Annotated in this window: 54 protein-coding genes, 3 tRNA genes and 3 pseudogenes; 49 read left to right on the forward strand and 11 right to left on the reverse strand. The window is 71.7% G+C overall.

The window, feature by feature from the left end; genetic code table 11:
* The 8 genes and pseudogenes from QNO07_RS16780 to QNO07_RS16815 all read left to right on the forward strand — a co-directional run.
* Nucleotides 1-121 (forward strand): annotated as a pseudogene (locus tag QNO07_RS16780) (roadblock/LC7 domain-containing protein); the annotation flags it as partial.
* Nucleotides 122-233: 112 nt separating this feature from the next.
* Nucleotides 234-782 (forward strand): DUF742 domain-containing protein, encoded by a 549-nt coding sequence (locus QNO07_RS16785; RefSeq protein ID WP_283992859.1) that lies wholly within the window; start codon nt 234-236, stop codon nt 780-782.
* Nucleotides 763-1,341 (forward strand): GTP-binding protein, encoded by a 579-nt coding sequence (locus QNO07_RS16790; RefSeq protein WP_219091389.1) that lies wholly within the window; start codon nt 763-765, stop codon nt 1,339-1,341. Before QNO07_RS16785 ends, QNO07_RS16790 begins: the two co-directional genes overlap by 20 nt.
* A 182-nt stretch (nt 1,342-1,523) precedes the next feature.
* Nucleotides 1,524-2,324 (forward strand): fumarylacetoacetate hydrolase family protein, encoded by an 801-nt coding sequence (locus QNO07_RS16795; protein ID WP_283992861.1) that lies wholly within the window; start codon nt 1,524-1,526, stop codon nt 2,322-2,324.
* Complete coding sequence (gene gltX, locus QNO07_RS16800; RefSeq protein WP_283992863.1) at nt 2,317-3,810, forward strand: glutamate--tRNA ligase; 1,494 nt, start codon at nt 2,317-2,319, stop codon at nt 3,808-3,810. The genes QNO07_RS16795 and gltX overlap by 8 nt, the downstream gene beginning before the upstream one ends.
* Before the next feature lie 232 nt (nt 3,811-4,042).
* Nucleotides 4,043-4,114, forward strand: a tRNA-Gln gene (locus tag QNO07_RS16805).
* A 47-nt stretch (nt 4,115-4,161) separates the two neighbouring features.
* A tRNA-Glu gene (locus QNO07_RS16810) sits at nt 4,162-4,234 on the forward strand.
* Between the two features lie 26 nt (nt 4,235-4,260).
* Nucleotides 4,261-4,333 (forward strand) — tRNA-Glu (locus tag QNO07_RS16815).
* A 75-nt stretch (nt 4,334-4,408) separates the two neighbouring features.
* On the opposite strand, the gene QNO07_RS16820 is transcribed toward QNO07_RS16815, so the two are convergent.
* Nucleotides 4,409-5,083: a MerR family transcriptional regulator gene (locus QNO07_RS16820; RefSeq protein WP_283992864.1), complete on the reverse strand. Its 675-nt coding sequence runs from the start codon at nt 5,081-5,083 to the stop codon at nt 4,409-4,411.
* Nucleotides 5,084-5,411: 328 nt separating this feature from the next.
* On the opposite strand from QNO07_RS16820, the gene QNO07_RS16825 reads away from it, so the two are divergent.
* The gene (locus QNO07_RS16825) at nt 5,412-5,885 is read left to right on the forward strand and encodes a DUF4188 domain-containing protein (protein ID WP_283992993.1); all 474 of its coding nucleotides are present in this window, start codon (nt 5,412-5,414) and stop codon (nt 5,883-5,885) included.
* A gap of 315 nt (nt 5,886-6,200) precedes the next feature.
* On the opposite strand, the gene QNO07_RS16830 is transcribed toward QNO07_RS16825, so the two are convergent.
* Both QNO07_RS16830 and QNO07_RS16835 read right to left on the reverse strand, forming a co-directional pair.
* Nucleotides 6,201-6,851: a DUF6461 domain-containing protein gene (locus QNO07_RS16830; protein WP_283992865.1), complete on the reverse strand. Its 651-nt coding sequence runs from the start codon at nt 6,849-6,851 to the stop codon at nt 6,201-6,203.
* Between the two features lie 219 nt (nt 6,852-7,070).
* The gene (locus QNO07_RS16835) at nt 7,071-7,796 is read right to left on the reverse strand and encodes an IclR family transcriptional regulator (protein WP_283992866.1); all 726 of its coding nucleotides are present in this window, start codon (nt 7,794-7,796) and stop codon (nt 7,071-7,073) included.
* Between the two features lie 153 nt (nt 7,797-7,949).
* Between QNO07_RS16835 and leuC the strand changes: the two genes are divergently transcribed.
* The 5 genes from leuC (at nt 7,950) to QNO07_RS16860 (ending at nt 11,584) form a co-directional block, all read left to right on the forward strand.
* Nucleotides 7,950-9,374, forward strand: a complete 1,425-nt coding sequence (gene leuC / locus QNO07_RS16840) for a 3-isopropylmalate dehydratase large subunit (RefSeq protein WP_283992867.1) — start codon at nt 7,950-7,952, stop codon at nt 9,372-9,374.
* A gap of 6 nt (nt 9,375-9,380) precedes the next feature.
* Nucleotides 9,381-9,974 (forward strand): 3-isopropylmalate dehydratase small subunit, encoded by a 594-nt coding sequence (gene leuD / locus QNO07_RS16845; protein WP_283992868.1) that lies wholly within the window; start codon nt 9,381-9,383, stop codon nt 9,972-9,974.
* Nucleotides 9,975-10,190: 216 nt separating this feature from the next.
* Nucleotides 10,191-10,433 carry an SCO5555 family protein gene (locus QNO07_RS16850; RefSeq protein WP_283992869.1) on the forward strand — a complete coding sequence of 81 codons (243 nt, stop codon included), beginning with the start codon at nt 10,191-10,193 and terminating at the stop codon, nt 10,431-10,433.
* A 123-nt stretch (nt 10,434-10,556) separates the two neighbouring features.
* Nucleotides 10,557-11,213, forward strand: a complete 657-nt coding sequence (locus QNO07_RS16855; protein ID WP_283992870.1) for an HU family DNA-binding protein — start codon at nt 10,557-10,559, stop codon at nt 11,211-11,213.
* Nucleotides 11,214-11,380: 167 nt separating this feature from the next.
* Nucleotides 11,381-11,584 (forward strand): hypothetical protein, encoded by a 204-nt coding sequence (locus QNO07_RS16860; RefSeq protein ID WP_283992871.1) that lies wholly within the window; start codon nt 11,381-11,383, stop codon nt 11,582-11,584.
* On the opposite strand, the gene cofC is transcribed toward QNO07_RS16860, so the two are convergent.
* Complete coding sequence (gene cofC / locus QNO07_RS16865; protein WP_283992872.1) at nt 11,565-12,182, reverse strand: 2-phospho-L-lactate guanylyltransferase; 618 nt, start codon at nt 12,180-12,182, stop codon at nt 11,565-11,567. The genes QNO07_RS16860 and cofC overlap by 20 nt on opposite strands.
* 161 nt (nt 12,183-12,343) lie before the next feature.
* Between cofC and QNO07_RS16870 the strand changes: the two genes are divergently transcribed.
* From QNO07_RS16870 to QNO07_RS16880, 3 genes are all read left to right on the forward strand, one after another.
* Nucleotides 12,344-13,255, forward strand: coding sequence for a lysophospholipid acyltransferase family protein (locus QNO07_RS16870; RefSeq protein WP_283992873.1), 912 nt, complete (start codon nt 12,344-12,346; stop codon nt 13,253-13,255).
* Nucleotides 13,252-14,253: an NAD(P)H-dependent glycerol-3-phosphate dehydrogenase gene (locus QNO07_RS16875; RefSeq protein WP_283992874.1), complete on the forward strand. Its 1,002-nt coding sequence runs from the start codon at nt 13,252-13,254 to the stop codon at nt 14,251-14,253. Before QNO07_RS16870 ends, QNO07_RS16875 begins: the two co-directional genes overlap by 4 nt.
* A gap of 172 nt (nt 14,254-14,425) precedes the next feature.
* Nucleotides 14,426-15,571: a D-alanine--D-alanine ligase family protein gene (locus QNO07_RS16880; protein WP_283992875.1), complete on the forward strand. Its 1,146-nt coding sequence runs from the start codon at nt 14,426-14,428 to the stop codon at nt 15,569-15,571.
* A gap of 46 nt (nt 15,572-15,617) precedes the next feature.
* Here QNO07_RS16880 and QNO07_RS16885 read toward each other — a convergent pair whose 3' ends face one another.
* Complete coding sequence (locus tag QNO07_RS16885) at nt 15,618-16,112, reverse strand: DUF3515 domain-containing protein (protein WP_283992876.1); 495 nt, start codon at nt 16,110-16,112, stop codon at nt 15,618-15,620.
* 19 nt (nt 16,113-16,131) lie between these two features.
* Nucleotides 16,132-16,365 (reverse strand): Lrp/AsnC family transcriptional regulator, encoded by a 234-nt coding sequence (locus tag QNO07_RS16890; RefSeq protein ID WP_283992877.1) that lies wholly within the window; start codon nt 16,363-16,365, stop codon nt 16,132-16,134.
* A 143-nt stretch (nt 16,366-16,508) separates the two neighbouring features.
* Here QNO07_RS16890 and QNO07_RS16895 point away from each other — a divergent pair, with 143 nt between their 5' ends.
* Both QNO07_RS16895 and thiD read left to right on the forward strand, forming a co-directional pair.
* Nucleotides 16,509-17,501, forward strand: a complete 993-nt coding sequence (locus QNO07_RS16895; protein WP_283992878.1) for a thiamine-phosphate kinase — start codon at nt 16,509-16,511, stop codon at nt 17,499-17,501.
* 127 nt (nt 17,502-17,628) lie between these two features.
* A complete protein-coding gene (gene thiD / locus QNO07_RS16900) occupies nt 17,629-18,444 on the forward strand; it encodes a bifunctional hydroxymethylpyrimidine kinase/phosphomethylpyrimidine kinase (RefSeq protein WP_283992879.1) in 816 nt (271 codons plus the stop codon).
* A gap of 139 nt (nt 18,445-18,583) precedes the next feature.
* Here thiD and rpmB read toward each other — a convergent pair whose 3' ends face one another.
* The gene (gene rpmB, locus QNO07_RS16905) at nt 18,584-18,769 is read right to left on the reverse strand and encodes a 50S ribosomal protein L28 (protein ID WP_028426177.1); all 186 of its coding nucleotides are present in this window, start codon (nt 18,767-18,769) and stop codon (nt 18,584-18,586) included.
* A gap of 238 nt (nt 18,770-19,007) precedes the next feature.
* Between rpmB and QNO07_RS16910 the strand changes: the two genes are divergently transcribed.
* The 10 genes from QNO07_RS16910 (at nt 19,008) to QNO07_RS16955 (ending at nt 30,280) form a co-directional block, all read left to right on the forward strand.
* The gene (locus tag QNO07_RS16910; RefSeq protein WP_283992881.1) at nt 19,008-20,594 is read left to right on the forward strand and encodes a DAK2 domain-containing protein; all 1,587 of its coding nucleotides are present in this window, start codon (nt 19,008-19,010) and stop codon (nt 20,592-20,594) included.
* Nucleotides 20,595-20,679: 85 nt separating this feature from the next.
* A complete protein-coding gene (locus tag QNO07_RS16915) occupies nt 20,680-23,994 on the forward strand; it encodes a helicase-related protein (RefSeq protein WP_283992882.1) in 3,315 nt (1,104 codons plus the stop codon).
* 358 nt (nt 23,995-24,352) lie between these two features.
* The gene (gene rsmD, locus QNO07_RS16920) at nt 24,353-24,940 is read left to right on the forward strand and encodes a 16S rRNA (guanine(966)-N(2))-methyltransferase RsmD (RefSeq protein WP_283992883.1); all 588 of its coding nucleotides are present in this window, start codon (nt 24,353-24,355) and stop codon (nt 24,938-24,940) included.
* Nucleotides 24,941-24,966: 26 nt separating this feature from the next.
* The gene (coaD, locus tag QNO07_RS16925; RefSeq protein ID WP_283992884.1) at nt 24,967-25,446 is read left to right on the forward strand and encodes a pantetheine-phosphate adenylyltransferase; all 480 of its coding nucleotides are present in this window, start codon (nt 24,967-24,969) and stop codon (nt 25,444-25,446) included.
* A 50-nt stretch (nt 25,447-25,496) separates the two neighbouring features.
* A complete protein-coding gene (locus tag QNO07_RS16930) occupies nt 25,497-26,846 on the forward strand; it encodes a cell division initiation protein (protein WP_283992885.1) in 1,350 nt (449 codons plus the stop codon).
* 180 nt (nt 26,847-27,026) lie between these two features.
* Entirely contained in the window at nt 27,027-27,662 is a 636-nt protein-coding gene (locus QNO07_RS16935) for a YceD family protein (RefSeq protein WP_283992995.1), read from the forward strand.
* A 2-nt stretch (nt 27,663-27,664) separates the two neighbouring features.
* The gene (gene rpmF, locus QNO07_RS16940; RefSeq protein WP_023527756.1) at nt 27,665-27,838 is read left to right on the forward strand and encodes a 50S ribosomal protein L32; all 174 of its coding nucleotides are present in this window, start codon (nt 27,665-27,667) and stop codon (nt 27,836-27,838) included.
* Between the two features lie 19 nt (nt 27,839-27,857).
* The gene (gene rnc, locus QNO07_RS16945) at nt 27,858-28,616 is read left to right on the forward strand and encodes a ribonuclease III (protein ID WP_283992886.1); all 759 of its coding nucleotides are present in this window, start codon (nt 27,858-27,860) and stop codon (nt 28,614-28,616) included.
* 87 nt (nt 28,617-28,703) lie between these two features.
* Nucleotides 28,704-29,618, forward strand: a complete 915-nt coding sequence (mutM, locus tag QNO07_RS16950) for a bifunctional DNA-formamidopyrimidine glycosylase/DNA-(apurinic or apyrimidinic site) lyase (protein ID WP_283992887.1) — start codon at nt 28,704-28,706, stop codon at nt 29,616-29,618.
* Nucleotides 29,619-30,007: 389 nt separating this feature from the next.
* Nucleotides 30,008-30,280: a hypothetical protein gene (locus QNO07_RS16955; protein WP_283992888.1), complete on the forward strand. Its 273-nt coding sequence runs from the start codon at nt 30,008-30,010 to the stop codon at nt 30,278-30,280.
* A 519-nt stretch (nt 30,281-30,799) separates the two neighbouring features.
* Here the strand turns inward: QNO07_RS16955 and QNO07_RS16960 are convergent.
* On the reverse strand, nt 30,800-31,705 hold the full coding sequence (locus tag QNO07_RS16960) for a CAP domain-containing protein (protein ID WP_283992889.1): 906 nt from the start codon (nt 31,703-31,705) through the stop codon (nt 30,800-30,802).
* A 238-nt stretch (nt 31,706-31,943) separates the two neighbouring features.
* Here QNO07_RS16960 and QNO07_RS16965 point away from each other — a divergent pair, with 238 nt between their 5' ends.
* From QNO07_RS16965 to QNO07_RS16980, 4 genes and pseudogenes are all read left to right on the forward strand, one after another.
* On the forward strand, nt 31,944-32,255 hold the full coding sequence (locus tag QNO07_RS16965; RefSeq protein WP_283992890.1) for an acylphosphatase: 312 nt from the start codon (nt 31,944-31,946) through the stop codon (nt 32,253-32,255).
* A gap of 304 nt (nt 32,256-32,559) precedes the next feature.
* Nucleotides 32,560-32,766, forward strand: coding sequence for a hypothetical protein (locus tag QNO07_RS16970; protein WP_283992891.1), 207 nt, complete (start codon nt 32,560-32,562; stop codon nt 32,764-32,766).
* Nucleotides 32,767-33,000: 234 nt separating this feature from the next.
* Nucleotides 33,001-36,603, forward strand: coding sequence for a chromosome segregation protein SMC (gene smc / locus QNO07_RS16975; RefSeq protein ID WP_283992892.1), 3,603 nt, complete (start codon nt 33,001-33,003; stop codon nt 36,601-36,603).
* Nucleotides 36,581-37,155: pseudogene (locus QNO07_RS16980) on the forward strand (MFS transporter); the annotation flags it as partial. The gene smc and the pseudogene QNO07_RS16980, both read left to right, overlap by 23 nt.
* A 96-nt stretch (nt 37,156-37,251) precedes the next feature.
* Here QNO07_RS16980 and tnpA read toward each other — a convergent pair.
* Nucleotides 37,252-37,680, reverse strand: a complete 429-nt coding sequence (gene tnpA / locus QNO07_RS16985) for an IS200/IS605 family transposase (protein WP_283992893.1) — start codon at nt 37,678-37,680, stop codon at nt 37,252-37,254.
* 23 nt (nt 37,681-37,703) lie between these two features.
* On the opposite strand from tnpA, the gene QNO07_RS16990 reads away from it, so the two are divergent.
* From QNO07_RS16990 to ftsY, 3 genes and pseudogenes are all read left to right on the forward strand, one after another.
* The gene (locus QNO07_RS16990) at nt 37,704-38,984 is read left to right on the forward strand and encodes an RNA-guided endonuclease TnpB family protein (RefSeq protein WP_283992894.1); all 1,281 of its coding nucleotides are present in this window, start codon (nt 37,704-37,706) and stop codon (nt 38,982-38,984) included.
* Nucleotides 38,985-39,016: 32 nt separating this feature from the next.
* Nucleotides 39,017-39,511 (forward strand): annotated as a pseudogene (locus QNO07_RS16995) (MFS transporter); the annotation flags it as partial.
* Between the two features lie 278 nt (nt 39,512-39,789).
* Complete coding sequence (ftsY, locus tag QNO07_RS17000) at nt 39,790-40,992, forward strand: signal recognition particle-docking protein FtsY (protein WP_283992895.1); 1,203 nt, start codon at nt 39,790-39,792, stop codon at nt 40,990-40,992.
* Between the two features lie 69 nt (nt 40,993-41,061).
* On the opposite strand, the gene QNO07_RS17005 is transcribed toward ftsY, so the two are convergent.
* The gene (locus QNO07_RS17005) at nt 41,062-41,742 is read right to left on the reverse strand and encodes a bifunctional DNA primase/polymerase (protein WP_283992896.1); all 681 of its coding nucleotides are present in this window, start codon (nt 41,740-41,742) and stop codon (nt 41,062-41,064) included.
* Nucleotides 41,743-42,105: 363 nt separating this feature from the next.
* Between QNO07_RS17005 and nsdA the strand changes: the two genes are divergently transcribed.
* The 5 genes from nsdA to ffh all read left to right on the forward strand — a co-directional run bounded on the left by nsdA (nt 42,106) and on the right by ffh (nt 49,735).
* A complete protein-coding gene (nsdA, locus tag QNO07_RS17010) occupies nt 42,106-43,614 on the forward strand; it encodes a transcriptional repressor NsdA (protein WP_283992897.1) in 1,509 nt (502 codons plus the stop codon).
* 222 nt (nt 43,615-43,836) lie between these two features.
* Nucleotides 43,837-45,093 (forward strand): ammonium transporter, encoded by a 1,257-nt coding sequence (locus tag QNO07_RS17015; protein WP_283992898.1) that lies wholly within the window; start codon nt 43,837-43,839, stop codon nt 45,091-45,093.
* The gene (locus tag QNO07_RS17020; protein WP_283992899.1) at nt 45,090-45,428 is read left to right on the forward strand and encodes a P-II family nitrogen regulator; all 339 of its coding nucleotides are present in this window, start codon (nt 45,090-45,092) and stop codon (nt 45,426-45,428) included. Before QNO07_RS17015 ends, QNO07_RS17020 begins: the two co-directional genes overlap by 4 nt.
* Before the next feature lie 22 nt (nt 45,429-45,450).
* Entirely contained in the window at nt 45,451-47,925 is a 2,475-nt protein-coding gene (locus QNO07_RS17025; protein WP_283992901.1) for a [protein-PII] uridylyltransferase, read from the forward strand.
* Between the two features lie 256 nt (nt 47,926-48,181).
* Nucleotides 48,182-49,735, forward strand: coding sequence for a signal recognition particle protein (ffh, locus tag QNO07_RS17030; protein WP_283992903.1), 1,554 nt, complete (start codon nt 48,182-48,184; stop codon nt 49,733-49,735).
* Between the two features lie 97 nt (nt 49,736-49,832).
* Here the strand turns inward: ffh and QNO07_RS17035 are convergent, their stop codons facing one another.
* Entirely contained in the window at nt 49,833-50,624 is a 792-nt protein-coding gene (locus tag QNO07_RS17035) for an SAM-dependent methyltransferase (RefSeq protein WP_283992904.1), read from the reverse strand.
* 579 nt (nt 50,625-51,203) lie between these two features.
* Between QNO07_RS17035 and QNO07_RS17040 the strand changes: the two genes are divergently transcribed.
* The 8 genes from QNO07_RS17040 (at nt 51,204) to lepB (QNO07_RS17075) (ending at nt 56,521) form a co-directional block, all read left to right on the forward strand.
* Nucleotides 51,204-51,794, forward strand: coding sequence for a hypothetical protein (locus tag QNO07_RS17040; protein ID WP_283992905.1), 591 nt, complete (start codon nt 51,204-51,206; stop codon nt 51,792-51,794).
* A 147-nt stretch (nt 51,795-51,941) separates the two neighbouring features.
* Nucleotides 51,942-52,394 (forward strand): 30S ribosomal protein S16, encoded by a 453-nt coding sequence (gene rpsP, locus QNO07_RS17045; protein WP_283992906.1) that lies wholly within the window; start codon nt 51,942-51,944, stop codon nt 52,392-52,394.
* A 2-nt stretch (nt 52,395-52,396) separates the two neighbouring features.
* Nucleotides 52,397-52,636 carry an RNA-binding protein gene (locus tag QNO07_RS17050; RefSeq protein WP_283992907.1) on the forward strand — a complete coding sequence of 80 codons (240 nt, stop codon included), beginning with the start codon at nt 52,397-52,399 and terminating at the stop codon, nt 52,634-52,636.
* A 162-nt stretch (nt 52,637-52,798) separates the two neighbouring features.
* The gene (gene rimM / locus QNO07_RS17055; RefSeq protein ID WP_283992908.1) at nt 52,799-53,320 is read left to right on the forward strand and encodes a ribosome maturation factor RimM; all 522 of its coding nucleotides are present in this window, start codon (nt 52,799-52,801) and stop codon (nt 53,318-53,320) included.
* Nucleotides 53,317-54,162: a tRNA (guanosine(37)-N1)-methyltransferase TrmD gene (trmD, locus tag QNO07_RS17060; protein ID WP_283992909.1), complete on the forward strand. Its 846-nt coding sequence runs from the start codon at nt 53,317-53,319 to the stop codon at nt 54,160-54,162. The genes rimM and trmD overlap by 4 nt, the downstream gene beginning before the upstream one ends.
* 132 nt (nt 54,163-54,294) lie before the next feature.
* Complete coding sequence (rplS, locus tag QNO07_RS17065; protein ID WP_283992910.1) at nt 54,295-54,645, forward strand: 50S ribosomal protein L19; 351 nt, start codon at nt 54,295-54,297, stop codon at nt 54,643-54,645.
* 51 nt (nt 54,646-54,696) lie between these two features.
* Nucleotides 54,697-55,392: a signal peptidase I gene (gene lepB / locus QNO07_RS17070; RefSeq protein ID WP_283992912.1), complete on the forward strand. Its 696-nt coding sequence runs from the start codon at nt 54,697-54,699 to the stop codon at nt 55,390-55,392.
* Entirely contained in the window at nt 55,385-56,521 is a 1,137-nt protein-coding gene (lepB, locus tag QNO07_RS17075) for a signal peptidase I (RefSeq protein WP_502961867.1), read from the forward strand. Before lepB (QNO07_RS17070) ends, lepB (QNO07_RS17075) begins: the two co-directional genes overlap by 8 nt.
* The last annotated feature ends 62 nt before the right edge of the window (nt 56,522-56,583 follow it).

The following is a 56,583-nucleotide window of genomic DNA, read 5'->3' on the forward strand; positions in this document are numbered from 1 at the left end:
GGCGCATCCGGAGGCCGATATCGGTCTGGTCGGTTACGAGATGGCACTCCTGGTCGACCGCGCGGGTACTGTTCTCACCCCCGATCTCCGGGCCGAACTGCAAGGAAGCCTTCTCAACTGACAAACAGGCAGTGCGCATTGCGTCTCCGCGCCATAAAGTGCGGAGACGCGGATGCCACGCACCGGAGCTTTCGCAGCGGTGGTCCCGCAACTCGGCAGTCGAAGGAGGAACCGTGGTCACGCCCCCAGGCGGTCCGTACGGCAATGGTCAGACGCCGCACAGCGACCCGTCCTACCAGCGCTACAACTTCCCTTCCACGCCGAGCCACCAGCAGCGTCAGCCCCCGCCGCAGCAGCAGCGGCCCTCCCAGCAGCCGCCCGCCCCGCGGGCCCGGCACCGCAGCTCCGGCTCGTCCGGGCAGGGCCGCGGCGGCCAGGAGCACCAGCCGCTGGTGCGCCCGTACGCCATGACCGGCGGCCGGACCCGGCCGCGCTACCAGCTCGCCATCGAGGCGCTGGTGCACACCACCGCCGGCGCCGCCCAGCTCCAGGGACAGCTTCCGGAGCACCAGCGGATCTGCCGGCTCTGCTACGAGATCAAGTCGGTCGCCGAGATCTCCGCACTTCTCAGCATTCCCCTCGGCGTCGCCCGTATCCTCGTCGCCGACCTGGCCGAGGCCGGACTCGTCGCGATCCACCAGCCGGGCGGCGACGAGACCGCCGGCGGACAACCAGATGTGACACTGCTCGAAAGGGTGCTCAGTGGACTTCGCAAGCTCTAGCGGTGCGGCCCGCTCCACCACCTCCGCGAAGATCGTGGTGGCGGGTGGCTTCGGCGTGGGCAAGACGACCTTCGTGGGAGCCGTCTCGGAGATCAACCCGCTGCGCACCGAAGCTGTGATGACGTCCGCGTCCGCGGGCATCGACGACCTCACCCACACCGGGGACAAGACGACCACCACGGTCGCCATGGACTTCGGCCGCATCACGCTCGACCAGGACCTGATCCTGTACCTGTTCGGCACGCCCGGTCAGGACCGGTTCTGGTTCATGTGGGACGACCTGGTGCGCGGCGCGATCGGCGCGGTCGTGCTGGTCGACACCCGCCGTCTCGCCGACTGCTTCCCCGCGGTCGACTACTTCGAGAACAGCGGCCTGCCCTTCGTCATCGCGCTCAACGGGTTCGACGGGCACCAGCCCTACAACCCCGAAGAGGTCCGCGAGGCACTCCAGATCGGTCCGGACACCCCGATCATCACCACCGACGCCCGGCACCGGGCGGACGCCAAGAGCGCGCTGATCACGCTGGTCGAGCACGCCCTGATGGCCCGCCTGCGGTAGCGGCGGCCGGCCCCGGCGCGCAGCCGCAGGGGCCCACCCGGCATCAGCGGCCCGGCACACCACCCGTGTGCCGGGCCGCCGCCTTCCGAGGGGCCCGGCCGCGGGGCCCGGCCGCGCGGGTCGCGCCGTGCCCTAGTCTGGAGTGTCATCTTCCCGCAGGTCACTGAAGGGCAACGCAACCCGTGCGCATCGCCAGATTCTCACTCGAGGGCACCGTCGCGTTCGGCGTCGTCGAAGGGGAGCCCGAGAACCCCGCGGACGCCCGGAGCTCCGACGGGCTGTTCCTCGACATCATCAAGGGCCACCCGTTCGCGGACTTCGAGCGCTCGGGCAAGAAGATCCCCCTGTCGCAGGTGCGGCTGCTGCCTCCCGTGCTCCCCAACAAGGTCCTCGGCGTCGGCCGCAACTACACCGAGCACGCCAGGGAGCTGGGCAACACCGTGCCCGACACCCCGGTGGTCTTCCTCAAGCCGTCCACCTCGGTGATCGGCCCCGGAGACCCGATCGGCTACCCGGCGTTCTCCCAGGAGGTGCACCACGAGGCCGAACTCGCCGTGGTCATCGGCCGGATGTGCCACCAGGTGCCCCGGGAGCGTGCCCTGGAGGTCGTGCTCGGCTACACCTGCGCCAACGACGTCACCGCCCGCGACGTGCAGCGCCGCGAGGAACAGTGGGCACGGGCCAAGGGCTTCGACGGCGCCTGCCCGCTCGGCCCGTGGGTGGAGACCGAGGTGGACCCCGCCGACCTGGCCCTGATGTGCACGGTCAACGGCGAGCAGCGGCAACTGGGCCGCACCAGCGAGATGGTCAGGTCCGTGGAGGACCTGATCGTGCACATCACCGAGGCCATGACGCTGCTCCCCGGAGACGTCATCCTCACCGGCACCCCCGCGGGTGTCGGACCGCTCAACGTCGGCGACGAGGTCGCCGTCACCATCGAAGGCATCGGCACTCTCACCAACAGGGTGATCACGCGTGGCTAGCGCTCCCTCTTCCTCCGCTGTGCGGGTACGTTTCTGTCCCTCACCGACCGGCAACCCCCACGTGGGCCTGGTCCGCACGGCCCTCTTCAACTGGGCGTTCGCCCGTCACCACGGCGGCACCCTGGTCTTCCGCATCGAGGACACCGACGCCGCCCGGGACTCCGAGGAGTCCTACCGGCAGCTGCTGGACTCGCTGCGCTGGCTCGGCCTGGACTGGGACGAGGGCCCCGAGGTCGGCGGCCCGCACGCCCCCTACCGGCAGTCCCAACGCATGGACCTGTACGCGGACGTCGCGGCCCGGCTGCTGGACGCCGGCCACGCCTACCGCTGCTGGTGCACCGCGGAGGAGCTGGAGGCCCGCCGGGACGCCGCCCGAGCCGCCGGGCGCCCCTCCGGCTACGACGGCCTGTGCCGGACGCTCACGCCCGAACAGACGGCCGCCCACGAGGCGGAGGGCCGCACCTCCATCGTGCGGTTCCGGATGCCGGACGAGCCGATCACCTTCACCGACCTGGTGCGCGGCGAGCTGACCTTCACCCCGGAGAACGTGCCCGACTTCGGCATCGTCCGGGCCAACGGGGCCCCGCTGTACACCCTCGTGAACCCCGTCGACGACGCGCTGATGGAGATCACGCACGTGCTGCGCGGCGAGGACCTGCTGTCCTCGACCCCGCGGCAGATCGCCCTCTACCGCGCCCTGGCCGAGATCGGTGTGGGCAACGGCTCGATCCCGCGGTTCGGGCACCTGCCGTACGTGATGGGCGAGGGCAACAAGAAGCTCTCCAAGCGCGACCCGCAGTCGTCCCTGAACCTCTACCGGGAGCGCGGCTTCCTGCCGCAGGGCCTGCTCAACTACCTCTCGCTGCTCGGCTGGTCGATCGCCGAGGACCGGGACATCTTCAGCCTCGACGAGATGGTGTCCGCCTTCGAGATCGACGCGGTCAACGCCAACCCGGCCCGCTTCGACCTGAAGAAGTGCGAGGCGATCAACGCCGTCCACCTGCGGGCGATGCCCGTGGCGGACTTCGTCGCCGCCTGCGAGCCGTGGCTCACCGCGCCGCACGCCCCCTGGCGCCCCGAGGCGTTCGACCGGGCGGCGTTCGAGGAGCTGGCCCCACTGGCCCAGACACGCCTCACCGTGCTCTCCGAGATCACCGACAACGTCGATTTCCTCTTCCTCGACGAGCCCGCCACCGACGAGGCCTCCTGGGCCAAGGCGATGAAGCCGGGCGCGGACGCCCTGCTGCGCACCGCCCGCGCGGGGCTGGCCGAGGCGGAGTGGAACGCTGAGGCGCTGAAGGCCGCGGTGCTCGCGGCGGGCGAGCAGCACGGGCTGAAGCTCGGCAAGGCGCAGGCGCCGGTCCGGGTCGCCGTCACCGGCCGCACGGTGGGCCTGCCGCTGTTCGAGTCGCTGGAGGTGCTCGGCCGGGAGCGCACGCTGGCGCGTGTCGACAGCGCGCTCAAGACGCTGGAGCAGCAGGCGTAGGCCGGCTGCGGCACCGCCGCGCGGCCGGGCGGGCCGGGGGAGCGCACTCGCGCTGCCCCGGCCCGCCCGCGTGCGGGGCGGCGGGGCCGCCCGGGGGCGGCGGGAATCCCGTTTTGGAGCACCGTCCACCATCGGGTAATGTTCTTCCTGTCGCCGAACGGGGCAGGCCGAAAGGCCGGGCCACCGGGAGGCGGTCACCCAAACAAAATCCCCGCAAGGGGTTGCGTTTTGGTGGGCTATGGTGTAATTGGCAGCACGACTGATTCTGGTTCAGTTAGTCTAGGTTCGAGTCCTGGTAGCCCAGCGCGATCTTGACACGCGGAGTCTCGCAAGAAGCTCCGCAAGATCGATGCCCCCGTTGTGTAGCGGCCTAGCACGCCGCCCTCTCAAGGCGGTAGCGCCGGTTCGAATCCGGTCGGGGGTACGGATCCTTCACGGGATCACGCTAGGGCCCCCGTTGTGTAGCGGCCTAGCACGCCGCCCTCTCAAGGCGGTAGCGCCGGTTCGAATCCGGTCGGGGGTACTCGATCGCAGAAGGCCCGCACTCGGTGAGTGCGGGCCTTCTGCGTTGCCGGCCACGGCCGGCGGGGCCGCCGCGCTACGCCCCGTCCGCCGTTGCGGGCGGGCCGCAGTCACTGCGGGCGTGGTACCGGCGCTGGGACTGCTCGGCGTGGGCCAGGCGCCGCAGGCTCAGCAGCACCGGTTCGTACAGCACCGTCAGTGCGACGGCCGCCTCCAGCCGGGTGACGGGTGTGTCGAAGCGTTCCATCAGGTCCAGGTCGTGCACGGCGAGCCGGTCCGCCAACTCGCCGTAGGGCAGCAACTCGTCCACGCCGCAGGGGTAGCCGAGCCGCGCCAGGGCGCTCACCGCGGCGACGAGCATGGTGTGGCCGGGGTAGTCCGGCCGTGTCGACCAGCCGAGCCGTTCGACCAGTCCGGCCACCGCCGACTCGGCCTGCCCGGTCGCCGCGTCGGGCACCGCGCCGGGCAGCGTGGGCACACCCGGCAGCGCGCCGACCGCCGTTCCCAGGCGGCTGTCGAGGTCCAGCGAGTCGTCCTCCACCGCCTCCAGGACCTGGCGGGCGGTCGCCACCGGCACCCGCCCCACCTGGATCAGCGCCCGGACCAGTCCCAGGCGGCGCAGGTGCTCCTCGGAGTAGTCGGCCTGGGTGGCGGTCACCCGCTCACCCGGCGGCAGCAGCCCCTCGCGGAGGTAGTACTTGATCGTCGTGGTCGACACCCCGCTGCGCTCGCTGAGTTCCGCCAGCCGCATCCGCGCACCTCTTCCGTCCGGTGTCCGTAGGTCCCGCCTGTTCGCGCCGTCACGCGCATTCTCACCCCCGCGCGCCCTTGCGCGCCACGTTGGTGAGTGTCACTATCCAAGTATGGATAGTGACACTCACCAAGAACGAGTGGAGGACGTCATGGGTGAGAAGGGCAATGGCGACCCTCGTGGGGTCGACGGGATCACCGGCCGGCAGGAGCTGCGGCAGCGGGAGCAGGGGGCGGGCGGCACCGGGGGAGCGGAGGCCGCTATTGCCGCGACCGACGCGGACGTGCCGGTTGCGGGCCACCCTCAGGGGAAGGTCGTGCCGGGGCGGATGACGGCCGCGGCGGCGGGTGAGATCACGGTCTTCCTGATCGGCATGCGCATCAACCGCTTCCGCGACGTGCGCAGTTGGTGGCCGGCGCTGAGCGCGATGCCGCGGATGCTGCGTGAACTGGCCGACGACCCGGACAGCGGCCTGCTGGCGGCACGCAACCTGCTGGGCGGGCCCCGGCTGTTCTACCTCGTGCAGTACTGGGAGTCCCACGAGAAGCTGCTGGCATACGCCTCCGCGCCGGAGCAGCGGCACCGGCCCGCCTGGTCGGCGTTCAACCGGGGCGCGCGCAGGAATCCGGGCGCCGTCGGCATCTGGCACGAGACCTACGTGGTGCCCGCCGGCAACTACGAGACGGTGTACGGCTGGATGCCGCCCATAGGACTCGGGCAGGCCACCGGGATCGTGCCCATCGGCCGCAGGGGCGAGCGGGCCGCCGACCGACTGGCACAGGTGCGCTCACGCGGGGCCTGAGGCCGCCTGTGGCCGCCTCGGAGCCCCCACGACGCCCGGGAGCCGCTCGTGCGCGCGACAGCGGGAGGCACGGGGCTCCTGGCCCCGCCGGTGTGTCGAGCGGGGCTGTGACTGCGGGTGTGTACGTGCGGGTGAGTGAGCGCTACAGGGGCGGACAAGTGCTCGACTTGGCGGGGCTGAGCGATGCAGTTGGCGGTCGAGGTGACTCACGCGCGGGTTCAGCGGGTTCATCCGCCGAAGCGGTGCGCAACGCCGCGGCGGTCACGCGTGTCCCGCAAACGGTGCAGGCGGATCCAGGGACAGAGCCCGACGTGGCTATCCCGAGGCAGAGTCAGTGAACGCGGCTGCCGGCAGTTCTGCCTCCGTCTGCTCCCAGGGGAGGAAGATGCCAAGCTCACCCTCCAGGAACCGCAGGAACGCCACATCACCCACCTCGTCACCGCGGTGAACGAAGCCGAGCGCTACCTCGGCCGGGGCGTCGTTCGCAAGGTGTGGCAGACCCGGCTCGAACGACGTCACTGCCTCGCCATGGAGGCCGTAGTCGACGCGGCTCATGCCCTTCGCGTTGCGATGCACGGCAAACGCCCGTCCTCGCCGGGACAGCGCCGCGATGTAGGGCCCAGTACGGCAGCTGAATTCCTCCAGTGCGTACGCCCAGCCCGCCACCGAGCCCGCTCGGACGATGCTGTCCGGCGGGGCGGGCAGGAAGCCCCCGTTGGTCAGTCGGGTCACTGCCGCTGCGTCCTCCCAGTCCAGGAAGTCCAGGTCGCTGATGTGGTCCTCTACGTCCCTGAGCAGTAGATCGCACGCCGCAGAGCGGGTCAGCGGGACGATGCGGTGCTCCTCGGCGCCAACGTTGCGCAGCAGTTCGTACGGCGAGAGCCCCTCGCTGAGCGTGAGCGTGAAGCTGGTGTTGTAGGCGTCCGCTATCCAGCGCAGCCCGTTCTCCCCAGGTCCCCGGTTCATCAAGCTGCCCCCTGCGTGGTGATCCGCCATCGACGGCCTCAGGAGCAGATCCCGACGTTCAGCCCGGTCGAGCCAGAACGCCCATCCGCATCCCGTAGCCCTCAGTCACAGTGCGTTCCTGGTACTCGTCTCCAGCCGGTCCCACGCCGGAGGCTGCGACGGCCCTTCGTGGTCCGGGTCCGCGAGGTGCGGGTGGAGAAGGCGAGCGCCTGAGCCCGGTCAGCCGCGGCGCAGGGACTCCGACAGCCGGTTGGCGGCCTCCACGATCGCCTGGGCGTGCATGCGACCCGGGTGGCGGGTGAGGCGCTCGATCGGCCCGGAGACCGAGACCGAGGCCACGACACGGTTCGACGGGCCGCGCACCGGTGCGGAGACGGACGCCACCCCGGGCTCCCGCTCGCCCACCGACTGCGCCCAGCCGCGCCGCCGCACCCCGGACAGTGCGGTGGCCGTGAACCGGGCCCCCTGAAGGCCCCGGTGCAGCCGTTCGGGCTCCTCCCAGGCCATGAGGATCTGGGCGGCGGAACCGGCCTTCATCGGCAGTGTGGAGCCGACGGGCACGGTGTCGCGCAGCCCGGAGAGCCGCTCGGCCGCGGCCACGCAGATGCGCATCTCGCCCTGCCGGCGGTAGAGCTGGGCGCTCTCCCCGGTCACGTCGCGCAGATGTGTGAGCACCGGGCCGGCTGAGGCCAGCAGCCGGTCCTCGCCCGCGGCGGCTGCCAGTTCCGAGAGCCGCGGCCCCAGGATGAACCTGCCCTGCATGTCGCGGGCCACAAAACGGTGGTGCTCAAGAGCCACGGCGAGCCGGTGCGCCGTCGGGCGCGCGAGGCCAGTCGCCCCGACCAGTCCGGCGAGCGTGGCCGGACCGGACTCCAGGGCGCTCAGCACGAGAGCTGCCTTGTCGAGAACGCCCACACCACTTGAGGCGCTGTTGGAGTTGTCCATGCGTCGATACTTGCGTCTCACATTACGAAACGCAAGTTCAATTTCCTGCGGAACCCGCCACGCTGTGGTGAAGGCTGCCACCCGGCGCGCGGAGAACGGGTGGGGCGAGGCCTCGACATGTGGCCGGCGATGCGGCCGGCCGGAGGGAAAGCGATGGGACGGACACTCGCGGAGAAGGTCTGGGACGACCATGTCGTCCGGCGCGCGGAGGGAGAGCCCGACCTGCTCTTCATCGATCTCCACCTGCTGCACGAGGTGACCAGCCCGCAGGCGTTCGACGGCCTGCGCAAGAGCGCCCGTCCGGTCCGGCGGACCGACCTCACCATCGCGACCGAGGACCACAACACCCCGACCCTCGACATCGACAAGCCGATCGCCGACCCGGTCTCGCGCACCCAGCTGGAGACCCTGCGCAAGAACTGCGCCGAGTTCAACGTACGGCTGCACCCGCTGGGCGACGTGGAGCAGGGCGTCGTACACGTGGTGGGACCCCAGCTGGGACTGACCCAGCCGGGTATGACCGTGGTGTGCGGTGACAGCCACACCTCCACGCACGGCGCGTTCGGCGCGCTGGCCTTCGGTATCGGCACCAGCCAGGTCGAGCACGTGCTCGCCACCCAGACCCTGCCGCTGGCCCCGTTCCGCACGATGGCGATCACCGTCAACGGCGAGCTGCCGGACGACGTCACCGCCAAGGACCTGATCCTGGCCGTGATCACGCGCATCGGCACCGGCGGCGGACAGGGCTACGTCCTGGAGTACCGCGGCGAGGCCATCGAGAAGCTCTCGATGGAAGCCCGCATGACCATCTGCAACATGTCCATCGAGGCAGGCGCCAGGGCCGGCATGATCGCCCCGGACGAGACCACGTTCGCCTACCTCAAGGACCGGGTCCACGCGCCGCAGGGCGCCGACTGGGACGACGCGGTCGCCTACTGGCGCACGCTGCGCACCGACGACGACGCCACGTTCGACCACGAGGTGGTCATCGAGGCCTCCGAGCTGGCGCCGTTCGTCACCTGGGGCACCAACCCCGGCCAGGGCGCACCGCTGTCGGCCTCGGTGCCGGACCCGGCGTCCTTCTCCGACCCCAGCGAGCAGCTCGCCGCCGAGAACGCCCTGAAGTACATGGGCCTCACGGCCGGGCAGCCGCTGCGGGACATCAACGTGGACACCGTCTTCGTCGGTTCCTGCACCAACGGCCGCATCGAGGACCTGCGGGCCGCCGCGGCGCTGCTGGAGGGCCGTTCGGTCGCCGAGGGCGTGCGCATGCTGGTGGTGCCCGGTTCGGTGCGGGTCTCGCTCCAGGCCGTCGCGGAGGGGCTGGACAAGGTGTTCACCGCCGCCGGCGCCGAATGGCGGCACGCGGGCTGCTCGATGTGTCTGGGCATGAACCCCGACCAGCTGGCGCCCGGTGAGCGCTCCGCCTCCACCTCCAACCGCAACTTCGAGGGCAGGCAGGGCAAGGGCGGGCGCACCCACCTGGTCTCACCGCAGGTGGCAGCCGCCACCGCGGTACTGGGCCACCTGGCCTCGCCCGCCGACCTGTCCGACGTGTCCCAGCCCGTGGGGGTCTGAACAGCCATGGAAGCCTTCACCACTCACACCGGTCGTGCCGTGCCGCTGCGCCGCAGCAACGTCGACACCGACCAGATCATCCCTGCCCACTGGCTGAAGAAGGTCACCCGCGACGGCTTCGAGGACGGCCTCTTCGAGGCGTGGCGCAAGGACCCCCAGTTCGTGCTCAACCAGCCCGAGCGCGTCGGGGCCACCGTCCTGGTCGCCGGCCCCGACTTCGGCACCGGCTCCTCCCGTGAGCACGCCGTCTGGGCCCTGCAGAACTACGGCTTCAAGGCGGTGATCTCCTCCCGCTTCGCCGACATCTTCCGCGGCAACTCCCTGAAGAACGGCCTGCTCACCGTGGTCCTGCCGCAGGAGACGGTGGACGCGCTGTGGAAGCTCACCGAGGCCGACCCGACGGCCGAGGTCACCGTCGACCTGGTCAGCCGCCGTGTTCTCGCCGAAGGCGTCGAAGCGGAGTTCGAGCTGGACGAGAACGCCAGGTGGCGGCTGCTGGAGGGGTTGGACGACATCAGCATCACCCTGCAGAACGAGGACGCCATCTCCGCCTACGAGGCGCGGCGCCCGGCGTTCAAGCCACGTACGCAGGCCGCCTGAGCACTCCGACGGCCCAACGCGGCGCCCCCACCGGGAACGGTGGGGGCGCCGTTTCGCGTGCTCGGTCCAGCGCCTCGGATGTCAGGCGAACAACCGTGTTTGACAAGCCAGTTGGCTGGAAACCCGGTTGACAGGCCGAGGCGTCGAACAGCCTTGCAGACGCGCCCGTTGACCCCTCCCGAGGCGACAACTCACCGCAGATGGCACAATCAGTGCATGGAACGCGACGACCAACTCGAGTTGTACGGTCTCGTCGCCGCCCGACTGAAGGAGGCGCACCGCAAAGTGCGCACGATGCACGTGTCGGAGAGCGAGCGGGCGGCGCTCTCCCGAAGGCTGCTTGCCGTCACCGCCGCGTCCAAGCACGATCTGGCCGCGGCGGCACGGCGACTCGACAGCCTGATGGAGGAGCTCGACGAGAGCGGAGAGAGCAGCGACGGCCGCTTCCCCTCTGCGTGACCGGCAGTTCGTTGCGGCACAAGGGTGATTAGCCCGTTTCGTGTTTGATTTGCGGTATATATCTGCCTACCGTGCGAAAAAGCTTGAACATTTCGTTCCGGCAATGTCTCCGAAGGGGAAGACGTGAACAAGGCGCAGCTCGTCGAAGCAATCCAGGACAAGCTCGGTGGCCGCCAGCAGGCTGCTGACGCGGTTGACGTGGTGCTGGACGCGATCGTCCGCGCGGTGTGCGCAGGCGACCGCGTGTCGGTCACCGGTTTCGGTTCGTTCGAGAAGGTCGAGCGCCCCGCCCGCTACGCCCGCAACCCCCAGACCGGGGAGCGGGTCAGGGTCAAGAAGACCTCGGTGCCCCGGTTCCGGGCAGGCCAGGGCTTCAAGGACCTGGTCAGCGGGGCCAAGAAGCTCCCCAAGAACGACGTGGCCGTCAAGAAGGCGCCGAAGGGCAGCCTCTCGGGTGGCACTTCCACCAAGAAGGCCGCCGCCAAGAAGGCGGTCGCCAAGAAGGCCGCCGCCAAGAAGACGGCCGCGAAGAAGACCACGGCCAGCAAGCGGACCACCGCCGCCTCGACCGCGAAGAAGACCACGGCCAAGTCGGCTGCCAAGAAGACCAGCACGGCGCAGGCCCCCGCCAAGTCGGCGGCGGCCAAGAAGAGCACGGCGAAGAAGACCGCTGCCAAGAGCGCCCCGGCGAAGAAGAGCACTGCCAAGAAGGCGCCTGCGGGCAAGACCGCCGCCCGCAAGACGACCACCGCGAAGAAGGCCACCGCCCGCAAGCGCTGACCCCCTCGTTCGCGTGATCTCCTCGGCGCCGGGCCGGGCTCCTTCGGGGGAGCCCGGCCCGCGGTCGTGCAGCCGCCCCGCCAGCCCGTCCGCCCCCGCCCCGCCAGCCCGTCCGGCCGCCCCACCGCCCGAACCCGTCCCGCGGGTACCGGCGTAGGCTCTGCGGCATGCAGGCCACCGCTTACACATACGACCCCGAGACCCGCACCGGCAGCGTGCTGCTCGACGACGGCACGCCGGTGCCCTTCGACGCGGCGGCGTTCGACGCCGGCGGCCTGCGCCTGCTGCGCCCCGGTCAGCGGGTGCGCATCGAGGCCGAGGGCCAGGGCCCCGACCGGCGTGTCACCTTCGTCACGCTGCAGACCTTCTGAGCGTGTAGCGCCCCACCCCCAGTGCCAGCGCCGCCCGCAGGTCGTCGCCGGTGTCGACGTCGCGCCGCACACTGTCCACGCCGGACAGGGTGATTTCCGCCGCCCCCGATCCCAGGTGGCGAATCCGTGAGGCGCCGCCGAAGGCCGGGGCGAGTTCCCGCCCCGGAAGAGCGGACAGGAACGTCGTTCCCACGCCTGCGGCATCTGCGAGAAAGGCCCGCGGGAATGTCCCCGCGGCGTGCAGTACGCGCAGCAATTCCTCCGGTCGCAGCGCGGGGAGATCCGCGTTGAGTGCCGCCACCGCGGAAAGCGGATCGGACTCCCGTACCCGGAGCGCACCGTACGCCAGCGCCGCGTTCAGGCCCCGGTCGGGTTCGTCACCGACCACGCGCGCGCCCAGTGCCGCCAGCTCGCGCCCCGCCACCGGATCGTCCGTGACAACCACCACACCGCGCACCGCGGGACAGGCCGCCGCGGCGGCCACCGTGTCCTGGGCGAAGGCCAGCGCCAGCCCCGGGCGCAGGGACTCCCCGGCGGCGGGCGAGAGTCTGCTCTTGGCCCGCGCCAGCGGCTTCAGGGGAACGACGAGCGTCCACACGGCGAGTTCTCCCTTCCGTCCGCTCCGGTCGGCGACGACCCATTCTCACCCGGCCCGAGGCGGCGGGGTTACGGTGTCCTCGACAGGGCTGCGGCTCGGGGCGACACTTGTGCGGTTGTCCCCAGCGCACAGCGCAGCACGCTAGAGGAGATGGTGTCCGGGTGTCCCGCCGCAGAATCGGCTTCTGGTACCGCCTGGCCGCGGCATTGGCGAAACCGCCGCTGATCCTCTTCTTCGCACGCGACTGGCGGGGAACGGAGCACATTCCGCCCGAGGGCGGATTCATCACCGTGGTGAATCACAACTCCTACCTCGACCCGCTTTCCTACGGCCACTTCCAGTACAACACCGGCCGGGTCCCGCGCTTCCTGGCGAAGGTGGGCCTCTTCGGCCGGGGCTTCGTGGGGACCGTCATGCGCGGCACCGGCCAGATCCCCGTCTACCGGGAGTCCGCCGACGCGATCGGCGCCTTCCGGGCCGCCGTGGCCGCCATCAACCGCGGCGAGTGCGTGGCGTTCTACCCCGAGGGCACGCTCACCAGGGACCCCGACATGTGGCCGATGGAGGGCAAGACCGGTGCCGCCCGCGTCGCCCTGCTCACCCGCGCCCCGGTGATCCCCGTCGCCCAGTGGGGCGCGAACGAGGCCGTGCCGCCCTACGCGAGGAAGGACCGGATACGCCTCTTCCCGCGCAAGACGCTGCGGGTGCAGGCCGGGCCGCCCGTCGACCTGTCGGCCTTCTACGACCTGGAACCGACCGCCGAGGTACTGCGGGCCGTCACCGACGTGCTGATGGACGCCGTCACCGAGCAGCTGGCCGAACTGCGCGGCGAGCCCGCGCCCGCCGAGCGCTTCCGGTACCGCAGCACGCCCGAAACCCCCGACATGGAAGGCACCGGCCCCGTCACCGGCCTCGCCGGCCATCGGCCGCACGGGCCGCTCGGACACGACGCGGGCCTCTCGGGAATCCCGGTCGTCCGGCCCAGGACGCCGGATCCCGGCCCCCACAGCGACATCAGCGGTATCAGCGGTATCAGCGAGCGCAGCAAGGCTGCCGAGGGAGAGAACGCGTGACAAGAGCAGCCGTGTTCGGAACCGGTTCGTGGGGCACCGCCTTCGGCATGGTGCTCGCCGACGCCGGTTGCGAGGTGACGCTCTGGGGCCGGCGCCCCGAACTGGTCGAAGCCGTCAACACCACCCGCAGCAACCCCGACTACCTGCCCGGCGTCACCCTGCCGTCCGCGATGCGCGCCACCACCGACCCCGCCGAGGCGGCCGAGGACGCCGAGTTCACCGTGCTCGCGGTGCCCTCGCAGACACTGCGGGACAACCTCGCCGGCTGGGCGCCGCTGCTGCGCCCGGACACGGTGCTCGTCTCCCTGATGAAGGGCGTGGAACTCGGCACCGCCAAGCGCATGAGCGAGGTGATCGAGGAGGTCGCCGAGGCCGAGCCGGAGCGTGTCGCGGTGCTGTCGGGACCCAACCTGGCCAAGGAGATCGCCGCCCGCCAGCCGGCCGCCTCGGTGGTGGCCTGCCGCTCCGAGGAGGTGGCCCGGCGCCTGCAGAAGGCCTGCCACACCCCCTACTTCCGCCCCTACACCAACACCGACGTGGTCGGCTGCGAACTGGGCGGCGCGGTGAAGAACGTCATCGGTCTGGCCGTCGGCATCGCGGACGGCATGGGCCTGGGCGACAACACCAAGGCGTCGCTGATCACTCGCGGCCTCGCCGAGACCACCCGCCTCGGCCTGGTGATGGGCGCCGACCCGGTCACCTTCGCCGGCCTCGCCGGCATGGGCGACCTCGTCGCCACCTGCTGCTCGCCGCTGTCCCGCAACCACACGTTCGGCACCAACCTCGGCCGCGGCATGACGCTGGAGCAGACCATCGCCGCCACCCGGCAGACCGCCGAGGGCGTCAAGTCCTGCGAGTCGGTGCTCGACCTGGCCCGCCGCCACGGCGTCGACATGCCCATCACCGAGACCGTCGTCGACATCGTCCACGACGGCAAGCCCCCGATGGTGGCGCTGAAGGAACTGATGTCCCGCAGCGCCAAGGCCGAAGGCCACTGACCGCTCCCGCCGGACCGCCGGCCGCCGCACCGCGGTCGGCCCGCCCGCGTCCCGTTGCGAGCGGCCGTCGGCGGGCACCGCTGCGTGACGCGCCGGGCACGGCACGTACCGGACGCGACGCGGCCGTGCCGCGGCTGCCGGACGCGGGTCGGCAGACGGTAACCTCTGCGCGATGAGCACGCCTTCCACTCCCAGCCAGCAGCCCAAGCCGCGCGTCGCGGTCGTCTTCGGCGGACGCAGTTCCGAGCACGCCATCTCGGTGGTCACCGCCGGGGCTGTGCTGCGGGCCATCGACCGCAGCGTCTACGACGTGCTGCCGATCGGCATCACCCCGGACGGCCGGTGGGTGGTCACCGCCGACGAACCGGACCGCATGGCGATCAGCGACCGCCGGCTGCCCGACGTCGACCAGCTCGCCGAGTCCGACACCGGCGGCGTCATGCTGCCCGTCGACCCCGCCAGCCGCGAGGTGCTGCACCTCGAACCGGGCAGCGTGCCCAAGGCCCTCGGCGACGTCGACGTCGTCTTCCCCGTCCTGCACGGCCCGTACGGCGAGGACGGCACGCTCCAGGGTCTGCTGGAGCTGTCCGGGGTGCCCTACGTGGGGTCGGGCGTGCTGGCGTCCGCGGTCGGCATGGACAAGGAGTACATGAAGCGGGTCTTCCTCTCCTTCGGCCTGCCCGTCGGCCCCTACGAGGTGATCCGGCCCCGCGACTGGGAGCGCGACCCCTCCGCGGCCCGCAAGAGGATCGTCGACTTCGCCGCCGAGAACGGCTGGCCGGTGTTCGTCAAGCCCGCCCGGGCCGGTTCCTCCATGGGCATCACCAAGGTCGACGACCTCACCGGCCTCGACGAGGCCATCGAGGAGGCCCGCCGCCACGACCCGAAGGTCCTCGTCGAGTCGCTGCTGCGCGGCCGGGAGATCGAGTGCGGCGTGCTGGAGTTCGGCGACGGCCCCAGGGCCAGCGTGCCCGCCGAGATCCCGCCGGTCACCAGCCACGACTTCTACGACTTCGAGGCCAAGTACATCGACTCCGCCGCCGGCCTGGTGCCCGCGCCGCTGAGCCCCGAGCAGACCGCCGAGGTACAGCGGCTCGCGGTGCTCGCCTTCGACGCCGCGTCCTGCGAGGGGCTGGTGCGAGCCGACTTCTTCCTGCTGGAGAACGGCGAGTTCGTCATCAACGAGATCAACACCATGCCGGGTTTCACACCGATCTCGATGTACCCGCGCATGTGGCAGGAGTCCGGCGTCGACTACCCCGAACTGGTCGACCGGCTGCTCCAGGCGGCCCTGCACCGCCCCACCGGCCTGCGCTGACGCGCCGGCGGGCATCCCGTCCGCGGTGGGACCGCCCCGGGCGGTCTCACCGCAGGGGCTGCTCGGGAACGGCGGCCCGCACCGCGTCGGCGAGGTCGGTGAGCGCACCCACCTCCGGCGCGTAGGCGCCGGGAACGGTCAGCTCCACGAAGGCGGTACGTCCGGTGGTGGTGAAGCGGTAGCCGTCCGTCTGCTGCTCCAGCAGCCACCCGACACCGTTCACCTCCACCGCGTCCGCGGTGGGGTTGTAGTGTTCACTGCCGGGCGAGAGCACCTCAGGGCGCGGCACCCCGCACCGCAGCTCGATCGACGGGTCGCCCCACACGGCGGTGTACTGCGACACCGGCTCACGCTCCACCCGCTCCCGGCCCTCCACCTCGGCGGGCAGCCGGGAGTGGAGCGCTCGGCAGTCGGCTGCCGCCCGCCCGGTGGGGCTGGGCACAGCCGGCCCTTCCGGGTCGGCCGAACAGCCAGCGACCGCCACCAGTACGGCGGCGGTCGCTGCACACACAGATACGGTCCGGCGGGGCACAGTGCTCACCGGTTGAGCATAAAGGGGTCTACAGATGCACGACCGGGCAGGTCAGGGTGCGGGTGATGCCATCCACCTGCTGCACTTTGGCGACCACCAGGCGGCCGAGGTCGTCCACGGTGTCGGCCTGGGCGCGCACGATCACGTCGTACGGTCCGGTCACGTCCTCGGCCTGGAGCACGCCGGGGAGGGCGCCGATCGTCTCGGCAACGGTCGACGCCTTGCCGACCTCGGTCTGGATCAGGATGTACGCCTGTACCACGGAACCTCCAGGGCGGCTTCGAGGATCATGTGGAGAGAAGGGACGCCACGGTACCGCGTAGCCACCACCTGCGGCGAGTCCCGCAACGCCGCTCGGCGCGGCAGATCATCCTCGCAGTTGCGCACATGTGAAGGGACACACGGATGCTGAGTTCCGCCGGGGGCCACCCCCGGACGCCGGGAACCGTCGGCGAACTCGGAGAGTTCGGACTGATCCGCGAGCTGACCTCGCGGATCACCGCCACGCCGGCTGTCCGGCTCGGCCCGGGCGACGACGCGGCGGTGGTCTCCGCGCCCGACCGCCGGGTGGTCGCGAGCACGGACATCCTGCTGGAGGGCCGGCACTTCCGCCGCGACTGGTCGACCGCCTACGACGTGGGCCGCAAGGCCGCCGCCCAGAACCTCGCCGACATCGCGGCGATGGGCGCCGTGCCGACGGCACTGCTGCTCGGCCTGGTCCTGCCCGCCGAACTGCCCGCGACCTGGCCGTCGGAGCTGATGGACGGCGTCCGGGACGAGTGCCAGGTGGCGGGCGCGGCCGTCGTGGGCGGCGACCTGGTGCGCGGCGACACCATCACCGTCTCCATCACCGCCCTCGGCGACCTGCACGGCCGCGAGCCGGTGACCCGCGCCGGCGCCCGTCCCGGCGACGTGGTGGCCGTGACAGGCTGGCTCGGCTGGTCGGCGGCCGGGCACGCCGTGCTGGCCAGGGGCTTCCGCTCGCCCCGGGCGTTCGTCGAGGCCCATCGACGGCCCGAGCCGCCCTACCACGCGGGTCCGGCGGCGGCCGGCCTCGGCGCCACCTCGCTGACCGACGTCAGCGACGGCCTCATCGCCGACCTCGGCCACATCGCGGAAGCCAGCAAGGTCCGCATCGACCTGTCCTCCGGCGCGTTCGACATCCCCGCCCAGATGCACGACATCGGGCAGGCCGTCGGTGTCGACCCGCTGCAGTGGGTGCTGACCGGGGGAGAGGACCACGCCCTCGTCGCCACCTTCCCCGCCGACCGCAAGCTGCCCGCCCGCTGGCGCGTGATCGGCGAGGTGCTGCACCCGTCGGCGCTGCCGCGCGTCACCGTCAACGGCGCCCCCTGGGAGAAGGCCGGCGGCTGGGACCACTTCGGCGGGGACGGCTGACCAGGCCGGGCCCCGGCAGAGGGCACCGGGCCGCGACAGCGGGCGCCGGCCCGGGCAGGGGGCGCCCGGCGGCCCGCCGCGCGAACGGCCCACCACCGTCGTGCGGGGCGTCCGTAGGCTTGCGGGCATGCGCACACCTCCTCGCGTCCTGACCGTCGCCGGCTCCGACTCCGGCGGCGGCGCGGGCATCCAGGCCGACCTGAAGACGATGCTGGCCCTCGGCACCCACGGCATGAGCGTGCTCACCGCGGTCACCGCCCAGAACTCCTTGGGTGTGCAGGGTGCCTGGCCGCTGCCCGCCGAGGCGGTGCGGGCCCAGTTCCGCAGCGTCGTCGACGACATCGGCGTCCAGGCCGTCAAGACCGGGATGCTGGCCTCCGCCGAACTCGTGGAAACCGTCGCCGACCTGCTGACCGGCCTGGACGTGCCCGTGGTCGTCGACCCCGTCGGGGTCTCCAAGCACGGCGACGCGCTGCTCGCCGAGAACGCGCTGGACGCCGTCCGCACCCGCCTGCTGCCCGCCGCGACCGTCGCGACGCCCAACCTGGACGAGGTGGCCCAGCTCACCGGGGTGCGGGTGGAGTCCGAGGACGACCTGCGGCGGGCCGCCGAGGCGGTCCTCGCCTTCGGTCCTGCCTGGGCGCTCGTCAAGGGCGGCCACCTGCCGGGGGACGCGGTGGACCTGCTCACCGACGGCCGGGAGGTGCACTGGCTGCGGGCCCCGCGGCACGACAACCGCCACACCCACGGCACCGGCTGCACGCTGGCCAGCGCGATCGCGGCCGGCCTCGCCGCGGGGCAGGCCGTGCCGGAGGCGGTCGCCGCCGCCAAGGACTACGTCACGGGTGCCATCGCGGCCGGCTTCCCGCTCGGCGGCGGCCTGGGCCCCGTCGACCACGGCTGGGCCCTGCGCGGCACCGGCCCGCAGACGCCCGCGCCCTGAATCCGGCACCCCGCCCCGCGACGTCCCGCACCCGCGCCGGACGTCGCGGGCGTGCGGCACCCGGACACGGCGAAGAGCCGGCCCACCCGAGGGTGGACCGGCTCTACGTCAGCCGGGAGGCCGCGCTGTGGCTAGTGCCTCAGCGCGAAACCTTGCCGGCCTTGATGCACGAGGTGCAGACGTTGAGGCGCTTCGGCGTCCGACCGACCACGGCACGCACGCGCTGGATGTTGGGGTTCCAACGACGCGGGGTGCGGCGGTGCGAGTGGGAAATGCTGTTGCCGAAGCCCGGCCCCTTGCCGCAGACATCGCAGTTGGCAGCCACGGTCACTCCAAAGACTTCAGATGCACTTACAGTGAGATCCCGGCTCGGCGTGATCAGATGACCGGCACCGCCAGGGACGACCGCCCGACGTTCGTCAGGCAACCGGAGCAGCATACAACGGCTGGTCACCAACGAGGAAATCGCCCCCTCCCGCGGACCCGGGTCCGTCCCCGAACCCCTGCGCGCGGCCTCCACGGGACTACCCTTCCAGCATTGCCGTTCACCGAGGAGGACGCCCGTGCCGGACACGCTCGACGCCGGGTCGGTGCGCACCTGGTGCAGTAGGGCGCTGGACGCCCTGGGCGAGGCCCGCGAGACGATCGACGCGATCAACGTCTACCCGGTCGCCGACGCGGACACCGGCACCAACCTCTACCTCACGCTGGAGTCCGCGTCGCACGCCGTCGAGGCAGCCTGCGCCGGTCGCCCCACACCCGCGCAGGCCCTGCACGCCATGGCCCACGGCGCGCTGCTCGGCGCCCGCGGCAACTCCGGCACCATCCTCGCCCAGCTGCTGCGCGGCATGGCCGAGGCGACCGCCGCGGGCGGCTCGCTCGCCAAGGCGCTCCGCCAGGCGGCGGAGTCGGCCAGGGCCGCCGTCGCCCACCCCGTCGAGGGCACCATCCTCACGGTGGCCTCCGCCGCCGCGGACGCCGCCGACGCCGCCGGACCGGACACCGTCGACGCGGCCCGCGCGGCCTGCGCCGCCGCCCGCGCCGCGCTCGCCGAGACACCCGACCGGCTGGCGGTGCTGGCCGAAGCCGGCGTCGTGGACGCGGGCGGCTACGGGCTGGTCGCCGTACTGGACGCGCTGCTGGAGGCGCTGACCGGCGAGCACGCGCCCGTTCCGCCCTCCGGACCCGCCGGCTGCGCCGGCCGTCCCGTCCGCCGTCCCGTCGTGCACCACCCGGCGGACCGCCCCACCGGCGGGCCCGCCTTCGAGGTCATCTACCTGCTGGACGCGCCCGACACGGCCATCCCCGCGCTCAAGGCCCGCCTGGACCCGCTCGGCGACTCCCTCGTGGTGGTCGGCGGCGACGGGCTGTGGAACGTGCACGTGCACGTCGACGAGGCCGGCGCCGCGGTCGAGGCAGGCATCGAGGCCGGACGCCCGCACCGCATCCGCATCACCCACTTCGAGAGCCTGCCCGTCGAAGCCGACCCCGTGCCCCGCGCGGTCGTCGCGGTGATGCCCGGCGACGGGCTGGCCGCGCTCACCGCCGAGGCGGGCGCCACCGTGGTGCCCGTGCGCCCGGGGGAGCTGCCCGGCAGCGGCGAGCTGGTGCACGCCGTGCGCCTCGCGCACGCCAGGGAGGTCGTCCTGCTGCCCGGCGCCGCCGAACTGCGGCACACCGCGGCAGCCGCCGCCGAGCAGGCCCGAGCCGAGGGCATCAGGACCGCGATCATCCCCACCCGCTCCCCGGTGCAGAGCCTCGCCGCGCTCGCCGTCCACGAACCCGAGCGGCGCTTCGACGAGGACGTGGTCGCGATGACGTCCGCCGCCGGTGCCACCCGCTTCGGTGAACTCGCCGTCGCCGAGACCGAGTCGTGGACGACCGCGGGCGTCTGCCAGGCCGGGGACGTGCTGGGCATGATCGACGGTGACGTCTGCGTCATCGGCGACGACCTCACCCGCATCGCCGCGGAGGTACTGGACCGCATGCTCTCCTCGGGCGGCGAACTGGTCACCCTGGTCCTGGGCGCAGGCGCCCCCGCCGGGCTGGGCGCCCACCTGGAGGAGCGGGTGCGCCGCGGGCACCTCGGCGTCGACACCCTGCGCTACGAGGGCCGCCAGCCCTCCCCGCTGCTCATCGGCGTCGAGTGACAGGGCCGGTGGCGCCCGCCTGCCGGACGGGCGCCACCGGCCGACACTCCCGCAAAGCCGCGCGCTGTCACACCCGTGCGCGAAGATGGCATCCGTGTCCGCACTGGCTGAACCCCTCCACCGTGTCGTCGGCGGCAGCACCGCGAAGGTGATGGCCGAGCACCTCGACCTGCACACCGTCGGCGACCTGCTCCACCACTACCCCCGCCGGTACGCCGAACGCGGCGAGCTGACCCGCCTGGCCGACCTGCCGCTCGACGAGCACGTCACCGTCGTCGCCCGGGTCGCCGACGCGCGGCTGCTGAAGTTCAACCGCGGCAGCGGTCAGCGACTGGAGGTCAACCTCACCGACGGCAGCGGCCGGCTCCAGCTGGTGTTCTTCGGCCGCGGCGCCTTCGCGCACGAGAAGCAGCTGCTGCCCGGCAGCCGCGGCATGTTCTCCGGCAAGGTCGGGGTCTTCAACCGCAAGCTGCAGCTCGCCCACCCCGACTACAAGCTGCTCGACGAGGACAGCGGACGGGCCGACGTCGAACGCTTCGCCGGCGAGCTGCTGCCGCTGTACCCCGCCTGCCGGCAGCTGTCGTCGTGGAAGATCGAGCAGGCCGTCGACACCGTGCTCAACTCCCTCGAAGCCACCGGCTGGGCCGGCCTCGCCGACCCGCTGCCCGCCTCGCTGCGCGAGGGCCGCCGCCTGCTCGCCCTGTCCGACGCGCTCCTGCGCGTCCACCGGCCGCGCACCAAGGCCGACATCGCCGCCGCCAGGGACCGCCTCAAGTGGGACGAGGCGTTCGTGCTCCAGGTCGCCCTGGCCCGGCGCCGCCTCGCCGACACCCAGCTGCCGGCCGTGCCCCGCGTCCCCACCCCGGGCGGCCTGCTCGACGCCTTCGACGCCACCCTGCCGTTCACGCTCACCGAGGGCCAGCAGCAGGTCAGCCGGGAGGTCTTCGCCGACCTGGCGACCGCGCACCCCATGCACCGGCTGCTCCAGGGCGAGGTCGGGTCGGGGAAGGCCCAGCCACTCGACGCGCTGGTACTGACCCCCACGGGTTTCCGGGCCATGGGCGAGATGGCGGTGGGCGACGAGATCGTTGTCCCGACAGGCGAGATCGCGACGATCGACGGTGTCTATCCGCAGGGTGTCCGAGACGTGTGGCGCCTAGTGCTCTCCGAAGGGAGCACCGTCGAGTCTGATGACGAGCACCTGTGGATCGTGGCGACGAGTTGCGCCTGGGACCGCGGAGAGAAGCCCAAGGTCCTCACGACCAGCGAGATCCGCAATGACCTGCTGAAGGCCAACGGATCGTCGAAGTGGTACCTGCCGACGGCTGAGCCTGTGGACCTGGAGGGAGGGGGCTCCCGGCCACTCGACCCGTACCTGCTGGGAGTGCTCATCGGAGACGGTTCGTTCCGCCACAATTTGAGGCTCTCCACAACCGACGACGAGATTCTCGCAGCGGTCGGCGCGGCCGTAGCGCCCGACTGCGAACTGACGCCGGTGCCGGGCTCCGTGTGTGATTTCACGATCGGAATGAACGGGCCGAAGGGCGGCACACGGCGGAATCCCGTGATCCAGGCACTGCGCACCCTGGGGCTGTGGGGGCTGACCTCGCACGACAAGTTCGTTCCGGAGGCCTACCGCAATGCCCCGATCAAGGAGCGTCTCGCCCTCCTGCAAGGGCTCATGGACACTGATGGCACGATCGGTGCGGCCGGGCTCGGAATCTCGTTCTGCTCGGCGTCGAAGCAGCTCGCGGAGGACATGGCGTGGCTCGCCAGGTCCCTGGGGGGGCGTGCCCGGGTTCGGACGAGGAAGAATGCGTACGAGGTAGCCCTGACTTTGCCCGAAGACTTCGGGCCCTTCCGGCTGTCGCGTAAAGCGGGCCGGATGAGGCCCCGGACGAAGTACAACCACTTCCGGCGCGGCATCCGGGATGTCGAGTACGTCGGCCGGAAGCCGGTCCAGTGCATCAGCGTCACGCACCCTAGCCGGGCCTACATCACCGACGACTTTACCGTGACCCACAACACGATGGTGGCCCTGCGCGCGATGCTCGCCGTCGTCGACGCGGGCGGCCAGGCCGCGATGCTCGCCCCCACCGAGGTGCTCGCCCAGCAGCACCACCGCTCCATCGTCGAGATGATGGGCGACCTGGCCCAGGGCGGCATGCTCGGCGGAGCCGAACAGGCCACCAAGGTCGTCCTGCTCACCGGCTCGATGGGCACCGCCGCCCGGCGCGGCGCACTGCTGGACCTGACGACCGGCGAGGCCGGCATCGTCATCGGCACCCACGCCCTCATCGAGGACAAGGTGCGGTTCCACGACCTGGGCCTGGTCGTCGTCGACGAGCAGCACCGCTTCGGCGTGGAGCAGCGCGACGCCCTGCGGGCCAAGGGCAAGCAGCCCCCGCACCTGCTCGTCATGACGGCCACCCCCATTCCGCGCACGGTCGCCATGACGGTCTTCGGCGACCTGGAGACGTCCGTGCTCGACCAGCTCCCGGCCGGCCGCTCACCCATCGCCAGCCACGTCGTCCCCGCTGCGGACAAGCCGCACTTCCTCGCCCGCACCTGGGAGCGCGTCCGGGAGGAGGTGGAGAACGGCCACCAGGCGTACGTGGTGTGCCCGCGCATCGGCGACGAGGACACCGAGCTGAAGCCCGGGCAGAAGAAGAGCCGGAAGAAGGCTGTGCCCGCCTCGTCCGCCTCGTCCGCCTTGTCCGAGGCGGCCGACACCTCCGACCCGGAGATCGCCGACGCCGGTGCCGACCCCGGCGCGGACGACCGGCGCCCGCCGCTGGCGGTGCTCGACGTCGCCCGGCAGCTCGGCGAGGGCCCGCTCGCCGGGCTGCGCGTGGAGGTCCTGCACGGCCGCCTCCACCCGGACGTCAAGGACGACGTCATGCGGCGCTTCGCCGCCGGCGAGGTGGACGTGCTCGTCGCCACCACCGTCATCGAGGTCGGCGTCAACGTGCCCAACGCGACCGTGATGGCGATCATGGACGCCGACCGGTTCGGTGTCTCCCAACTCCACCAGCTGCGAGGCCGGGTCGGTCGGGGAGCGGCGCCGGGGCTGTGCCTGCTGGTCACCGAGATGCCGGAGGCCGCCACCGCCCGCGCCCGGCTGGACGCCGTCGCCGGCACGCTGGACGGCTTCGAGCTGTCCCGCATCGATCTGGAGCAGCGGCGCGAGGGCGACGTGCTGGGCCAGGCGCAGTCGGGGGTGCGCTCCAGCCTGCGCATGCTCACCGTCATCGACGACGAGGAGATCATCGAACAGGCCCGCGCCGAGGCCACGGCCGTCGTGGCGGCGGACCCCTCGTTGGAGCGGCTGCCGGAGCTGCGCACCGCGCTCGACGCGCTGCTCGACAAGGACCGCGAAGAGTACCTCGACAAGGGGTGAGCGCCGCTCGACTGTCAGTGGTGGCTGGGAGAATGCAACCAGTCCCAAGGGCGCGCAACCCTCCGTCGGGGGAGGGGCGGCCCGGCTGACTGGAGGGTGCTGCCATAGCGTTCCGGCACATCAGCGAGCTGCCGCTCGACGGCAAGGTCACCCGCGTCGAGGTGGACGGCACCGCCCCCTCCGGAGCCCCCTCCGCCGACGGCTCCGCGTCGGCCCCAGGCCTGGGCGCGGAGGCCCCGGACGCGGACGCACTGCCGACGGGCGGCCACTCCGGCACGCCGCGCCGCCGGGATCGTCCTATCGTGGGGGAGCAGTGACCGTCCGGGGTCACGGCACCGGACGAAGGGCAGCACCCACCATGACCCGCGTGATCGCCGGAACCGCCGGGGGCCGGCGACTGTCCGTCCCACCGGGGCAGGGCACCCGGCCCACCTCGGACCGGGCCCGGGAGGGCCTGTTCTCCAGCTGGGAGGCCCGGCTCGGCAGCTGGCAGGGGCTGCGGCTGCTCGACCTCTACGGCGGTTCTGGCGCGGTCGGCCTGGAGGCGCTGTCCCGCGGCGCGGCGCACGTACTGCTGGTCGAGTCCGACCCGCGGGCCGCCCGGACCATCAAGGACAACGTGCGCGCCCTGGGCCTGCCCGGCGCGGAGGTACGCACGGCACGCGCCGCCCAGGTCGCCGCCGAGACCCCCGGCGGCCACCCCTACGACGTGGTCTTCCTCGATCCGCCGTACGCCGTCGGCGACGACGATCTTCGGGAGATCCTGCTCACACTCCGCGCCCAGGGCTGGCTCAGCGACGACGCGCTCGTCACCGTGGAGCGCAGCACCCGAGGCGGTGAGTTCCGCTGGCCCGAGGGGTTCGAGGGGCTGCGGTCCCGTCGCTACGGCGAAGGAACGCTTTGGTACGGTCACGCCGCCCCACCACACGCCAGCCCCGTGTCATGACCAGCTCGGAGAGCGAGGAAACGCCAGTGCGCCGTGCCGTTTGCCCCGGATCGTTCGACCCCATCACCAACGGGCACCTCGACATCATCGGCCGAGCCTCCAAGCTCTACGACGTCGTGCACGTCGCGGTGATGATCAACAAGAGCAAGCAGGGCCTGTTCACGGTCGAGGAGCGACTTGACCTCATCCGCGAGGTCACCGCCGAGTACGGCAACATCGAGATCGAGGCCTTCCACGGCCTGCTCGTGGACTTCTGCAAGCAGCGCGACATCCCCGCCATCGTCAAGGGTCTGCGCGCGGTCAGCGACTTCGACTACGAACTGCAGATGGCCCAGATGAACATAGGCCTCTCCGGTGTCGAGACGCTCTTCGTGCCGACCAACCCGACGTACAGCTTCCTCTCCTCCAGCCTGGTCAAGGAGGTTGCCACCTGGGGTGGCGACGTGGCCCACCTGGTGCCCCCGCAGGTGCTGAGCGCGCTGACCGATCGGCTTCCCAAGCCCTGACCCGCGCATCGGCTGTCCCTCCGGGAGCCGGTGGCCGTACAGTCGTCGCCGTGGACGTACAGCAGAGACTCGACGACATCGTCGCGGCGGTCGAGAACGCCCGCTCCATGCCCATGTCGGCCTCGTGCGTGGTGAATCGCGCCGAGCTGCTCGCACAGCTCGCCGAGGTGCGCGAGGCGCTCCCCGGGTCGCTCGCACAGGCCCGCGAGGTGCTCGGCGACCGAGAGCAGGTCGTCGCCGAGGCCCAGCAGGAGGCGCAGCGCATCATCGCCGCCGCGCAGAGCGAGCGCGGCTCGCTGATCTCCGGCACCGAGGTGGCCCGGCGCTCCCAGGAGGAGGCCGACCGGATCCTGGGCGACGCCCGCCGGGAGGCAGCGGAGATCCGGGCCGAGGCGGACGACTACGTCGACAGCAAGCTGGCCAACTTCGAGGTCGTGCTGAGCAAGACCATCGGCTCGGTGGACCGCGGTCGCGAGAAGCTGCTCGGCCGTGCGCCCGGCAGCGGGTACGACGGCGGGCCCGGCGGTGCCCAGGACGCCGAGGACGACGCGCCTGACCGCACCACCGACCCGGCCGAGCTGCGCGAGCGGGCCGACGCCTACGTCGAGAAGCAGTTCCGGGCTTTCGAGGCGGTGCTGTCCAAGACTCTGGAGGCCGTCGGCCGCGGTCGGCAGAAGCTCACCGGCCACCGGCCCACCGACGAGCTGGGCGCCCACATGGCGGCCCAGGACGAGGCCGCGAACGACGGCAGCCAGCCCCGTACCAGCGATGCCGAGTACCTCGCCGGACTTGCGGCGGCCCCGGAGCCGCCCCGGCCGCAGACCCCCTCGGCCGACCCCTACGCCGTCCCGTCGGGCCACCAGGGCGACGCCTATCCGCAGGACACCTACGCCGCACAGGGCGCACAGGGCGCACAGGGGCAGCCGTACGCCCAGGACGTGTACGGCCAGGACGCGTACGGCTACCAGCAGGCTTCCGCCCAGGACCCGGGGTCCTACCCCGCCCCCGACCCCTACGGCCACCCGCAGAACCAGCAGGGCGCCCAGGGGCCGCAGGACGCCTACGGCTACCCGCCGCAGCCCTACCCGGGCCAGGACGGCTACGGGTCGGACGGCTACGGGCAGGGGCAGGGGGCGCCGGACCCCCGGGGCTACGCACCCGACCCCTACGGCGCCCCGCAGGGCCAGCCCCAGGGCTACGGCGGCGCCCCCCAGCTCCCGCCGGCCCCGGGATACGCCCCCCAGGACGCCTATCCCGCCCAGGACGCGTATCCGCCGCAGGGCGGCTACCCGCCCGCGTCGGGCGGCGCCCCGCAGCCGGGCGCGCTGGACGAGACGAGCCTGTTCGACACCAGCATGATCGACCTCGACCAGCTCCGGCAGTACGAACAGGGCCGCTGAGGCGCCGTCGGGCGACGTCGGACGTGTTCCGCCCGCCTGGCGGTTCCGGCCCGAATTGGGTCGATCGGGACCCGTCCAGTATCCTGTCTCTTCGGCCGCGCGTACGTCCGCGCTGCCCGGCTGCCCGGACACTTCGGGGCCGATAGTTCCACCGCGTCGCACCGTAGAAAGCAGGAAGCCCTGAACGCCCCCCTGGACCACCGTGACCCGCTCGTGTTCGACACACATGAGCTGGGTCGGCGTCCAGGTGCGATGAGGAAGCTCTCCCGCACGGTCGAGGCGCCGGACCACCTGGGCATCGAGGTCATCGGAGTGCCCAAGGGCGCACCGGTGGAACTCGGCCTCCGACTGGAGGCGGTCATGGAAGGGGTGCTTGTCACAGGCACCGCCCGTGCACCGCTGACGGGGGAGTGCGTAAGGTGTCTGGAGCCGCTTCAGCAGCAGTGCGAAGCGGATTTCCAGGAGATGTTCTCCTACCCCGACGCCGACGTCCGGAACCGCTTCGCGGAAGCCGGCGACGACGCCGAGGAAGAGGAAGAGCATCTCTCACTCGAGGGCGACCTGTTCGACCTCGAACCTGTGCTGCGGGACGCGGTGGTGCTCTCACTGCCGATGAAGCCCGTGTGCCGGGAGGACTGCCCGGGGCTGTGTGCCGTGTGCGGTGCCCGGCTCGCGGACGACCCGGAACACCAGCACGACGATGCCGTCGACATCCGTTGGGCGGCACTGCAGGGACTCGCCGAAACCGTCCAGGACGGCGAGAAGGACAACGTGAACGGCGCCTCTCCGGGTGCCGACGAGAAGCAGGAGAAGTAGCCGTGGCTGTTCCGAAGCGGAAGATGTCGCGCAGCAACACGCGCCACCGCCGGTCGCAGTGGAAGGCTGCGGTCCCCACCCTGGTGAAATGCGAGCGCTGCCAGGAGCCGAAGCAGCAGCACATCGCGTGCCCGAGCTGCGGCACCTACAACAAGCGTCAGGTCCTCGAGGTCTGATCGGCGGGTGACAGGCTTCATGTCAGACGCCAGCACGCCCAAGAAGGCATCGGCGGACCTGGTGGATGCGGCCTCGTCCCACACGCTCCTGGAAGGGCGGCTCGGGTACCACCTCGAGTCCGCCCTTCTGGTGCGTGCACTGACACACCGTTCCTACGCCTACGAGAACGGTGGGCTGCCCACCAACGAGCGTCTGGAGTTCCTCGGGGACTCCGTGCTCGGCCTGGTCGTCACCGACACTCTCTACCGCACGCATCCCGACCTGCCCGAAGGGCAGTTGGCCAAGCTGCGTGCCGCGGTGGTCAACTCGCGGGCCCTCGCCGAGGTCGCCCGCGGCCTCGAACTGGGGTCGTTCGTCCGGCTCGGCCGGGGCGAGGAGGGCACGGGCGGCCGCAACAAGGCCTCGATCCTCGCTGACACTCTGGAAGCGGTGATCGGTGCCGTCTACCTCGACCAGGGGCTTCCGGCGGCGGACGAGCTGATCCACCGGCTCTTCGACCCGCTGATCGAGAAGTCCTCCAGCCTGGGCGCGGGCCTCGACTGGAAGACCAGCCTCCAGGAACTCACCGCGGCCGAAGGCCTGGGAGTCCCGGAGTACCTGGTCACCGAGACCGGCCCCGACCACGAGAAGACCTTCACGGCTGCTGCCCGCGTCGGTGGTGTCGCGTACGGCACCGGCACCGGCCGCAGCAAGAAGGAAGCAGAACAGCAGGCGGCCGAGACCGCCTGGCGCGGAATCCGCGCGGCGGCCGAGGCCTCGGCCGACTCCGCGCGCTGAACCAGCACCGTCACCGCCCCGGTGCCCGAAGGCTTCGAAGGCCGTCGGGCACCGGGGCGGTGACGGCTGACGCCCAGGAGGGGCGCGATGCCCGAGCTGCCGGAGGTCGAGGTGGTGCGCCGGGGCCTGGAACGCTGGGTCACCGGACGCACCGTCGCGTCCGTGACCGTGCTCCACCCGCGGTCGGTGCGCCGCCACCTCGCCGGCGGTGCCGACTTCGCCGCCCGACTGCCCGACCGCACCGTGGGAACCCCGCTGCGCCGCGGCAAGTACCTGTGGCTGCCGCTGTCCAGCGGCAGCGGGACCGAAACCTCCGGAAACGTCGAAGGACTCGCAGAACCCGCAGAACCTTCAGGGTTCGCCGTGCTCGCGCACCTGGGCATGAGCGGCCAACTGCTCGTCCAGCCGCCCGAGGCGCCCGACGAGAAACACCTGCGGGTACGCGTCACCTTCGCCGACGACACCCCCGGCGAACTGCGCTTCGTGGACCAGCGCACCTTCGGCGGCCTGTCGCTGCACCCGCTCACCGCGGACGGCCTGCCCGACGTCATCGCGCACATCGCCCGCGACCCGCTGGACCCGGCCTTCGACGAGGCGGCCTTCCACGCGGCCCTCCGCCGCAAGCGCACCACCCTCAAGCGGGCCCTGCTGGACCAGACGCTGATCAGCGGCGTCGGCAACATCTACGCCGACGAGGCCCTGTGGCGCGCCCGGCTGCACTACGAGCGCCCCACCGCCACCCTCACCGCGCCGCGCACCACCGAGCTGCTCGGCCACGTCCGCGACGTCATGAACGCGGCGCTCGCCGTCGGCGGCACCAGCTTCGACAGCCTGTACGTGAACGTCAACGGGCAGTCCGGCTACTTCGACCGCTCCCTGGACGCCTACGGCCGCGAGGACGAACCCTGCCGCCGCTGCGCCACCCCGATCCGCCGCCGCCCGTGGATGAACCGCTCCAGCTACTACTGCCCCCGCTGCCAGCGCCCACCCCGCTCGGCCTGACCGCTTCGTCGGCCCAGCGCACCGTCATCGGGCCGAGCTCCGCCCGGCGAATACGCCGAAGTAGCAGAGGCCACGGGCTGCGGTCACCCGTCGAGAAAGTGGGTATCGCCCACCTGTCCACTCTTACTATGCCGGGAATCAGGGTTGGTACCCGCGCCACGGCATCCCACCTGACGCCCCTGATACGGGACGTCCGATCTGCCGGTCAGCTGAACGGGCACCCCTCCCATCCGCCACATCCCAGGGCACTGGACGGAGAACCCCATGATCGGATCGGTGAAAAGCGAGGAGTTCGAGACAGTAGCCGAGATCGAAGTCGACCCCCGAGGTCGCCTCTCTCTTGGGAAAGCCGGAGCACACCGGGTCGGCGCTACCGCGTTGAGTCCAACGTGCACGGCCTGCTGGCCCTCACCCTCGTGGGTTCCATCCCGGAACGAGAGATGCAGCTCTGGACCGAGCCGGGACTGAGGCAGCGCATCAGTGAGGGGCTCGAACAGGCGGCACACGGGAAGACGCACGATCGCGGAGATTTCTCGCCATACCTCGAGGACACGGACGAGGACTGGCAAGTCGTGTATGAGTATCGCTTCACTGACGACGCAAACGCGACCCTCACCCGCTTGGAGGCTCGCGGGGCAGCCGAAGCAGCCAAGCTGAAGTAGGTGCGCAAAGCTCTTGCGTACCTGCAGATCAATCCCCGGCACCCGGGCCTGCACTCGCACCAATCCGAGAGCTTCCCTGGGCACGGTAAGCAGAGTCTGGGATTCCTACGTCGAGAACCACACGCCTGGTGCGTGGCGGATCTACTGGCGGTACGGGCCCAATGAGAAGAACGATCGAAACGAAGAGGTTCCGATCATCACGGTCCTGGTCATCGGCCCGCACCTCTAGTACGAGACGATGCCCGACGGGCTTGTCTCCGCCGGCACTGCGCTGCCTGCCACTCCCCCGACGTACCTGGTGCCGTCCGGTCCGGCGCGCGACTTAGCAGCTGAGAAGCACGAACTGAGCGTTCGTGGAGCGTTGTCGGGCGGCTTCGAACGGCTTGAAGCGGCACTGCCCAATGGGCTTCCTGGTCCACGCATCCCCGGCGGAGCACGGGAAAGCAGTGTGGGGCTGCCGGTGATCGCGGATCACCGGCAGCCCTCTACCACTGCACCGGGCGCTGCCCGGCTCACTGCTCAGAAGCCGAAGTTCTGCGTCCACCACGGGCCGCCGGGCTCGAAGTGGGCGCCGACGCCGAGCGTCTTGTAGTCGCAGTTGAGAATGTTCGCGCGGTGGCCCGGGCTCTGCATCCAGGCCGCCATGACCTCCTCGGCGGTCGCCTGGCCGCGTGCGATGTTCTCACCGCCGAGGTTGGAGATGCCGGCTGCCTCGGCGCGGTCCCAGGGGCTGTCGCCGTCGGGGCTGGTGTGCGAGAAGAAACCGCGTACCGCCATGTCGCGGCTGAAGTCGGAGGCCAGAGCCTCCAGCTTGGCGTTGGCCTTCACCGGCTTGCATCCGACCTTGGCCCGCTCCTGGTTGACCAGGGCGAGCACCTGCTCCTCGACGGACGCCTCCTTGCCCGGGGCGCTCGGCGTCTTCTTGGCCGGCGGGGTCGAGGGCTTGGCGGGTGCCTTGGCGGTGGGCGGCGTGGACGGCTTGGCCGGCGCCTTCGGTGCGGTCTGCGAAGGGCTCGGGGCCTCGACCGCGCTGCCCGCGGGCGGGGCGGTCTCCGGTGTCTGGGTCGCCTTGTCCTCGCGCTCCTGCTCCTCCGGGGAGGCGGCGTCCGGCGCCTTCGGGGCCCGGTCGGCGGGCGTCTGCGAGGGCAGCTGTCCGGCGGGCGGGCTGGACGGGAAGGAGGTGGGCGGGTTGACCCGCTCGGTGTCGCGGCTCACCGGGTTCTCGCCGCGCTCGCCGGGCCCCCCCGAGGCGCCCTGGGCGGAGAAGTCGGGGACCGTGCCGTTGGCCTCGATAGTGGTCGACTCGTCCCCGCCCCCGAAGGTGTAACCGTTGCCCGGGTTGGGCACCAATCCGGAGGCGACCGCTACCGCGCCGACCGCCATCGCTGCGGACGCGCCGAGCAGGCCCGTCCGGACAGGGGCCATGCTCCGTTTGCGGTGCGCGCTCCGATGGCGCCCCGAGTCGTAACCCCGCTCTGCGGGACCAGTGGATACCGGAACAGGGGTGGCGCGTCGATGGCGTCCCATCTGCGTCTTTTTCCTCACGTGCTCGGCGACGGTGGGGTGTCACTCTTTCGAGTGACGCTCGTTGCCCGGCGACATTACGCCATCACGGGCGGGGCCGGTGTGCCGTATGGGGAATTGCCCCGATAGCGTGCGTCACATGAGCACTGCCGAACCGGGAGCGGAACCGGGAGACGATCAGGTGCGGATGACCGCCTGGGTACGGGGCACCGTGCAGGGGGTCGGGTTCCGCTGGTTCACCCGGGCGAGCGCGCTGTCCATCGGCGGGCTGACCGGCTTCGCCCTCAATCTCGGGGACGGCCGGGTACAGGTGGTGGCCGAGGGGTCCAGAGGGAACTGTGAGGCGCTGCTCGGGTGGCTGCGCACCGGGGACACGCCCGGGAACGTCACCGGGGTCACCGAGATCTGGGACGAGCCTCGAGGCGGCTACGAGGGCTTCCTGATCAGGTGAGGAGGCAGGTGAGCGGAAACTGGTTGCCAACGGCCGCGCGACATGCAAGGCTGCCGCAACAAGTGATCTCCGCACACCAGCGGGCCGCTGCTCCGGCGCGAGACGCCGTACGAGCCCCCGCGGCGCGCCTTTACACGGTGTGATCGTGTTGACCGTCAAAAGTTTTGGTGAGACGCTGGAAGCCCCGCGCACCTTAGCTGTTTGACCCTGAGAACCTTGCAAGCAGAGCCAAACACCGCGGGTGCTCATCTCTCACGACCCACCGCGACCTCGGTCGGTCACACAGTGTGGAGGACCACTCATCATGGCAAAGGCGCTTCTCGGTTACGTCGGCGGCTCCGACCCCCGAGTCCACTCCGAGATGCGACGGCTCCAGCAGCGCGTACAGGACCTGGAATCCGAGCTGATCCGGATGCAGGCCGAGAACGACGCGCTGTCGGCTGTCGCACGTCACGGAGACTCGCTGCTGGACAGCATCGACGTCTCCCAGGGCGAGCCCGCACTCACCTGACCCGTACCCCGGGGGTGAGCAGCAGCGCCCACCGCTAGCAGAACTGCGAGGGACGCTTCGGCGTCCCTTCGTCATTTCCAGGTGGTCGATTCGTCGGTGATCGATGTCGGCGATCGGTGTCGGTGGGCGGTGCGGGGTGTCGGTGATCGGTGGAGTGGACCTCTTCTCGTTACCGCATGATGTGCCCTGCACGTTCACCGGTGAAACCGCGCCACCCCGGTAAAGTCACACGCCGTGCACCTCAAGAGCCTGACCCTGCGCGGGTTCAAGTCCTTCGCCTCGGCCACCACGTTGCGGTTCGAGCCGGGAATCACCTGTGTGGTGGGTCCCAACGGCTCGGGCAAGTCCAACGTGGTGGACGCCCTGTCGTGGGTGATGGGAGAGCAGGGGGCCAAGTCGCTGCGCGGCGGCAAGATGGAGGACGTGATCTTCGCCGGCACCACCGGCCGCCCTCCGCTGGGGCGGGCCGAGGTGTCGCTCACCATCGACAACTCCGACGGCGCGCTGCCGATCGAGTACGCCGAGGTCACGCTCACCCGGATCATGTTCCGCAACGGCGGCAGCGAGTACCAGATCAACGGCGACACCTGCCGCCTGCTGGACATCCAGGAACTGCTGTCGGACTCCGGCATCGGCCGCGAGATGCACGTGATCGTCGGCCAGGGCCAGCTCGACTCGGTCCTGCACGCCGACCCCACCGGCCGCCGCGCCTTCATCGAGGAGGCCGCGGGTGTCCTGAAGCACCGCAAGCGCAAGGAGAAGGCGCTGCGGAAGCTGGACGCGATGCAGGTGAACCTCGCCCGTGTCCAGGACCTCACCGACGAACTCCGGCGCCAGCTGAAGCCACTGGGCAGACAGGCCGCGGTGGCGCGACGGGCCGCGGTGATCCAGGCCGACCTGCGGGACGCCCGGCTCAGGCTGCTGGCCGACGACCTGGTGACGGTCCGCGAGTCGCTGCGCGCCGAGATCGCCGACGAGGCCGCGCTGAAGGAGCGCAAGGAGGCCGCCGAGTCGGCGCTCACCGCCGGCCTGCAGCGCGAGGCGGAGCTGGAGCAGGAGGTGCGCACCCTGACCCCCCGCCTCCAGCAGGCACAGCGGGTCTGGCATGAGCTGTCCCAACTGGCCGAGCGGATCCGCGGCACTGTCGGACTGGCCGACGCCCGGGTGCGCAGTGCCTCGGCGGCACCCGCGGACGAGCGCCGCGGACGTGACCCGGAGGACCTGGAACGGGAGGCGGCCAGGGTCCGGGAGCAGGAGGCGGAGCTGACCGCCGCCCTGGAGGCGGCGAGCCGGGCCCTGGACGACACCGTGAGCCACCGGGCCGACCTGGAGCGGCGGTTGGCCGACGAGGAACGCCGCCTGAAGGACGCGGCTCGGGCGGTCGCCGACCGACGTGAGCAGCTCGCCCGGCTCGGCGGGCAGGCCGCCGCCGCCCGCAGTCGGGCCGCGTCGGCCCAGTCCGAGATCGACCGGCTGACCGCCGCCAGCGAGGACGCCGCCCGCCGGGCCGGCGAGGCGGCCGAGGAGTACGAGACGCTGAACGCGGATGTCGGCGGTGCGGACGAGGAGGAGAACCGGTTCGCGGAGGAGCACGGTCAGGCCAAGGATGAACTGGCCCGCGCCGAGGCAGAACTGGGGGAGGCGCGGGACGCGCTGAACGCCGCCGACCGCAGGCGGGCCGCGACCGCCGCCCGGCGTGACGCGCTCGCGCTGGGCCTGCGGCGCAAGGACGGCACCGGTGCGCTGCTCGACGCCCGGGACAGGCTGGCGGGGCTGCTGGGCCCGGCCGCGTCGCTGCTCACGGTGGCCCCCGGCCACGAGGTGGCGGTGGCCGCCGCGCTGGGTGCCGCCGCCGACGCCGTCGCCGTCACCGACCCGGCGGGGGCGGCGCGGGCGCTGCGGCTGCTGCGCACCGAGGACGCCGGCCGGGCCGCGCTGCTTGTGGCCGACCCCGCAGCGGAATCCGGGCCCGACCCCTCCCGGAGCACCGGTGCCGACGCGTCCGCGGGCGTTGACGGTGAGCGCCACGGCGGTGTCCCGCGGGCGGTCGACCTGGTCGGCGGACCGCCCGAGTTGCTGCCCGCCGTGCGCCGGCTCCTGGCCGGGGTCGCCGTCGTGGGCACGCTGGACGACGCCGAACGGCTACTCGCCGAGCAGCCCCACGTGACGGCGGTGACCGCGGAAGGCGACCTGCTGGGCGCCCACTTCGCGCACGGCGGCTCGGCCGGGGCGCCCAGCCTGCTGGAGGCGCAGGCTGCGGTGGACGCGGCGACCGCGGAACTCGCCGAACTGGACGCGTCCTGCGAGAAGCTGGCACTGCGTCAGGAGGGTGCGCAGGCGGCCCGACGTGAACGGGCGGCGGCTGTGGAGGAGTCGGCGGCTCGCCGCAGCGCCGCCGCCCGTGAGCGGTCCGAGGTGGCTGGGCGGCTGGGCCGGCTGGGCGGCCAGGCGCGTGCCGCGGCGGACGAGGCGGAACGCGCCGCCGCCGCGGTGGCCAAGGCGGAGGAGGCGCTGCGGGCGGCGACCGAGGAGGCGGCGGAGCTGGTCGAACGCCTGGCCGTGGCCGAGGAGATCGCCGAGGGCGACGAGGAGCCCGACACCGCGGCCCGCGACCGGCTGTCCGCCGACGGCGCGAACGCCCGGCAGACCGAGATGGAGGCACGACTCCAGGTGCGCACGCACGAGGAGCGGGTGAAGGGGCTTGCGGGCCGCGCCGACGGCCTGGACCGGGCGGCCCGGGCCGAGCGGGAGGCTCGGGAGCGGGCCGAGCGGCGGCGGGCCCGGATGCGGCACGAGGTCGAGGTGGCGGGTGCGGTCGCCACCGGCGCGCGCCGGCTCCTGGCGCATGTGGAGGTGTCGCTGGAGCGGGCCGAGGAGGAGCGTGCCGCCGCCGAACTGGCCAGGGACGAGCGTGAGCGGGAGCTGACCGCGGAACGCAACCGGGGGCGCGAGCTGGCGTCCGCCTTGGAGAAGCTCACGGACTCGGTCCACCGGGGTGAGGTGCTGGGGGCCGAGAAGCGCATGCGGGTGCAGCAGCTGGAGACGAAGGCGCTGGAGGAGCTGGGTGTGGAGCCGGCGGTGCTGGTGGCCGAGTACGGGCCCGGCCAGCCGGTGCCGCCCTCGCCGCCCGCCGAGGGGGAGGAGCTGCCCGCCGACCCGGAGCATCCGCGCAACCAGCCGGTGCCCTACGTGCGCGCCGAGCAGGAGAAGCGGCTGCGTGCGGCGGAGCGCGCCCACCAGCAGCTGGGCAAGGTCAATCCGCTGGCTCTGGAGGAGTTCGCGGCGCTGGAGGAGCGGCACCAGTTCCTCAGCGAGCAGCTGGAGGACCTGAAGAAGACCCGCACCGACCTGCTCCAGGTGGTCAGGGACGTGGACGAGCGGGTGCGGCAGGTGTTCACGGAGGCGTACCACGACACCGCCCGGCAGTTCGAGGGTGTGTTCTCGCGGCTCTTCCCCGGCGGTGAGGGCCGCCTGGTGCTCACCGACCCTTCGGACATGCTGACGACCGGTGTCGACGTGGAGGCCCGGCCGCCGGGCAAGAAGGTCAAGCGGCTGTCGCTGCTGTCCGGCGGCGAGCGGTCGCTGACCGCGGTGGCCCTGCTGGTGGCGATCTTCAAGGCCCGCCCCAGTCCGTTCTACGTGATGGACGAGGTGGAGGCCGCGCTGGACGACACCAACCTGCAGCGGCTCATCCGGATCATGGCTGAGCTGCAGGAGAGCTCCCAGCTGATCGTCATCACCCACCAGAAGCGCACGATGGAAGTGGCAGACGCGCTTTACGGGGTATCCATGCAGGGGGACGGTGTGTCCAAGGTCATCAGCCAGCGGCTCAGCTGAGCCGCACGACCTGTCGCCGCCCCCGCTGCTTCACATCTTGAGGATGCTCCGCGGCCGGCTCGCGTCCTTCCAGCAGGCCGCCATCGTGCTGGGCATCGCAGTCTCCCAGCTGGTCAACTACGGTGTGTGCTGAACATCGCCGGCGGCAACCAGCGCGGCGGGCTGCTGGGCCTGGAGGCCTGGCAGATCATGCTGGGCATCGAGGTCGTCCCTGCGCTCGTCTACGGCATCCTCGCCCTGCGCATCCCCGAGTCGCCGCGCTACCTCGTCGCCCGGGGCCGGTTCGAGGACGCCAAGGTGGTGCTCGCCGACGTCGAGGCGGTCGGGACCGACCTGGACGCCAGGGTGCGGCATATCGACGAGCGCATGCGCCGCGAGCACAAGCCGTCGTGGCGGGACCTGACCGGAGGGCGCACCGGCCTGCTGCCCATCGTCTGGATCAGCATCGGCCTGTCCGTGTTCCAGCAGCTGGTCGGCATCAACGTGATCTTCTACTACAGCTCCTTGCTGTGGCAGTCTGTCGGCATCGACCCGGAGAGCTCGTTCTTCTACCTCTGATCTTGGCCAGTGCTGTGCCCCTTCAGGGTGGGAGTGAGGGCCGTCCTTGGCGCGGAGCGCCGGAGTGCTCTGCGTCTTTGGGGGTGAGGGTCAGACGGGACGCTGCTGGTTTTCGATGTACTGCTTGACGACGGTCAGGGGTGCCCCGCCGCATGATCCTGCGAAGTAGGAGCCGGACCAGAAGCGTCCGCCCCACAGGTACTGGCGGACGTGGCTGTCGTACTCCTGGCGGAGCCTGCGGGAGCTGACGCCCTTGAGGGAGTTGACCAGCTTGGAGAGCTGGACCTTGGGCGGGTAGTGCACGAGCAGGTGGACGTGGTCCTGTTCGCCGTTGAACTGTTTCAGCTCGGCCTCGAAGTCGGCGCAGACCTCCCGCATGATCTCTTCGGTGCGGGCCAGCATGGCGTCGGTGAACGCCTTCCGCCGGTACTTCGTGACGAAAACCAAGTGAACGTGCAGGTTGTAGACGACGTGACGTCCGGTGCGTACGTCGGGATCAGGATTCCAGCGCGGTGACATAAACCAATGCTATGGTCTCGGTCGTGAGTCAAGACACCCTGGTCAAGAGGCAGTTCGGGCACCGTGCCCGGCTTTCACTGTCTCCTGCCGGGGTTCGCATGGCGGATGATCAGGCGCACGCGGCCCGCACGATGTGGAATCTTCTCCACGCGTGGTGGGGGATGATGCCGAAGGACATGCGGACGCTCGCGAACGCGGATGCCGCGATCCGACAAGCACGCGAGGACATCGACTTCCTGGCCGTCCTCCCTGCCCAGGCCGCGCAAGCGGTACTCAAGACGTACTTCCAGGCGTGGAAGAACTTCTGGGAGGGCCGCGCAGACGCCCCGAACTTCAAGGGCCGGTTCCGCACGGTGATGTCCGTGGACATCCCGCAGGGTCGCGACCTGAACATCACCCGCGTGCACCGGCGCTGGGGTACGGTCAACATTCCCAAGGTGGGCCGGGTCCGCTTCCGGTGGACCAAAGACCTTCCGGTCGGCAAGCGTGCCAACGCGGAGAACCGGATCACCGGGGCACGACTGATCAAGGACACGCTCGGCTGGCACATCGCCTTCCGTGTCCAGGCCCTGGAGGTCAAACCCGATCCGCACCAGGGACCGGATGTCGGCATCGACGTGGGCGTCACCGTACCCATAGCCCTCTCGGACGGCGAAACGTACGAGCACGGCGAATGGCTGACCGGCAAGGAGAAGGCCAGGCTTCTGCACCTGGAGCAGCGCGCCGCGCAGCGTAAGCAGGACCGCAAGTCCGGCGAGCGCACCAGCCGCCGGCTGCACCGCACCTACGACCAGATCGCAGGACTCCGTGCGAAAGCCAAGCGCCGGGCCTTGGACTGGCAGCACCAGACGACCACCGTCATCGCCCGCACATACGGCACCGTCGTGGTCGAAGCACTCACCATCACGAACATGGTCAAGTCGGCCAAGGGAACCATCGAGGAGCCGGGGAAGAACGTTGCCCAGAAGGCTGGGCTGAACCGCTCCATCAGCGGGGAGGCATGGGGCCGGACAGTCACCATGCTGACGTACAAGACCGCCCAGCTCGGCGGCACCCTGCACAAGGTCCCCGCCCCCGGCACCTCCCAACGCTGCTCAGCGTGCGGCTTCACCACGCCCGGCAACCGGGAGAGCCAGGCCGTGTTCGTGTGCAAGAACCCCGACTGCGGCTGGTCGGGCAACGCCGACCACAACGCAGCCCGGAACGTCTTGCACCTTTACCGGATGGGCCTCGCGCTCATCCCGGCTGCCGGGAGGGCAGTCGTCAGGCGCGCGAAGCGCGTCAAGCCCGCTGCCGCAAGGTAAGCAGGAATCTCCCGGCCTCAGCCGGGAGAGCACTTCAATCGTTCACCACGTCGATCATCAACATCGTCGGCACCGTGATCGCCATGCTGTTCGTCGACCGGATCGGCCGCAAGCCGCTTGCCCTCATCGGCTCCGCCGGCATGGCCGTCTCCCTGGGGCTGGCGGCCTGGGCGTTCTCCTTCAAGCAGGAGATCGGCGGCGACATCAGCCTGCCCGACACCCAGGGCACCGTCGGGCTGATCGCCGCTCACTCCTTCGTGCTGTTCTTCGCCCTCTCCTGGGGTGTGGTCGTCTGGGTGATGCTGGGCGAGATATTCCCCAACCGGATCCGCGCCGCCTTGCTCGGTGTGGCGGCCTCCGCGCAGTGGATCACCAACTGGCTGATCACCGCGAGCTTCCCGACGATGTCGGACTGGAACCTGTCCGGCTCCTACGTGATCTACGCGTGCTTCGCCGCGCTCTCGATCCCCTTCATCCTCAAGTGGGTGCCGGAGACCAAGGGCAAGGCGTTGGAGGACATGGGCTGACCGACCCCGCTGCCCGTGCCCTCGAAGTGGTTCTGCCCCGGCTCCGCCAGTGAGCCGGGGCAGAACCGTTCTTGCCCCGGGGTGCCGCCCGGCGCGTCCCCCGGGCCTCCGCCCGGTGCGCCCCGCCGTGCCGACACGGTCGGCCCCGCGCGGGACGCGCCGACCGCTGGCCGATACTGGAGGGGTCGCGCCCTGCCCGAGGGGCACTCCCGCCCGGCCCAGCGGCCCGCGACGGACAAGGCCCCTGCCCGTGACGCAGCCAACACCCTAGGGAACCGATGGAAATCCTGATCCTTGCCGTAGTCATCGCCGTGGTCGCTCTCGGCGCCCTCACCGGCCTGGTGGTCAGCAGCCGCAGGAAGAAGGCGCTGCCGCCCCGGCCCGAGAGCCCGGCGGTCGGCACCCCGCCCGCCGAGCCCCGGGTCGGCGAGGACGTGGACGGCACTCCCGAGTCACCCGGCCGGACCATCGAGGAGGTCGACCTTCCGGACGCCTCCGGAGCCACGACCACCGTCGAGCCGGAGCCCGCACCCCCCGTACTGGAGACCCCCGAGCCGACCGCCGGGCGCCTCGTCCGGCTGCGGACACGTCTTTCCCGTTCGCAGAACTCGCTCGGCAAGGGACTGCTGACGCTGCTCTCCCGCGAGCACCTGGACGAGGACACCTGGGAGGAGATCGAGGACACCCTGCTCACCGCGGACGTCGGCGTCGCCCCCACCCAGGAGCTGGTCGAGCGGCTGCGCGAGCGTGTGCGGGTGCTCGGTACCCGCACCCCCGAGGGGCTGCGGGCCCTGCTGCGGGAGGAACTGCTCACGCTGGTCGGCCCGGACGAGGACCGCGCGGTGCGCACCGAGACCTCCGGAGCCGAGGACCGGCCCGGAGTGGTGCTGGTCGTCGGGGTCAACGGCACCGGCAAGACCACGACCACCGGCAAGCTCGCCCGGGTCCTGGTGGCCGACGGCAAGTCCGTCGTGCTGGGCGCCGCGGACACCTTCCGGGCCGCGGCGGCCGACCAGCTCCAGACCTGGGGTGAGCGGGTAGGCGCCCGCACGGTGCGCGGCCCGGAGGCGGGCGACCCCGCCTCGGTGGCCTTCGACGCCGTGAAGGAGGGCACCGCCGAGGGCGCCGACGTGGTGCTCATCGACACCGCCGGCCGGCTGCACACCAAGGCCGGACTGATGGACGAGCTGGGCAAGGTCAAGCGGGTGGTGGAGAAGCAGGGCCCGGTCGACGAGGTGCTGCTCGTGCTGGACGCCACCACGGGCCAGAACGGCCTGGTGCAGGCGCGGGTCTTCGCGGAGGTGGTCAACATCACCGGCATCGTGCTCACCAAGCTCGACGGCACGGCCAAGGGCGGCATCGTCGTCGCCGTGCAGCGTGAACTGGGGGTGCCGGTCAAGCTGATCGGACTCGGCGAGGGGGCCGACGACCTCGCGCCCTTCGAACCGGAGGCCTTCGTCGACGCGCTCATCGGCGACTGACCCGTCACCGCGCGGCAGCCCCCGCCCGGCGCGAGCCGTACGGCGGGGGCCGCCGCGTCCGGACGGCGTCTACGCCGCGAGGCGGTGGCAGACGTACGCCAGCGTGCCCAGCAGCAGTCGCGCCTGGGGTGGCCGGCCCGCGGCCTCCAGCGTCGGGGGACGCAGCCAGCGCACCGGGCCGAGGCCGCCGAGGTCCGATGGTGGCGCGGTGATGTGGTCGCCCGGCCCGAGGCAGCGCAGGTCCAGCGTCGCGTCGTCCCAGCCCATCCGGTAGAGCAGCCGCGGTAGTTCGGTCGAGGCACCCGGCGCCACCAGGAACCAGGCGCGGCCGTGCGGGGTGACCGCGACCGGGCCGAGCGGCAGGCCCATGCGCTCCAGCCGTACCAGGGCCCGCCGACCCACCTGCTCGGGCACCTCGAGGACGTCGAAGGAGCGCCCGACCGGGAGCAGCAGGGCGGCCCCCGGTACCTGCGCCCAGGTGTCGACGGCCTCGTCCAGCGTCGCCCCGGCGGGTACCTCGATCGTCGCGTCGAGCGGGTGGGCGCCGGGCGCGGGGCAGACGGGGCAGCCGCACGAGCAGGGCGTGGAGCCGCCGCTGACTGCTCGGGCCCCGGGTACCACGTCCCAGCCCCAAAGGCCGGTGTACTCCGCCACCGCGGTGCTCTGCGGTGGGCGCTGCTGCCGCCGGGGGCGGCGTGTCGCCAGCCGCAGGTCCCGGAACTCCCGAATACCGCCGATCGTGAAGCCCATGCTCCCTCCAACGGATTCCGTGCGCCGATGGTTACGGACCATTCACGCAGAGCGATGAGGTGTGGGGGAAGCGCGCCGCGCCGCTCGTGGACTGGCTGTGAACGGCGCCCCCCGGTGTGCGTTGAACGTCGCGCGCCCCTAGCGCACTTCGTTGCATCCGATGTGATCGCTCTTACCCAAGTGAAGCGTGTGGGCTCGGCGTTAGGTTCATAGGCGGGGGTGGCGAATGGTGGCGTTTCTGAAATCGCCCTCGCCGGACCGGTGATCGTAGGATTACTTTCGGTTCACACAACGACAGAGCACAAGCGGTTCGCGGGTATGCCCCAGGCACAGCCCGGAACGATGAGGAGCGGGGGCCTTCCAGTGGGCGGCAACGGCAGCAGCGGCACGTCGGCTGAGAAGCGCCCGAACGACCAGCTGGGTTCGTGGTTCGTGCGCAGCGGCTGGTCGAAGGGCGAACTGGCCCGCCAGGTCAACCGCAGGGCCCGCCAGATGGGCGCCCACCACGTCAGCACCGACACCTCCCGCGTGCGCCGCTGGCTGGACGGAGAGCAGCCCCGCGAGCCGATCCCGCGGATTCTCTCCGAGCTGTTCTCCGAACGCTTCGGCTGCGTGGTCGCGGTCGAGGACCTCGGGCTGCGCGCCACCCGCCAGGCCGCCGCGGACTCCGGCGTCGACCTGCCTTGGGCCGGGCCGCAGACCGTCGCGCTCATCAACGAGTTCTCCCGCAGCGACCTGATGCTCGGCCGCCGCGGCTACCTCGGGCCGTCCCTGGCGGTGTCGGCGGGGCCGGCGCTCATCGAGCCGATGCAGCGCTGGCTGGTGCCCGCGCCCGGGGGTGCGGCGGACGGCGCCGACGCCCGGCAGGCGTCCCGGCCAGGAGGCAACCGCCGGGCGTCCCGGCTCTCCGCGCCCGAGCTGGAACTGCTGGAGCAGACCACCGCCATGTTCCGGCAGTGGGACGCCCAGTGCGGCGGCGGGCTGCGCCGCAAGGCCGTCGTCGGGCAGCTGCACGAGGTCACCGACCTGCTGCAGGAGACGCACCCCGAGCCGATCCGCAGACGCCTCTTCGGCGTCACCGCGGAACTCGCCGAGCTGGCCGGGTGGATGAGCTACGACATCGGCATCCAGCCCACCGCGCAGAAGTACTTCGTGCTCGCCCTGCACGCCGCCAAGGAGGCCGGCGACCGCCCGCTCGGCTCGTACGTGCTGTCCAACATGGCCCGTCAGATGATCCACCTCGGCCGCGCCGAGGACGCGCTGGAACTCGTCCACCTCGCCCAGTACGGCAGCCGGGAGGGAGCCACCTCGCGCACCCAGGCCATGCTGTATGCGATGGAGGCCCGCGCCTACGCCAACATGGGCCAGCCCAAGCAGTGCCACCGGGCGGCCCGCATGGCCGACGCGCTCTTCTCCGAGATCGACGCCGACGACCCGGACCCCGACTGGATCACCTTCTTCTCGGAAGGGGAGCTGCGCGCCGAGAACGCCCACTCCTACCGGGACCTCGCCTATGTCGCCGGCCGCAGCCACACCTACGCCTCGCTCGCACAGCCCGAGATGGAGAAGGCCGTGGCGCTCTTCGCCGCCGAGTGCGCGAACTCCGACGGCGGCCACCACCGTTCGTATGCGCTCAACCTCGTCGGCATGGCCACCGTGCACCTGCTCCAGCGGGAGCCCGAGCAGTGCGCGGCCCGCACGGTCGACGCCATCGAGGTCGCCAAGCGCCTGCGTTCGGAGCGGGTCAACACCCGCATCCGCAAGACCGCGGCCAGTGCCGCGCGCGAGTTCGGTCAGGTGGCCGAGGTCGTCGAACTCAACGACCGCCTCGTCTCCGCCCTCCCCGCCGCGGAGGCCGCGGCAGCGGGCTGAGAGAAGCCCGGCCACCGCGCGAGCGGGCGGCGGGGATGGGCCAGAGAGTAACCGGCGCCGCCGCGCGCCGTCCCCGCTTCACCCGCCTGTAACACACCGGACGTGTTCGTCACGACGCCGAAACAGCCGGGCGCATCGAAGGAAACCGAGCTTCGGGAGTGTGTGGCACATCCTGCCCCCCGCTACCTGCCCGCACGGGTCGTGACTTCGAGGAGACGTCCATTGAACGGCGCGGATACCGCATTCGTCCTGATCAGCGCGGCACTGGTCATGCTGATGACGCCTGGCCTGGCCTTCTTCTACGGCGGCATGGTCAGGGTCAAGAGCGCCCTGAACATGCTGATGATGTCCTTCATCGCACTCGGCGTGGTCAGCGTGCTCTGGGTGCTCTACGGCTACTCCCTGGCCTTCAGCGGTAACACCGCGGGGGTCATCGGCAACCTCGACATGATCGGGCTGAAGGGCATCGGCCCGGAGACGATGACGGGTGACGACGGCATTCCCGTCTTCGCATTCGTCCTCTTCCAGATGCTGTTCGCCGTGATCACCCCGGCCCTGATGAGTGGCGCCCTGGCCGACCGGGTCAAGTTCAGCGCCTGGACGCTGTTCATCGCCCTGTGGGTCACCGTCGTCTACTTCCCCGTCGCGCACTGGGTGTGGGCCGAGGGCGGCTGGCTCTTCGAGATGGGCGTCATCGACTTCGCCGGCGGCACCGCCGTGCACATCAACGCCGGCATCGGCGCGCTCGCCGCGGTCCTGGTGATCGGCAAGCGCATCGGCTTCAAGAAGGAGCCGATGCGTCCGCACAACCTGCCGCTGGTCCTGCTGGGCGCCGCCATGCTGTGGTTCGGCTGGTTCGGCTTCAACGCCGGCTCCGCACTCGCCGCCGACGGCACCGCGGCCAACATGGCACTGAACACGCAGGTCGCCACCGCAGCGGCCATCCTCGGCTGGCTCGTCTACGAGCGCATCCGGCACGGCGCCTTCACCACCCTGGGCGCGGCCTCCGGCGCCATCGCCGGCCTGGTCGCCATCACCCCCGCGGGCGCCGACGTCAACGCCATGGGCGCCCTGGCCATCGGCCTGGTGGCCGGCCTGGTCTGCTCCTGGGCGGTCAGCCTCAAGTTCAAGCTCAACTACGACGACTCGCTCGACGTGGTCGGTGTGCACCTGGTCGGCGGCCTCATCGGCACCCTGCTCGTCGGGTTCCTCGCCACCGAGGGCGGCGGCATCACCCAGTTCGGCAAGCAGGCCGTCGGTGCCTTCTCGGTGATGGCCTTCACCTTCGTGGTGACCTGGCTGCTCGCCAAGCTGGTCGACATGACCATCGGGTTCCGGGCCAGCGAGGACGAGGAGACCGTCGGTGTCGACCAGGCCTTCCACGCCGAGAGCGCCTACGACTTCACCCAGGTCGGCGGTGGCACGCTGACCTCGTCCGCAACGGCAACGAGCAGCCCGAACAAGAAGGTTGAAGCATGAAGCTGATCACGGCGGTCATCAAGCCGCACCGACTCGACGAAGTCAAGGACGCCCTCCAGGCGTTCGGAGTGCACGGCCTGACCGTGACCGAAGCCAGCGGCTACGGCCGCCAGCGCGGCCACACCGAGGTCTACCGGGGCGCGGAGTACACCGTGGACCTGGTGCCGAAGATCCGCGTGGAGGTCCTCGTCGAGGACGAGGACGCCGAGCAGCTCATCGAGGTCGTCGTCAAGGCGGCCCGCACCGGCAAGATCGGCGACGGCAAGGTGTGGAGCGTTCCCGTCGACACCGCCGTCCGGGTCCGGACCGGCGAACGCGGCCCGGACGCGCTGTAACAACATGGGAGTTGGGGACCGGATGACCACGGAGTCCACGGACGGCAGCACGGACACGACCGGGACGGGCCCCAGCGGGTACGCGGCGGCCCGGCTGCACCTCCTCAACCAGGAGGTGCGGTCCGGGCCGCCGCGCCGTGCCGAACTGGCCTCGCTGACCGACACCTGGTTGGCCGGCCTGCTCGGTCCGCAGCCCGGCGGCGTCGCCCTGGTGGCCGTCGGCGGCTACGGACGCGGCGAACTCTCCCCGCGCAGCGACCTCGACCTGCTGCTGCTCCACGACGGGAAACGTCCCGCCGGGGAGCTGGCCGCGCTTGCCGACCGGGTCTGGTACCCGGTGTGGGACCTGGGCCTGGACCTGGACCACTCGGTGCGCACCCCCGACGAGGCCCGCAGGACCGCCGCCGAGGACCTCAAGGTCCAGCTCGGCCTGCTCGACGCCCGGCACGTCGCCGGGGACGCCGGGCTCACCGCGCGGCTGCGCACCGAGCAACTCGCCCAGTGGCGGGCCCGGGCGGCCAAGCGGCTGCCCGAGCTCCAGGAGATGTGCCGCGAGCGCGCCGAACGGCAGGGCGAGCTGCAGTACCTCCTCGAACCCGACCTGAAGGAGTCCGCCGGCGGACTGCGCGACGCCACCGCGCTGCGGGCCGTCGCCGCCTCCTGGCTCGCCGACGCACCCCGCGAAGGGCTCGCCCACGCCCGCTCACTGCTGCTCGACGTGCGCGACGCCCTGCACCTGACCACCGGACGGGCCACCGACCGGCTCGACCTCCACGACCAGGACGACGTCGCCGCCGCGCTCGGGCTGCTGGACGCCGACAGCCTGCTCCGCCAGGTCTACGAGGCGGCCCGCACGCTCTCCTACGCCAGCGACGTCACCTGGCGCGAGGTCGGCCGGGTGCTGCGCGCCCGCTCCGCCCGGCCGCGGCTGCGTACTCTGCTGGGCGGCCGGTCGGCTGCCGGCCCCGAGCGCACCCCGCTAGCCGACGGTGTCGTCGAGCAGGACGGCGAAGTGGTGCTCGCCCGGTCCGCGCGGCCCGACCGCGACCCCGGCCTGGTGCTGCGCGCCGCTGCGGCAGCCGCCCAGGCGGACGTGCCGCTGGCGCTGTCCACGGCCCGCAGCCTCGCCCGGACCACACCGGCGCTCGCCGTCCCGTGGCCGGCCGACGCCCGCGAGCAGTTCGTCACCCTGCTCGGCGCGGGCGCCGCGACGGTGCCCGTCTGGGAGGCGCTGGAGGCGGAGGGCCTGATCACCGCGCTGCTGCCGGACTGGGAGCGGGTCCGCTGCCGCCCGCAGCGCAACGCCGTCCACCGCTGGACCGTCGACCGGCACCTCGTCGAGACGGCCGTCCAGGCGTCGGCGTTCACCCGCCGCGTGCACCGCCCCGACCTGCTGCTCGTGGCGGCCCTGCTGCACGACATCGGCAAGGGCTGGCCGGGTGACCACTCCGTCGTGGGCGAGACCATCGGCCACGACATGGCCGCCCGCATCGGGTTCGACGAGGCCGACGCCGCCGTGCTGGCCACCCTGATCCGGCACCACCTGCTGCTGGTGGAGACCGCCACCCGGCGCGACCTGGACGACCCGGCCACCGTCGAGGCCGTCGCCGCGGCCGTGGGCAGCAGCGGCACGCTGGAACTGCTGCACGCGCTCACCGAGGCCGACGCGCTCGCCACCGGGCCCGCGGCCTGGTCGGCGTGGCGCGCCTCGCTCGTCGCCGACCTCGTCGCCCGGACCGCCGCGCTGCTCGCCGGAACCCCCGCCGACGCGGGCGAGGACACCGGCGCGCTCACCGCGCAGGAGGAACGCCTCGCCGTCGAGGCGTGGCGCACCGGCGGCCCGGTGCTGTCCCTGCACGCCCAGCACGCCCGCCTCGACGGCACCGACGGGGACGGCCCTGACCACGCGGGCGACGGCGACGTGCGGGAACCGGTGGGCGTCGAACTGCTCATCGCCCTGCCGGAGCAGCCCGGCGTGCTGCCAGGCGTCGCGGGTGTGCTGGCCCTGCACCGGCTGACCGTGCGCACCGCCGAACTGCGCTCCACCGACCCGACCGGCGAGGGCCCGGTGCTGCTGCTGAACTGGCGGGTCGCCGCCGAGTACGGCTCCCTGCCGCAGGCGTCCCGGCTGCGCGCCGACCTGGTGCGCGCGCTCGACGGTTCGCTGGACATCCCCGCCCGCCTCGCCGAGCGGGAGCGGGCCTACCGCGGGCGGCGGCGCGGCCTGCTGGCACCGCCGCCCCGGGTGACGGTCGCCGCAGCCGTGTCCCAGCGGGCCACCGTGCTGGAGGTCCGCGCCCAGGACGCCTCCGGCCTGCTGCACCGCATCGGGCGGGCGCTGGAGAGCGTGAAGGTCACCGTCCGCAGCGCGCACATCAGCACGCTCGGCGCGAACGCCGTCGACGCCTTCTACGTGACCGGCCCGGACGGCTCCCCGCTGCCCGGCGAGCAGGCGGCGGAACTGGCCGCCGCGGTGCAGCGCTCCCTGGAGGGCTGACGGCAGGCTGACCGTATGCCGGGCGGGCAGATACCCTTGGCGCAGCGCGCCCCGACGCCCCCGCTGGGTCTGCGGCGCCTGGCCGGTGCACCTCGCTGCGTTGCCGAACCGACCGACCGGCCCGCGAACGGGCCGGTCGCGGCCGGTCCTCCGCTGTGCGGTGCACTCCCAGACGACGCCCGCATGTCCAGCCAGGACGCCGGGACACGCTGACGACCGCCGAAGTGACCGACGACGTGAAGGATCAGCGACCGCCGTGTTCGACACTCTCTCCGATCGCCTCGCAGCGACTTTCAAGAACCTCAGGGGCAAAGGCCGGCTGAGCGAGGCGGACATCGACGCCACGGCGCGCGAGATCCGCATCGCCCTGCTCGAAGCGGACGTGGCGCTGCCCGTCGTGCGCGCCTTCATCAAGCAGGTCAAGGAGCGGGCCGCGGGTGCCGAGGTCTCCAAGGCGCTCAACCCCGCCCAGCAGGTCATCAAGATCGTCAACGAGGAGCTTGTCGGCATCCTCGGCGGCGAGACCCGCCAGCTGCGCTTCGCCAAGCAGCCGCCGACGGTGATCATGCTCGCCGGCCTCCAGGGCGCGGGCAAGACCACGCTCGCCGGCAAGCTGGGCCACTGGCTCAAGGCCAAGGGCCACTCGCCGCTCCTGGTCGCCTGCGACCTCCAGCGCCCCAACGCCGTCAACCAGCTCACCGTGGTCGCCGAGCGGGCCGGTGTCGGCGTCTACGCGCCCGAGCCCGGCAACGGAGTGGGCGACCCGGTCAAGGTCGCGCGGGACTCGGTCGAGTACGCGCGGACCAAGCAGTACGACGTGGTCGTGGTCGACACCGCAGGCCGCCTGGGCATCGACCAGGAGATGATGCGGCAGGCCGCCGACATCCGGGACGCGGTCAGCCCCGACGAGGTGCTCTTCGTCGTCGACGCGATGATCGGCCAGGACGCGGTCAACACCGCCGAGGCCTTCCGCGACGGCGTCGGCTTCGACGGTGTGGTGCTCTCCAAGCTCGACGGCGACGCGCGCGGCGGTGCGGCCCTGTCCATCGCCCAGATCACCGGCCGCCAGGTGATGTTCGCCTCCAACGGCGAGAAGGTCGACGACTTCGACGCCTTCCACCCCGACCGGATGGCCTCGCGCATCCTCGGCATGGGTGACGTGCTCAGCCTCATCGAGAAGGCCGAGCAGACGTTCAGCCAGCAAGAGGCCGAGGCGATGGCCGCCAAGCTGGCAAAGGGCCCCAAGGAGTTCACGCTCGACGACTTCCTGGCCCAGATGGAGCAGGTCCGCAAGATGGGCTCGCTGTCCAAGCTGCTCGGCATGATGCCGGGCATGGGCCAGATCAAGGACCAGATCAACAACCTCGACGAGCGGGACGTCGACCGCACCGCGGCCATCATCAAGTCGATGACGCCCGCCGAGCGGCACGAGCCGACGATCATCAACGGCTCCCGGCGGGCGCGCATCGCCAAGGGCTCCGGCGTGGAGGTCAGCGCCGTGAAGAACCTGGTGGAGCGGTTCTTCGAGGCGCGCAAGATGATGTCGAAGATGGCCCAGGGCGGTGGCATGCCGGGGATGCCCGGGATGCCGGGCATGGGCGGTGGTCCCGGCCGGAAGAAGCCGAAGCAGCAGAAGGCCGCCAAGGGCAAGCGCAAGTCGGGCAACCCGATGAAGCGCAAGCAGGAGGAGCAGGCCGCAGCCGACCGCAGGGCGGCCGGCGCGGGCAGCGCCTTCGGACTGCCCGCCGGCGGCGAGGCCGAGTCCTTCGAGCTGCCCAAGGAGTTCCGGGACATCCTGCCCCCGAAGTGAGCGCCGCGCCGGGCCGCTCTCTCCCCGGCCCGGTCGGCCCGCTCCGGGCCGGCTCCGGGGCCTGAGGGGGGCAGGGGCGGGCCCGGGCCCGCCCGGGTCAGCCCCGCGCGATCACGTAGCGGAACAGGTTGGGCATCCACACGCTGCCGTCCGGGCGCAGGTAGGGCTGCAGCGCCTCACCCAGCTCCTTGCCGACCTGCATCTCGTCGGTGGCCCGCACCGCGCCGGCGAACAGGCCGGTGGACAGCAGGCCGCGCACCGCGTTGTCCAGGTCGGCGTAGCCGAACGGGCAGGACACCCGCCCGGAGCCGTCCAGCCGCAGCCCGGCGCCGTGCGCCAGTTCCTCCAGGTCGTCCCGCCCGCTCGGCCGCCAGGTCGTGCCGGAACGCTGCGGCTCGGCGAGCCGGGAGGCGACCCGGAGCGCGCCGGTGGCGGCGCACCGCTCGGCTGGCCCCCAGTCGGCCAGTACCACCGGTGTGCCCGGCTCGGTGCGGGCCACCGCGGCGGCCAGGCTCTTCGGGTCCGGGCGGCGGCCGAAGGCCGTCACGAGGTTGAAGGTCCGCTCCCGCGGGACGTCGGCCGGGCCGCCGCCGACCAGGTCGACCGACCACCGCCTGGAGCCGCGCTGCGGCTCCGGCAGCAGCCGGGCCCGGGCGAGTTCGAGCCGGGTGCCGTCCGTCTCGGTGCCCGTGACCGCCGCGCCCCGGCCCGCTGCCAGCAGCAGCGCCAGACCGGTCCCGCAGCCCAGGCCCAGCAGCCGGGTGTCGGGGCCGACCTCGACCCGTTCGTAGACGGCCTCGTAGAGAGGTACCAGCATCCGCTCCTGGATCTCGGCCCAGTCGCGGGCGAGCTGTGCGCGCTGCTCGTGGTGAGCGAGCGTGGAAGTCATCTGGGCGCCCCAATCGCCGAAGGATCGTTGCTGTCGTCATCCGTCACCCGGTGTCAGCCGGTGTCGGTGCTCGCTGCCCTCACGGGTCCGGCCCCCATGACAGGGAACTGCGTAACCGGCCCCGCGTCCAGGGGCTGTACGGCCCCTGCTCGACGGAGCGGGCCCGATTCCCGATTCTGCGTCACCCGTCCGTGACCCGCGCGTCACGACAGGCGCTGCGGTGGCCGTTCGGCCGGCCCTCGAAGCGCGTCCGGCGGTGGTGGTTTCAGGGCTCCGGGCGGCTGTCGCCGCCGGTGGGGGAGGTGTGCGTGGGGTCTCCTCCGATCGGGTGAGACCGGCCGCCGAATGGCGCGATCCGGGTGGTCGGGCACCGCGGGCCCGCCCGGCGTGGCACTGTGGGGGCACGGGGGATCCGGCCGTCCGGCATTACGTCCCCTGGTGGGGCAGGTGTACGAGGTCGTCCGCAGATCTGCGTACCCGCCCTCATACAGGGCATCAACGGCAACTGACTGGTACGTGCAAAATATTTAAGATGCCCCGGAATCGGAACACAGGCGCCCTCCGGCTCGTTGTCACGACGTGAGCACGACACCACCTGTCCTCGCCGCCGAACTGGCAGCCGCGTGGGCCGACATTCAACGGCACCACCCCGAGCTGCCGGACCTGGCCGCGCCCGAATCGCTGATCGGGGAGTCGTCGTCCGCCTGCGGCGCCGAACTCTCCTTCGAACGCCTGCTGCACGAGGCCGTCCACGGAATCGCCGCGGCCCGCGGGATCCGCGACACCTCGCGAGCGGGCCGCTACCACAACAGGAGGTTCCTGGCGGTCGCCGAGGAACTCGGCCTCGAACACTCCGAGGAGCCGCACCCCAGCAGCGGGTTCTCCCTGGTCGTCATGACCCACGAGGCCAAGAGACGCTACCGGACCACCGCCGAGCGGCTGCGCCGTGCGCTGCGCGCGCACTCCGTCGCCACCAGCGGGGACACCTCGCGTAGTTTCCGGGGGCCGGCGGCCCGCCACGGGTCGTCCGGAGGCGGCGTGCGGGTCAAGGCCGTCTGTGACTGCGGTCGCAACGTCCGCGTGGTCCCGTCAGTGCTGGCCCAGGCGCCGATCATGTGCGGCGCGTGCGGCAAGCAGTTCCGCATTCCCGAGGCCGTCGCGGTCGGCTGAGTGTGGCACAATGGGCGGCTGTACTCGACAGCCGCCCAGGACCCCTCTCTCCTTCGGCTGACGCGTCCATCGGACCTCACGGGTACCGCAACCCCACGTGGCATCCTGCCGGGTCCAACCACGTCAAGACCAGGAGACACCACAGCTGTGGCAGTCAAGATCAAGCTGAAGCGACTGGGCAAGATCCGTTCGCCTCACTACCGCATCATCATCGCCGACTCCCGTACCCGCCGTGACGGCCGGGCCATCGAGGAGATCGGCCTGTACCACCCGGTGCAGAACCCCTCGCGCATCGAGGTCGACTCCGAGCGTGTCCAGTACTGGCTGGGTGTCGGCGCGCAGCCGACCGAGCCCGTGCAGGCCATTCTCAAGGTCACCGGTGACTGGCAGAAGTTCAAGGGCCTGCCGGCCCCGGAGCCGATGAAGGTCGCGGAGCCCAAGGAAGACAAGAAGGGCCTCTTCGAAGCCGCGGCCAAGGCCTCCGGCGACGAGCCGAAGGGTGAGGCGATCACCCCCAAGGCCAAGAAGGCCGACAAGGCCGACAAGCCGGAGCAGGCCGACGCCGAGGCTGCCGCCCCGGCTGAGTCGACCGAGGCCTGAGCATGCTCGAGGAAGCCCTCGAGCACCTCGTGAAGGGCATCGTCGAACACCCCGACGAGGTTCAGGTCGCGTCCCGCACCCTGCGTCGCGGGAGTGTGCTGGAGGTCCGGGTCCACCCCGACGACCTCGGCAAGGTGATCGGCCGCAACGGCCGCACCGCCCGCTCCCTGCGCACCGTTGCGGGCGCCCTCGGTGGCCGCGGTGTCCGCGTCGACCTTGTCGACGTCGACGACGTCCGCTGACCGGCGGCTGCCGCAGACAGAGCACCACGCAGTACCGGCACGGGCCGGGGACGGGTCACGATCCGTCCCCGGCCCGTGGTCGTGCGTCGGACCGGCGAGGACCGGAACAGGCCGGCGAATGCCGCAGAAGGACCCGGCGAGGGCCGGAGAAGGAAGAGCACCGTGCAGCTCGTAGTCGCGCGCATCGGCCGCGCCCATGGCATCAGGGGCGACGTCACCGTCGAGGTCAGGACGGACGAGCCGGAGGTGAGGCTCGCGCCCGGCGCCGTCCTCGCCACCGACCCCGCCACCGTCGGACCGCTCACCATCGCCACCGGCCGGGTGCACAGCGGCCGGCTGCTGCTGCGCTTCGAGGGCGTCACCGACCGCACGGGCGCCGAGGCCCTGCGCAACACGCTGCTCATCGCCGAGGTGGACCCCACTGAGGTCCCGGAGGACCCCGAGGAGTACTACGACCACCAGCTGGTCGACCTGGACGTCGTGACCGTCGACGGCACACCCGTGGGACGCGTCACCGAAGTCGCCCACCTCCCCTCGCAGGACCTGCTGGTCGTCGCACGCCCGGAGGGCGGCGAGGTGCTGATCCCCTTCGTCGCCGAGATCGTGCCCACCATCGACCTGGACGCGCAGCGGGCGATCGTCGACCCGCCGCCCGGCCTGCTCGACGAGGGCGAGGCGGTGTGAGGCTCGACGTCATCACCATCTTCCCCGAGTACCTGGAGCCGCTGAACGTCTCCCTCGTCGGGAAGGCCCGCGCCCGCGGGCAGCTCGACGTGCGCGTGCACGACCTGCGCGCCTGGGCTCACGACCGCCACCACACGGTCGACGACACCCCCTACGGCGGCGGGCCCGGCATGGTCATGAAGCCCGAGCCGTGGGGCGAGGCGCTGGACGCGGTGCTGGCCTCTTCAGCGCCCCCGGCGGACGCCGGAGACGCTGCGGCGGGCGGCTCGGGGCCGGTGATCGTGGTACCCACGCCCAGCGGGCGGCCGTTCACCCAGGAACTGGCCGTGGAACTGGCCGCCAAGCCGTGGCTGGTCTTCACCCCGGCCCGCTACGAGGGCATCGACCGGCGGGTCGTCGAGGAGTACGCCGAGCGCGCCGACGTGCGCGAGGTGTCGATCGGCGACTACGTGCTGGCCGGCGGGGAGGCCCCGGTGCTGGTGATGGTCGAGGCCATCGCCCGGCTGCTGCCCGGCGTGCTCGGCAACGCCGAGTCGCACCGCGACGACTCGTTCGCCCCCGGCGCCATGGCGGACCTGCTGGAGGGCCCGGTGTACACCAAGCCCCCCGAGTGGCGCGGCCGCGGCGTGCCGGACGTGCTGGTCAGCGGCCACCACGGGCGGATCGCCCGCTGGCGGCGCGACGAGGCGCTGCGCCGCACCGCCGGGCACCGGCCCGACCTGATCGCCCGCTGCGACCCGGCGGCGTTCGACAAGCACGACCGCGCGACCCTGCACTCCCTCGGCTGGTCCGCCGGCTCGGACGGCCGATTTGGGCCGCCCGGGCAAGCCGTGGAAGAATAGGCCGCTGCCTCACGTCCGGCGCGCGACCCTGCCACAGGGGGACCAACGCCCGCCCCGGCGGAGAGGCACCTCCGACTGACTCCGAACACGTCCGCCGATGACCTGTGGCATGGGCGAAGAAAGCAGACCCGCATGTCCCACCTTCTCGACTCCGTCGACAACGCGTCGCTGCGCAGCGACATCCCGCCCTTCCGCCCCGGGGACACCGTCAACGTCCACGTGCGCGTCATCGAGGGCAGCCGCTCGCGAGTCCAGCAGTTCAAGGGTGTTGTCATCCGCCGTCAGGGCTCGGGTATCCGCGAGACCTTCACCGTGCGCAAGGTGAGCTTCAGCGTCGGCGTGGAGCGGACCTTTCCCGTCCACACCCCCGTCGTCGAGAAGATCGAGCGGCTCACCCGCGGTGACGTCCGCCGCGCCAAGCTGTACTACCTGCGCGACCTGCGCGGCAAGGCTGCCAAGATCAAGGAGAAGCGGGACAACTGATCTCCCGCGTCATCCTGAGGGGTCCAGACCGGGCCGGATAGGCTCGGCGCCGTGGACACCGACGCACCACCCTCGGAGCGCGACCGCTCCCCGGCCCCCCAGCGGGCCCGGGGACGACGGTCGCGTTTCGTGCGTCCGGGCGCCGCCCTCATCGCGCTGGTGGCGGTCTTCCTGCTGGTCAGCACCTTCGTCGTGCAGCCCTACCTGATCCCCAGCGGCTCGATGGAGAACACGCTGCGGGTCGGGGACCGGATCCTGGTGAACAAGCTGGCATACCGTTTCGGCAACGATCCGGCCCGCGGCGACGTTGTGGTCTTTGACGGGACGGGCACGTTCGCAGACGAGGAACCGGCCACCGACCCGGTCACCGCCGCGCTGCGCACGGTGGGCGCCGCGCTGGGCATGGCGGAGCCGCCACGGAACGATTACGTCAAGCGCATCGTCGGAACCGGCGGGGACAGTGTGAAGTGCTGTGACTCGCAGGGGAGGATCGAGGTGAACGGTGAACCGCTGGAGGAGCACTACCTGCACCCCGGTGGCAGTGCCTCGGCAGTGCCGTTCGACATCGTGGTACCGGAGGGGCGGTTGTGGGTGATGGGTGACCACCGGGCCGAGTCCCGCGACTCCCGCGACCACCTCGGCCGCCCCGGAGGCGGGACCGTCGCCGTGGACCGGGTGATCGGCCGCGCCGACTGGATCGGCTGGCCGGCCGGTCGCTGGGCGACCCTGCGGGCAGCCCATGGGTAAGCGCGGCAGATCCCGGTACGGACACCACCGGCCGCCAGAGCCGCAGCCGCAGTACGACGACGACAGGGACATGTGGGACACCGGCCGGTACACCGTGCCGCGCGGTCCCGGCGAGAGCAGGGCCGAACGCCGCCGTACCGCGAAGCGCATCAAGCGCCGCCGGAGGCTCTCCGCGACGCGGGAGATACCGATCCTGGTCGGCGTCGCGCTGCTGATCGCGCTGGTGCTCAAGACCTTCCTGGTGCAGGCGTTCGTCATCCCGTCGGGCTCGATGGAGCAGACCATCCGCATCGACGACCGGGTGCTCGTGGACAAGCTCACGCCCTGGTTCGGCTCCCGCCCCGAGCGCGGGGACGTCGTCGTCTTCCGGGACCCGGGCGGCTGGCTCGAGCAGCAGCAGCTGCCCCCCGCCGACGACCCGCCGGTGATCAAACAGGGCAAGCAGCTGCTGACCTTCATCGGCCTGCTCCCGTCCGAGGACGAGCAGGACCTCATCAAACGTGTCGTGGCGATCGGCGGCGACAACGTCAAGTGCTGCGACAGCCAGGGGCGGGTCACCGTCAACGGCACTCCGCTCGACGAGGCGTACCTGCACCCGGGCAACCAGCCCTCCCAGCTGCCGTTCGAGGTCCAGGTGCCGGTCGGGCGGATCTTCGTCCTGGGCGACCACCGGGCGAACTCGGCCGATTCGCGCGCGCATCTGCGGGAACCGGACCAGGGGACGGTCCCCGAGGAACTGGTGGTCGGCAAGGCAGTGGTGATCGCGTGGCCGTATTCTCACTGGCGCCGGTTGGAAGAGCCGGGAACCTACGCGTCGGTGCCCGATGCGCGCGGCGCTCCGGCGTCGGCGGCGGGCAGGGGCGACAATCAAATAGTGCCTCTCCCGACCCCTGCGGAACTCCCGCTCGTTATGGGAGTGGTGGGCCTGCGCCGACTGACGGCCAGGCAGCGGCGCAGTGTGAGGAGTGGATGTGGGGGACGTGGCGGTCGGTGCCCGGTCCGGGTCCGGCGGGGAAGAGCCGGAGAGCCACCCGACGGGAGACGACGGAGAACGGGCGCAGCGCGAGGCAGCGCCGCCCGACGGCACCGGAACGACCGACGGGACCCAGGTGACGGGCGGGAACGGTAGGAACCGGAAGGGCAGCGGCGGCGCGACCGGGTCGAAGCAGCGCTCCTTCTGGAAGGAGCTGC

This window comes from Streptomyces sp. 549 (assembly GCF_030124175.1).
Classification (GTDB): Bacteria; Actinomycetota; Actinomycetes; order Streptomycetales; family Streptomycetaceae; genus Streptomyces.

Excerpts from the sequence above, each read along its gene's own strand:
- QNO07_RS16820 (WP_283992864.1), bottom strand. The coding sequence starts at position 5,083 with ATGCGGCTGGCGGAACTCAGCGAGCGCAGCGGGGTGTCGACCACGACG.
- QNO07_RS16825 (WP_283992993.1), top strand. The coding sequence starts at position 5,412 with ATGACGGCCGCGGCGGCGGGTGAGATCACGGTCTTCCTGATCGGCATG.
- QNO07_RS16830 (WP_283992865.1), bottom strand. The coding sequence starts at position 6,851 with ATGAACCGGGGACCTGGGGAGAACGGGCTGCGCTGGATAGCGGACGCC.
- QNO07_RS16835 (WP_283992866.1), bottom strand. The coding sequence starts at position 7,796 with ATGGACAACTCCAACAGCGCCTCAAGTGGTGTGGGCGTTCTCGACAAG.
- leuC (WP_283992867.1), top strand. The coding sequence starts at position 7,950 with ATGGGACGGACACTCGCGGAGAAGGTCTGGGACGACCATGTCGTCCGG.
- leuD (WP_283992868.1), top strand. The coding sequence starts at position 9,381 with ATGGAAGCCTTCACCACTCACACCGGTCGTGCCGTGCCGCTGCGCCGC.
- QNO07_RS16850 (WP_283992869.1), top strand. The coding sequence starts at position 10,191 with ATGGAACGCGACGACCAACTCGAGTTGTACGGTCTCGTCGCCGCCCGA.
- QNO07_RS16860 (WP_283992871.1), top strand. The coding sequence starts at position 11,381 with ATGCAGGCCACCGCTTACACATACGACCCCGAGACCCGCACCGGCAGC.
- QNO07_RS16880 (WP_283992875.1), top strand. The coding sequence starts at position 14,426 with ATGAGCACGCCTTCCACTCCCAGCCAGCAGCCCAAGCCGCGCGTCGCG.
- QNO07_RS16895 (WP_283992878.1), top strand. The coding sequence starts at position 16,509 with ATGCTGAGTTCCGCCGGGGGCCACCCCCGGACGCCGGGAACCGTCGGC.
- thiD (WP_283992879.1), top strand. The coding sequence starts at position 17,629 with ATGCGCACACCTCCTCGCGTCCTGACCGTCGCCGGCTCCGACTCCGGC.
- QNO07_RS16915 (WP_283992882.1), top strand. The coding sequence starts at position 20,680 with ATGGCATCCGTGTCCGCACTGGCTGAACCCCTCCACCGTGTCGTCGGC.
- rsmD (WP_283992883.1), top strand. The coding sequence starts at position 24,353 with ATGACCCGCGTGATCGCCGGAACCGCCGGGGGCCGGCGACTGTCCGTC.
- rnc (WP_283992886.1), top strand. The coding sequence starts at position 27,858 with ATGTCAGACGCCAGCACGCCCAAGAAGGCATCGGCGGACCTGGTGGAT.
- mutM (WP_283992887.1), top strand. The coding sequence starts at position 28,704 with ATGCCCGAGCTGCCGGAGGTCGAGGTGGTGCGCCGGGGCCTGGAACGC.
- QNO07_RS16960 (WP_283992889.1), bottom strand. The coding sequence starts at position 31,705 with ATGGCCCCTGTCCGGACGGGCCTGCTCGGCGCGTCCGCAGCGATGGCG.
- QNO07_RS16965 (WP_283992890.1), top strand. The coding sequence starts at position 31,944 with ATGAGCACTGCCGAACCGGGAGCGGAACCGGGAGACGATCAGGTGCGG.
- QNO07_RS16970 (WP_283992891.1), top strand. The coding sequence starts at position 32,560 with ATGGCAAAGGCGCTTCTCGGTTACGTCGGCGGCTCCGACCCCCGAGTC.
- tnpA (WP_283992893.1), bottom strand. The coding sequence starts at position 37,680 with ATGTCACCGCGCTGGAATCCTGATCCCGACGTACGCACCGGACGTCAC.
- ftsY (WP_283992895.1), top strand. The coding sequence starts at position 39,790 with ATGGAAATCCTGATCCTTGCCGTAGTCATCGCCGTGGTCGCTCTCGGC.
- QNO07_RS17005 (WP_283992896.1), bottom strand. The coding sequence starts at position 41,742 with ATGGGCTTCACGATCGGCGGTATTCGGGAGTTCCGGGACCTGCGGCTG.
- QNO07_RS17020 (WP_283992899.1), top strand. The coding sequence starts at position 45,090 with ATGAAGCTGATCACGGCGGTCATCAAGCCGCACCGACTCGACGAAGTC.
- QNO07_RS17025 (WP_283992901.1), top strand. The coding sequence starts at position 45,451 with ATGACCACGGAGTCCACGGACGGCAGCACGGACACGACCGGGACGGGC.
- QNO07_RS17035 (WP_283992904.1), bottom strand. The coding sequence starts at position 50,624 with ATGACTTCCACGCTCGCTCACCACGAGCAGCGCGCACAGCTCGCCCGC.
- QNO07_RS17050 (WP_283992907.1), top strand. The coding sequence starts at position 52,397 with ATGCTCGAGGAAGCCCTCGAGCACCTCGTGAAGGGCATCGTCGAACAC.
- rplS (WP_283992910.1), top strand. The coding sequence starts at position 54,295 with ATGTCCCACCTTCTCGACTCCGTCGACAACGCGTCGCTGCGCAGCGAC.
- lepB (WP_502961867.1), top strand. The coding sequence starts at position 55,385 with ATGGGTAAGCGCGGCAGATCCCGGTACGGACACCACCGGCCGCCAGAG.